Here is a 51519-nt window from a genome sequence, read left to right as displayed (position 1 = left end):
AAATGGATCAATAACCGGAACATCCCAAGTTTTGCACAGTCTTTCGTAAGAAGCGGAAATTCTGCGGCAATGACTGCTCCAAAACGAGTTGGAGATACACCATTTGGCCAGTGGTTGCAGAAGTTTGCTGCTGAAGGTGGAGGAAGTAGAGAAACCATAAGTAGTATAACTGTTCGTGCAATGGAATTTGAAGAAGGTCTTGAGGAACATTTGATTAGGGGAGAAGGAATTGGAAAAGGGAAAAAAGGAGTCATTGGGGCACATAACATGGATGAATTTTATCACACTTTAAAAGAAACGGGAATCAACATTAATGATTTGATCATTAGTAAAGAACAACACCCTAAATTCCCGGGATTATATAACATTAAATATAAGATTCCAGCCCTGACCTATGACAAGAGTGGGAATCTGGTTTCGTCCGGTCAATTTAAAGTGATAAAATTACCTAAAACTGTTTACGATCCTAAAGTTTATTTGGATCAGCAGATAATTCAATGGGGAAAAGAGGCAATGCGAGAAGGAATTGATGCAAATAGAATTAAACGTGGAGTTGTTGAAGGATATAGTAGAAACGGCATGAAGTTTGCAGGACGGTTAAGTGATAAAGGGAAAATAAAAATCTTTTATCCTGTATTCTAGAAAGGGTGAGAGAAATATATAACATCGAAGAAGATAATTTTAAAATTATGGAGTCAATGGAAGAAATTAATGATTTTATAGATATCTATTTTAGTATTGTTGGAGATTATCAATTTATAAATGCTTTAAATGAATTTAATAACAGAACAGGTTTTGGAATAGAGGATTTTTTAATTTTATTTTATCAAGATTTTGATGAATGGGAGAAATATCGATGTAAAGAAAACGAAGTTGCCTTATTGATGTATTATCCAGAACCCGATCAAGATAGAATTGCTTATTTGGATTTTCAGCAATTTTATCCGTATCTATATCAATATGGGCAAAAGTTTATCCGTAAACATCCAGAGAAAAAAGAAGAAGTAATCCGATTGTTAAAAGAAATTAAAGAGAGTTGGGGAGTTTAAGAAATGTATAAGATCTAACAAAACATTATTTTCGGACAGGGATGGTCCAATGCCCTTTTTTATATAAGTAAAGAGTAAGATTTTATCATTGTGGATAAGGGAAGCTGCGCAGAATGGTTTGGCTATGCCGCAGGGCAAATTGTCCTGGCTATTGTCGGAACAAAAGGAGTAGACAAAGCCGCAAAATCGGCCAGAGGAAGCAAAATTTTGAAAAGGAGCCGCCGTCTGACCGACCGCCTGCCCGCACCAGTGCAAAAGTTTTTCAGCAAAGAACGGTTGGAGAAACATGGCTGAGTCCTACTTGCGCGGGCAGAAAATCAACTGGAAAAACACCCTCATCACCGGCGCAACAGGTATTTCCTTGTTGGGGATGGGCTTCTTTGGCTCTCCCAAGATTGTAAAATTCATCAAGAAGATTGATATTGATTGCTCCTTTGCTTCCCATCACTCCACCGACAGCTACCTGGCAGCCATGCTGATGCCGAAATTGGATTGTGATTTCTCTTATGATAAGGATGGGGGAGCAGGGATAGCCAAACCAAAGCGAATAGAAAAGTTTTGACTAGCTTTGATGAAGTTGCTGATTATATTGAGAGATACGGGAAACTGCCAGATAACTTTATTACAAGGTCGGAAGCGAGAAAATTAGGTTGGGATCCAAAAAAGGGAATCTAGACCAAGTTGCTAAAGGGAAAAGTATAGGGGGGATGTCTTTAAAAATAGAGAGGGGCTATTACCTGAAGCGTCAGGGAGAATTTGGTATGAAGCTGATATCAATTATAAATCGGGATATCGGGGAAGTGACAGGATACTTTTTTCAAATGATGGTTTAATATATAAGACAACAGGTATATAAGACAACAGGGGCGGGAAACCGTCCCTATCCATAAAAAACCTCTGGGAGTGAGCATCCATGCACCATCTGGTGGTGGAAACCCCGCTGCCATGGGCATACACAAGACCTAACAGAAGCCGGAGTTTATACGCAGGAACAGGTGGATGGCGACCCAACCTATTACAACGACGGGGAAACCACCAAAGCGGTACCCGTCGAAAAAGTGCAACCCTTGGCACAGGAGGAGAAGAATCCTTGGGGGGAACCAATCAAGGCGGTATCCGGGGAACACCTGGAGGAGTTGAAAGAGTAGCGGGGAGCGTGTCTCCCCGTTTTTCTATCAATGGAACCCTTCTAAAATAAGAAGAAAACGGCCTGCAAGGCAAAAGGAGAGGAAAACCGATGAAAATTGAACCATGACAACGTGTCAAAGTCCAAATGCCTGAGTCGTTAGCCGATGACAAAGGATGGGTACCAATCGTGAGTGGTTGGGGGCAAAAAGCCATGGAATTAACGCCAGCGAACCATTCCAACGCTGTCTGGCTACCACTTAGTCAAATCGAAGTAGAAGTGTTAGACCGTGTCAGCCTGCAGGACTTTGAAGTTTTCGGAACCTGTGAGATTTGCGAAGAAGACAAGTATTGTGTATTGAGGGATTACGTGTATCAGCAGAGGGTGGAGTTTTATTTGACCTTGTTGGATGAAATGAGGGAGATTGCTTGGTATCTCATTGATTTCGATGATCTTAAGGTGAAAAAGAATGGGTTCTTTAACTTGGATTCCGTTCACTCATTATATTTCCTAAAATGGAAATTGCCACAGTAGACTAAATTAACGGAAAATATTATAAAATGAAGTATATAATTTCAGGATAATCTTTTTAATCTTCTGAGAGGAGCTTCAACAGACGGATATGGGGAAAGTTCCCAGGCATTTTATGATTCTTTTTTCATTGGTATGGGTTGGCATGAATTGCTTGTTTCCTGCAGAAGTTTTTGCCGACAGAGGCTTTCAGGTTCCGGAGATACAAGAAGATTTCGGGCAGTATGACCGGATCCCTGAACCTCAAGAGAATACAGAGTTGATCCAGCAAAATACACAGGAAGAAACCGGAACCTGGGACTGGATCACTGAACCCGTAGCTCAGGGTTGGAAGTGGGCGGAGGAAAAGATTGCTGCCGCCTGGAATTGGATGAAAGAAACGGCATCAGATGCCTGGGATGGGATTGTCGGTGTCATCTCCAGGATCGCTGATGTCGTCGTGGATGCCCTTTCGGCTGCATGGAACTGGATCCTGGAGCATAAGGAAATCGTGATTACGATCTTAAGTATTCTTGGTGTCATTATAGCTGTGATTGGATTTGTCATTGAGGCCCCTCTTGCATTGATTGTTGGCGCAGGGATCTTGTTGGGTGAGCTCATCAGCGGATTTATATCGTTGATTTCAGGAAATGAGTTATTTAGTGATGAGATGTTGCTTGATATGTTGATTGGAGGCATTGCAGGAGGAATTTCCGCCCTGTTTGGCTGGGCAGCGGGTGCAGGGGCTGCCGGGAGCAGCGTGGTTCGTTGGCTGGGTACCAGGATCCCCTGGCTGGGAAGAATCTTTCCGAAAATGTTCGGTGGCGGCGTAGGAGCAGGAGTCGATCAAAGCTTGTGGGATCTATTAAGGAACGGGAAAATCAATTGGAAGAGAACTGTTATCGCCGCTGGTTTAGGTTTTGTCCTTGTCTTTGGCGGGGAATATGTTGGCAGCCATTTGGACGATATTATCAAATGGATCAATAACCGGAACATCCCAAGTTTTGCACAGTCTTTCGTAAGAAGCGGAAATTCTGCGGCAATGACTGCTCCAAAACGAGTTGGAGATACACCATTTGGCCAGTGGTTGCAGAAGTTTGCTGCTGAAGGTGGAGGTAGTGGTTCATCGACATTAACAATCAAAGCTACAATAAAGGCAGTTGATGGAAAAGAATATCTATTGTTTGGAGATAATCCAGTAGCAAAATATAAAAAAGGGAATTTAAGCAGAATAAATACGGATATGGCTGGTGGAAGAGAAAGAGCAAGGAAAGTTTTCAAGCAGTTGGCAAAAGGTCGGCAGATCCAGTGGGACAAACCAAAAAAAGATTGGGCAAGAGTTGAAGATGAGAAAGGAGAATTGATTTTACAATTTAGAACCAAAAATGACGGTAGTACAAACATTGACGTAAAAATAAATGGAGTATACGAGGATATTCATTTTAAACCTTAGCGGGGTGAGATCAGATTGGAATATAAAGTTTTCGATTTAAAGATAAATAAAGAGATGGTAAAAGAACTAAATAATGCAAATAAAATTGAAATCTATTTGTTCCAAGCTACTAAAAATAAAGTATACCAAGATACTTATTCATGTACCGAAGTTTATTTAAAAGTAGGTAAAAGTCAATTTTTCCGGATAGAAGGAATTGCAGAGAATTATGGATCATATTATGACGAAGTATTTAGTATTATCCTACAGAGAGGTTGGTTCAAATTTGATGGATACGAAGAAATGGAAGATTCAACCAATTTATATCTGTATGATGTTTTTATGAAGAATGATGCTGCCTGCATTGAAGTAAAAAGTTCATCAGAAACATTTGAAAACAAGTATAAAGTAGAGGCTGATCAAGGTCTCTTATTTAGACGTAAAAACCAGTCCATTTTTATTGGTCTGGATGATTTCCCTTTTAATATTATTGTAACGAAAGATAAAGAATATATTAAGGAACTGGAAAAGTGGTGGGACTGATTTAGTTTAGATCGAAATTCAGATAATGACATCAATTCCTCCCTCTATAAATTAAAGATTTCTCATTCATTCTCTTGTTTTCTCCATGTTTGAAAATGAAGTCCGTAGCAAGTAAGGATATACATTGAATAAATGTATTAAAAAGAGTGGAACTATCCAAATAAGGGCTACGCCCTATTTGTAAAAATATGTGAGCGCTAGTGGAACTCCACAATGACCAAGAAGTTTCCCCTCCCATGTCTCACAGGATCAATGTCCCTACATTCCTTCGTCCTACCTTCCTTGGGGTGGAGGCTGAATAAGCTCCTAGTCAGGGTCTATGCCCAAATGGAATCAATTAGCTCAGCTTCTCCGCGCTTCATCCTTTTGAAGAAAACAAGAAAAGTGAAGTTAAGCTACTTTCTGTAATTGAGCCTGTTACAAAGCTTCTTGTAGCTTTGCAGGATCATAGGGGATTTGTTTACGTCCGAGTACGAACAAAATACGAATGAGCTTGCAACATAAAGCAATTAATGACTGCTTTCTATGCAATGGGTTGTTTGTACGCTTTGTAAAATAAGCATGAGGAGCTTTAAACTCTGGGTTTTTGGCTACAAGTGACAAAGCACATCGAAACAGTAATGCTCGTAAGCGTGGCAGACCTCTATTCGTGATTCGTGTTCTGCCCTTGCGCTTACCTGAGCTATTTTCGTTCAGACTCAACCCTGCTAACTTTTGGATTTGACGGGAATGTTCATAACGTTGGAGGTCTCCGACCTCCGACAGAAAACTTGCAACAGTGATAAATCCTACACCAGGAATCGTTAGCATTTGTGCTGATCCTGGGATTGGATTACAGAGACTGTTTCTAATGGTTGGAAGTTGGAAGAAAAGATTTCCGCCGCAAAGGAATGGACAAAAGAAACAGCCTCCGCTTTTTGGGAAGGGATTGAAAAAATCCTGGCCCTGCTCACTTCCGTAGTCATTGTCGTCGGCCACTTCTTCAAGGGGTTTGGCAAACTGTTTGTGGATACGGTAACTGGAATCTGGGACATGTTGACGAACCCGATCGACAGCTTCATGGGCATCATCCATGCCGTCACGCATCCTGTTGAAACGGGAAAAGCGATTTGGCAAGCCATTTCCGAATCATGGATGAGAGATGTTGTTCATGGAGATTCCAAGAGCCGCGCGGAATGGTTTGGCTATGCCGCAGGAGAATTTGTCCTGGCTATTGTCGGAACAAAAGGAGTAGACAAAGCCGCAAAATTGGCCAGAGGAAGCAAAGTCGCGCAAAGTAGACGCCGCCGTCTGACCGACCGCTTGCCCGCACCGGTGCAAAAGTTAAGATTCTGTAAATTAAAGAGAAAGAACCGGATTGAAGGAAAGTCAATCCGGTTTTTTTAGAATGGGAATGATATTTTGCTGTAAATTTGCGGCAAAAGCTTGGCAGAATTTCAAACAGTTGATTTATAATACCATTTTCATTGGCAGGACGATGCAAAAACGTGGCAGATTCCCTCTTGTACGGGAAGAAAATCAACAGGAAAAACGCCCTGATCCGCTGCAACTACGGCTCACGTGCATCTTTTGTTTTCCCCCAAGTCGATTATTTTGCCTTAACTTGGATTAATATGAGCATATGAACCTTATCTATTTTACTCTCCGATTGCTTGCAAATTCCTTGATATAGAGGCTGATTCTTTATATTGTGGTTGAATTACAAATTCTTTAAATCCGGTTTATGATTCTTCTTCAATAAAGGTTTGTCTACTTTTCCCAATGCATTGCGCGGCAGGTCATCCACAAAAATCACATCGACGAGATTGTGCTTGGGCAGTTGTGAATAGACATGGGCAAATACCTTTTCCCGTGCAAGATCGCTTTCCGGCGCCGGCACAACAAAAGCACAGGGGATTTCTCCCCATTTTTCGTGATGGAGGCCAACCAGGGCGGCATCGGCAACTTCCTCCATCTGTTTGATGACTCCTTCCACCTTGCTTGGGAAAATGGCTCCCACTCCGCCAAAGAAAATCACATCCTTGTAGCGGTCGACAATGTGGACATACTCGTTTTTATCCATATAGCCGGCATCTCCGGTGAGAAACCATTCCTGATATTTGGCTTTTTTTGTTTCGACAGGATCATGCCAATATTCCTTGAATACCATGGGGCCCTTGAAGGCAATCTCGCCGATTTTCCCGGCAGGAAGCATTTCTCTTGTCTCACGGTCAAAAATTGCCACATCAAAAAGATATGGCCGTCCGGCGGAGTTTGCGTGCTCCATGCCCATCACCGGACTCCAGTAGCAGCCGGCTCCCGCGCTTTCCGTTGCGCCATAGATAATCGAAATACGGAAGCCCAGTTGCTCGTAATCCTCAATCAGCGAACGGGGAACAAGCGAACCGCCCGTCTGGATTTCGGTCAGGGAAGTCAGCACATACTCCGATTTATAGATCATCGGCAAAATCAGTCTCAGGAATTGCGGAGGAACAAACATGATATTGATTTTTTCCCGTTCAATCGTTTCCAGCAGAATATGGGGAGTCAATTCTGGCATAAAAATTACGGTAAACCCGATCATGCTTTGGAAGGTGAGAATGGATATGGATGAAATGTGCCCCAGCATGGTCGGAATCAATACGCGTTGGGTAAACCGGTAACAACCGGTCAGGCCGTTGTTTAATCCGGATGCATGCAAATTGGCATGGGTCAACACGACACCTTTGGGTTTTCCCGTGGTTCCCGATGTATAGGCGATTATCGCAAGGTCTTCCGAAGTTACATCTGCTTCGGGGTATGTAGTTGGCAGAGCAGCCAGATTTTTGGCAAACTCGGGTTCCAGATCCACCTGATGCGAAGATTGTACCAAACGGGTCTGTTCCGGCACTTGCAGCGAATAGACAAGATCTGTGAAACTCTCATCATAAAAGAGGATTTTCGGTTCCACGTCTGAAATCACGTCATTCAGCAAATCTTGTGTCCAACGCCAGTTCAGCGTGACAACTACGGCTCCGATTTTCAGCGTCCCCATAAGGAGCAGCGGATACGTGATGTTTGTCTCAGGAATGATTGCTACCCGGTCGCCTTTTTTGATTCCCAGTGACAAAAGATAGTGGGCGACCTGGTTGGACAGTTTATCGTATTCTTCGTACGTCAATCTCCGTCTGGGGCCGACAATGGCTTCCAACCGTTTGTACTGTCTGGCCCGCTTGTGCAGGATTTGTCCCAGAGGCAGATCAAAAAAATTCATTACTGTTGACCTCCTAAAAAATGAATAATCAACTTTGTATTATATATCTATAATTTATAATATTATAAGAAAAATATGTTGATTTTTTATAAATTAAATGGATTATTTGTTGTGTTATCAAGTAGAAGTTATTTTTGAAAAAAATCAACTTTGATTATTTTCCCGTCTGTGTACATGGCTGCCTGTTGTTAAAGCAAGCTGAGACAGATCAGGGAACCGAATCTTTAATTGTTAAATCTGAGAAACTGAGCCGGACAGTCCCACCCGGGAAAAAAGGTTCCTGCTGCACCGGCTGGCTTGAATGTGTCCCGTTTTTTACATTTTTTATCAAGTGGTTTACAATATATTTACGGCATATTCATTTGGTTTTTTTAGCTGGAACCGTTGTCATTGATAGAATTTTGTTTTTCTCCAACATATATAAATGAACTTGTCGCTAAATTTAAGAAAGTTTTTTCAAGCAGAGTGATATCAATGCTGCTACAAAGGGAAGCGATCGATGGAGGGGAAAGTGGTCCAAACTGTCCAAGCGTGAGCAGGTGAAGAGCCCGCCATGAATCTACCGCTGGAGCGTTCCTGTTTTTTCCCTGCAAGGTGAAAATTAAAAATTATCTTCTTGAATGTTTCCCTATAGTCCGAACTATGGTGAACTGTTTTGCAATCAGGAATAAAGGAGGCAATGAAGATGCGGATGATCGATCTGATTGAGAAAAAGAGAGACGGGCAATCCCTGACAGAAGAAGAAATTCGTTTTTTGATCAAAGGTTATACCGAAGGAGATATTCCTGATTACCAAATGGCATCATTTTTGATGGCGGTTTACTTTCAGGGGATGTCACCGGAAGAGACAGCCCAATTGACAATGGAAATGGTCAAATCCGGCGAGCAGATTGACTTGTCGACCATCAAAGGGATTAAAGTGGACAAGCACAGTACCGGAGGTGTCGGCGACACGACGACCCTGGTACTGGCACCGCTCGTTGCCGCGGTTGGTGTTCCGGTAGCCAAAATGTCCGGGCGGGGCCTGGGGCACACCGGAGGTACAATTGATAAACTGGAGTCGATTCCCGGCTTTCATGTGGAAGTGGACAATAAAGAATTTATTCGTCTGGTAAATGAAAACAGGATCGCGGTGATCGGCCAGTCCGGCAATCTGACTCCCGCTGACAAAAAGCTATATGCTTTGCGTGATGTGACCGGGACGGTAAATTCGATTCCGCTTATTGCCAGCTCTGTTATGAGCAAGAAAATTGCTTCGGGTTCAGACGCGATTGTGCTGGATGTGAAGCTGGGTGCCGGAGCATTCATGAAAAATATTGATGATGCGCGCAGGCTGGCAGAAGAGATGGTTGAGATCGGCAAGCGTGTGGGCAGAAAGGTCATGGCAGTCATTTCCGACATGAGCCAGCCGCTTGGCTATGCCGTTGGCAATGCGCTGGAGGTAAAAGAGGCGATTGATACCTTGAAAGGGGAAGGCCCGGCTGATTTGAAAGAACTTTGCCTTACGCTGGGCAGCCATATGATCTGCCTCGCCGGAAAAGCCCAAACGCCTGCGGAAGCCCGGAACATGCTGGAGGAAGTGATTGAAAGCGGAAAAGCGCTGGAAAAATTCAAACAGTTTTTGCGAGCCCAGGGCGGAGACGATTCTTGTGCCGATCATCCGGAAAAGCTGTTAACCGCAGGGTATGTGATGGAAGTGGAAGCAAAAGAGGATGGAATCGTGTCGGCAATTACCGCCAATCAAATTGGAACGGCAGCCATGATGCTGGGGGCAGGACGCGCGACGAAAGAGTCAGAGATCGATTTGGCAGTCGGTCTGGTATTAAACAAGAAAATCGGCGATCCGGTGAAAAAAGGCGAATCCCTTGTGACGATTTACAGCAATCGGGAATCGGTATCTGATGTAACTGGAAAAATTTACAATGCGTTTACCATCTCCCGGGAACCGGTGCAGGTGCCTGTATTGGTTTATGATGTAATTACTGCCGGCAACAAGTAACTATAGAGGAGGAAAAAAGAATGGAAAAAGAAAAACTGGCGAAAATGATTGACCATACATTGTTAAAGCCGGATGCAACCAGGGATGAGATCGTGCAACTGGCCGAGGAAGCCAGGAAATACGGATTTGCTTCCGTTTGTGTAAACCCGGCCCGGGTTGCTGACGTTTATGAGATTTTAAAGGATACCAATATCAAGGTATGTACTGCGATCGGTTTTCCGCTGGGTGCGACCACACCGGAGATCAAAGCGGCGGAGACCAGAAACGCGATTGAAAACGGGGCCACGGAAGTGGATATGGTGATCAATATCGGTGCCTTGAAAGATGGGCAGGATGAGTTGGTTGAACAGGATATACGCGCCGTCACAGAAGCGGCAAAAGGTAAAGCGCTGACCAAGGTTATTATCGAAACCTGTTTGCTTACCGATGAGGAAAAAGTCCGCGCCTGTGAAATTGCGGCCAGGGCCGGAGCAGATTTTGTCAAGACTTCGACCGGATTTTCAACAGGTGGAGCAACGGTGGAAGATGTGGCATTGATGCGCAAAACAGTTGGAGACAAATTGGGAGTAAAAGCATCGGGCGGCGTTCGCAGCCTTGAAAATATGATAAGAATGATCGAAGCCGGGGCGACTCGAATCGGGACAAGCTCAGGGGTTAAAATCATGGAAGCAAAACAGTGAGACATCCTGTCAGGGAAAGGATGGGGTGAATGAACCGTGATCAGTTGATCATGGAAGCCAAAAAGGGACGGAAGCATGCCTATGTCCCCTATTCCAGATTTAAAGTCGGTGCCGCGCTGCTGACCAAAGACGGAAAAGTAATCCACGGAGCCAATATTGAAAATGCATCATACGGTCTGACCAATTGTGCCGAGCGGACAGCTGTCTTTAAGGCAGTATCGGAAAATGAACATTCCTTTTCCGCGATCGCCATCGTTGCGGATACGAAAGATCCTGTTTCTCCCTGCGGGGCTTGCCGGCAGGTTCTCGCTGAATTCTGCGATCCCGATATGCCGGTTTATCTGTCCAATCTTAAAGGGGATGTGCGGGAAACTACCGTCGGGCAGTTGTTACCCTACGCATTCAGCGACAGAGATTTATAGAAGGATGGTCTGCGGGCTTTATAAGCAGGAAAGGAAGGCGATTTCCGGGATTTTTCTGCCCCTTGAATCGCCTTCCATGATATGAACGGCCATTACAGGAAACAAACTGCGGGTTTATTTTAATATAAACCGGGCAGGGAGTAATTGTTGACAAAGTTTGAGAAATCGATGTTTAAGCCATGGGTGTCACAGGTTGTTGCAAAGCGGAAGCGAACAATTTTACGGAAAAACGTGCGAAACGGTTTGAGCCAAGCGTGGTGCGTCATGGAGCGCTTTAAGCCCCTTCCTGCAAGGTGGAGACGGAACAGGTTCCTGAAAATCGCAAAGTTTATGCAGATTAAATATAAAATTATGCATTATTTTCATATAGTTATTGACACAAAATTTTGTTTTTTCTAATATTAAGAAGAACACTTTTTTAATCGCTGTTTTTGAGATCCTCCACGAAGTTCCTGTTGCCTTGTTCTTCACGAAATCGTTTGTTTCTTGCAGAAAAAGGGGGAAGCGTATTTGAGCATTCTGATTTTCAACAGGCTGCCCGATTATGATGTGCCCTACGATGAATGGCTGAAGGAGTTGAACGAGGATCTTTACTTGATGACAAACATCGACTATTGCAAAGATTTTACCAATTACAGGCAAACCTATTGCTTTGAAAATTATGATCACAATCATGCTGTTGAATTTACGGCTTTAAAACTGTATCAAAAAAATCCCTATCGAAGAATAGTGGCAACAGCGGAGCGGGATATATTGAGGGCAGCCAGATTGCGTGAGTTTTTGGGGCTGGAGGGCCAGTCACTGGACAGTGCACTCGCATTTCGGGATAAAATGAAAATGAAATCGATCCTGAAAAGTGCCGGGATTCGCGTTCCTGCCTATGCCCGCCTGAATTCCGCAATTGATTTGTACAGGTTCGTGCGTTCCCGCGGCTACCCGGTTGTCGTGAAACCCATTGATGGAATGGGTTCTCGAAATACAACCGTTCTGGAAAATGACCATGACACCCTGAACTTTCTGGCTGAAGGGCTGGATCATAACCTGGAAGTGGAAGAATTTATCGAAGGAGAAATGTATCACATTGACGGGTTAATTCTGGACGGACAGATTGTGTTATGCTGGCCGTCCAAATACCTTAATCACTGCCTTGCGTTTCAAGAAGGGAAATATTTGGGCAGTTACCTGTTATCACCGCAAAATCCGCTTACTCCCCGGTTGCAAGCTTATGTCCGATCCATTCTGGGCATACTGCCTTCGCCTTTAAATACAACCTTCCATGCCGAAGTTTTCCATACGCCTGATAATGAACTCGTTTTGTGCGAAGTGGCATGTCGTACAGGCGGGTCGCGGATTTGTGAAGAGTACCGGCAAGCATTTGAGATCGATTTGACGAAACTGTCTGTACAGTCCCAGTGCGGGATCACGGTCAGGCTTCCGGATCGGGTCAGGGATGGTTTGGGACCCAAATCCCAATATGGTTTTATTGGTATTCCGCCAAAATTCGGAACGTTTGTCAGCGGACCGGCTGCGGAAGAATTGCCTCATTGGGTGACCGAATACCGTTTACTGGCCAAACCCGGGCAAGTCTATGACGGTGCGCATACCAGCGTAGATTATGTTGTGACACTGGTAGTGACTGGCCGGTCGGAACAGGAGGTACTCGACCGGATTGTGGAGGTGGCTGATTTCTTTGACGAGAGATTGGAATGGAATTAAGCTCGTAAAATAAATCTTGGATGATCTGATCCAGGATTTATTTTCATTATGCATGTATCCAGTCATTTCAGGGCAGAGGAGGGAAATGTTTGCATCAGGAAGCGCTGATCACTAGCCCGTTGGGCGTGGGGGCCGTGGTGACCCTGGTAATCTGGTTTTCATTCTGGCTGGACAAAAAGTTTCGCTTTTTCTCTTTTCTGGGAACAGCCATACTGGTGATTACCGGCGGGGCGATTCTGGCCAATCTTTATGTAATTCCATCATCTTTGGCCGATGATTCCGGCCAGTTAAATCCGGTCTATCAGTTTGCAGGAGATTATGGTGTGCCGCTTGCTATCGTGCTGCTATTGCTGTCTGCTGATTTCCGAAATTTGCGCCAATTGGGAAAGCCAGCCATGATCGCCTTTTTGCTGGCTATGTCCGGTACCGTTTGCGGAGCGGTTCTGGGAGGTATTTTGACTGCTGACAGGATGGGAGAAGAAGCCTGGAAAATCACTGGGCAATTCGCGGCCAGTTATATTGGCGGAGGGATCAATTATGCCGCGGTGGGAAATGCTTTTCAGACATCAGAAACGATGTATGCCACCGGCGCGGCTGCGGACAATATCATGACCAATGTGTGGATGGTTGGCACGGCTGTGCTGCCTGTGCTGCTTCGCCGTTTTTATCCATCCATCCGGGACCGGCACGAGAAACCGGATCAGCCTGCTGGCAACTTTAGAGAACCCAAAATGGTTACAATCCATGATCTGGTGACGTTGCTCGCCGCCTCTTTTACTATTGTAGCGGTAGCAGAATGGATGACTCCCTGGATCAATCAGGCGCTTGGATGGGAAATCCCCAGTGTGATCTGGTATACAACAATAGCCCTTTTGGCTGCCTGGTTTACCCCGCTTTCCCGGTTTCAGGGCAGTGCCGAGATAGGCAATTTCCTGCTTCATCTTTTTTTCGCCACCATGGGAACGGGCACCATTTTGAGCACACTGGTCAACCGTGGTCCCGTTGTTTTTCTTTTCCTGGTTCTGCTTGTGGGAACTCATGCATTAATCGTGTTTGGGGCAGGCAGATGGCTGAAACTGGAAGTGGAGATATTGAGCGTTGCCAGCCAGGCCGCAGTGGGAGGGCCGTCAACTGCGCTGGCCCTGACCACGTCAAAAGGCTGGACATCCCTGATTACTCCAAGTGTGATAATGGGGCTGTCAGGGTATGCAGTTGGCAATTATATCGGCGTTTTTATCGGTTCCTGGATGCAAATGATCCTGTAGGTAACAGGGTACAGTTTCCTGGCGAAAATGGCCCATTGCCGGACGCTTTAGAAAGTGATCCCCCTTTTTCATTCTCCGGAAGCCAGGTCTTCCTGGACCGGCAACGCAGGGTTTTCGATCTGCGGCAGTTTTTCTACTTTGTGCAGTTTCTTTTTCATTGTTTCCGTTTGCCTGGATGCCTGGCCAATCGTTTTCCCGGCTTCTTCTATTTTCTTTTGCGCCTTGGCCAGGTATTCCCCAAACTTGTACAAGTCATTTTTGACGATACTGAGCCATTGCCAGGCTTCATGGGTGTGTTTTTCAATCGCCAGGGTACGAAAGCCCATCTGCAAACTGTTCAAAAAAGCGGAGAGCGTTGTCGGCCCCACAATGGCCACGCGGTATTTGCGCTGGACAAATTCCCACAGTCCCGGGCGTCGCAGGACTTCCGCATAAAGCCCTTCAAGCGGCAAAAACAGGATGGCAAAGTCGGTAGTGACAGGAGGGAGGATGTATTTTTCACAGATCTTTTTGGCTTCCTGCTTGATCCGGTTCTCCAGATTCCTGCCCGCTTCGTTCATTTTGTTCAGGTCGCCGCTGTCTTGCGCTTCCAACAGGCGCTGGTAATCATCAAGCGGAAACTTGGAATCGATCGGAAGCAACACATCATCCCCGTTTTCCTGCTTCGAAGGCAATTTGATGGCAAATTCCACGTTCTCTTTGCTGTTTTTCCTGATATGGACATTTTTTTCATACTGTTCGATCGACATCATTTGTTCCAAGATGTTTTCCAGCTGGATTTCCCCCAGGACACCCCGGTTTTTTACATTGGACAATACTTTTCGCAGATGATCCACCCCGGAAGCCAGGATTTGCATTTTCCCCAAACTTTTATGTACCTGTTCCAGGCGTTTACTGACCAGTTGGAAAGATTCGCCGAGCCGTTTTTCCAGCGTGTCATGCAGCTTTTCGTCAACCGTTTGCCGCATTTCTTCCAGTTTTTTTTCGTTATCGGCCTGAATGACTGTCAGTTTCTCTTCCACGATGGCCCTGAGACTGTCAAATTTCTTTTCGTTCATCTGCGTCAGGTCGTTAAGTTGCTTGGCAAAGCTGTCCAGCAAATATTTCTGCTGGGCGGATGTATCCCTAAGCGTGGATAAGGTGGTCTTGGTCAGGGTGGTAAAAGACTGTTGCAATTCCTTTCTGTTTTCGAGAGCGGAAAGATTCCATTCCTGCCGGTTTTGGCTCATTTCCTCCCGCAGGCTTTTTTCCAGCTTTTCCAGGGACGCATAAATGATTTGAAGGTGCCTGGAAATGTCATACTCCTGGCTGGTTTGCAGTCTGGTAAACAGGATGAAGAGGATTACTCCATTGAGGAGAAGGGATAAAATCGCAATCGTTGTATCCATGTTGGTCACACCTTTGACAGTTGGTTAAAATTCCTGATTTCATTATAATTGTCTTTTCCGGTTTCGTCTTCCCGAACGGACAGAAATGCTTTATTTTTATGAAACAGTATATTAATATATGAAAAGAAGACAAATATCAATACATGTAAAGTAAATTTTGAATAGAAATATGTAAATAATATAATATTTTTAAAAAAACGGATATTGAGGTATTTTTGATCAATGGGAAACCAGGAGTTTTTTTCGTTTGGTGTCATCAAATCAACAGAATCAGGATGGGCGTTATCTTGACCCTCTCCGGATTCCTTTTTAAAATGTAAACACAGGATCAATCGGGGATTGATCGCGACGGCAACACAGCCATTCGAATCCGTCAACAAGCTCCGCTTGTCTGTTTCAGCCAATGTTGGTGAAGATTCCTGCCTGTTTCATGTGTCTTGGTCTGGCGAGGTGAACCTTTCATTTCTATCATTATTTGCATATTTTATTATATGAAAAATGGAATTGGAAGAACTGCCCTATGGAATTTGGATAAGGTGACGATAACTCTTTCCTGGGTGTTAATCTTCGCCTAAAGATTAACACCTTATTTACTTTTGCTTTAATTGGCAAAGGTATCATGAAATTGTGAAACGGTTTTCCTTTATTATGGATATTGGGCGGAGGTGAGGTTTCATGAAAAGCCTGGCGACCTGGTTGACCCGGTCGGATCAGTTTTTGATTCAGCTTGTAAATTGTCATTGGAAATGTCGCGTTTTGGATTGGTTGATGCCTTGGGTGACTCATTTGGGAGGAGCGAGAGCGACGATTGGCTTTTTGTCAGCCTGGCTGATTTTCATGCCCAGGCATGTCAAGTTGTGGGCCGTTGAAGCATTGATTGCCCTTGCCACGAGTCATTTGGCAGTCATGTTTCTAAAAAAATTTTTACCAAGAATCCGTCCTTATCTTAAATTAACGCACTTGCACACGTTTCCAAATCCATTAACCGATTATTCATTTCCTTCCGGACATACAACGGCAGCTTTCTCGATTGCGCTCACGTTTTCTCTTCATTCTTCCTTGCTTATGATTATCCTGATTCCTTATGCCGTGATCATTGGTTTTTCCAGGATGTATCTGGCACTCCATTATCCGACAGATGTTTTGATCGGTGTTTTCCTGGGCAGCAGTTTTGCCCTGGCAACCGTCCGTCTGTTTGACATATGGTATTAGGCCGGACCAAGTCTAGGCGCCCAACCGCAAGAGGAAGACCTTTTGCCGATTAGGCGCTTTTTTGTGTATTATTTGACAAACAAGACGGAATTTGCAAAAATATTTTTTCTTGTTGTTAAAACTGTGATAAAATGATAATACTTTTAACCGCCTCACTTGAAGTCGGTCATTTTTTTGTCTAGACTTACAATAAGATTGGGAATGTTTTGTATAGAAATGCCATTCACCGAAAATTTTATAAAGTTCCACAAATTGTAAAGGGGTTTGGAGCGAGGTGAAAAAAGTGGACTATATTCATCCAATTCAAATTGGAGAATTATTGCGCAAAAGAAGAAAAGAACTGGGATTGAGACTGGAAGACCTGGCAGACGACTTCATTTCCCCTTCTACCATCAGCAACATTGAACGGGGAATCACCTATGTGAATGAAGAAAAAGTCCGATATGTTGCCGATAAATTGGAAGTTAACCTGGAACGGATTCATGACCTGCTGGCCAAGGAAAAACAGGAAGAGGAACAAATCATCCTGAAGCTGTCGGCAATCGAAAATATGGTTGATTTGATGAATCCGGACAAGGGGTTGGAACATCTTCGAAAACTGGAGGTTCCCGGCAATCATAAATTGGCAGGCATGGTTCATTTTTTGCGGGGCAAGGTTTACCTGAAAAAGAAAAATTGGGTCAAAGCGCAGAATCACTTTCTCGAAGCGATCCGCATCATGGAACAGAAGGAAGAACGTTCCCTGACCAATATAAAAGCGGCCAGTTACCACGAATTGAGCCGGATTGCATATATAAACAACGATTTGAACCAGGCACTCAGTTACATTGAAGAAGGAATCGAACATTTCCGGGAAGACGGAGAGCGCCTTTACTATAAATATATGTTACATATTTCACGGATTGTTTATCTGAATAAGGCGGAGCGGCTGGAGGAAGCTTTGCGCAAAATTGAATCCTTATGGCAGGAAATGAAGGAAATTGAAAGTATGGATATGGTTTTGGAGATGTACATGGTCCGCATTTCCATCCTGATCAAACTGAAACTGTATGATGAAGCGACCGGATACGCCAATCAGGGGATCGAAGTGGCCCGGATCAATGGTAAAATCGAACAGGCCTGCAAATTGTGGCTGCAAAACGGAAAGATCTTTTTGGCCATGAAAAAGTGGGAAGAAGCGGAAAACTGTTTTTTGACGGTACTCAATTTGCAGGAAAAATTGAAGGCAGATCCCCTGAAAATGTGTGCGAAGACATATCTTGGCCTTGCCTATCTGGAACAGAAGAAGTGGCCTGAAGCCGAACAGATTTTGCAGGAGGCAATCCATCTGTGCCAGAAATCGGGTCAGCAGTCTGATCCGGAAACATACATGGCGCTGGGAGAATGTTATTTTCGCCAGTCCAAATACAAGGAAGCCATTCCGTATTATGAGCAGGCGCAGGATCTGGCGAAAAAAGGGGCCGATCGTGATGGGGAACACAAAATTATCCTGAAACTGGCACGATGCTATGAACAGGAAGATCCTGAAAAGTTCCATCAGTATGTAACCAAACTTTATCAAATCGAGATTGCGGCTGAAGAAGAGAGGGAATTTTCCGCCCAGATCTAGGTTTCTTGATCAGGAACGGCAAGGCAGAAAAACAAGTCCTCCACCTTCCCGATTCCGGAGGTGGAGGACTTGTTCATTTCCGGTTGTTATAATACATGACCCGGCCATTAAACAAATGAAGTTCTCCTTTCAGATGTTGGGCGATAAATTTGGAGAACTCGTTTCCCTTGGCCCAGTCTCCTTCAGTGGCGTTTTTCGGCAGAACAACCTGGATATAGGGGGTTCCGGACTCTTCTTCCCGGCTTACACCCATAATGATATAATTGTATTGTTCCGGTTTTCTCCCCTTGAGCAGCAGATAGGGAACACCATCCTGTTCCTGTTTTTCCAAGTCATAAGGAAAAGCAGCTTCCTCGTAATCCCAGCCCAGCTGTTTTCCGGTTTTGCTCTTGATGTCACAGTATGAATCAAGCAGTGCTTTTACATCATCCAATGTAACCGTCTCCTGTTTGGAGCCGGGAACCAGTTTTATGAATGCGCTCTTACCCAAGACCATCTCTCCTTAAGGCAGTCAATATGTAGTTTTTTGCAACGGGAAGAAGAGAATAATGATTCAATAATCTTATAATATCATGTATTCAAATGTTTGATCAAATCTTGACAAATTTGATAAATCAGCAGAGTTGGCCGGCAAGGCTGGAGAAAATGGCTTTTGGTGTTGTGAAAAACACGAACGGGTGGACGGATCTGCCTGAAGGTGGGAACAGGGGCCTTGACTGCTTTCATGTTTTAGTCTGTGTCCTGAACGGTCAAATGAAATTGCTGTCATATGAAATTATATTTTTGAAAATTCTAATTAATTCTTGCCTTGAATGGTTGGCTGTGTTAAACTTTTGGTTACCGTGATGAGTTTGGGGGAATTCTGATGCGCAAAGCGGATCTGTTCGATGAACTGCGTGCGGAAATAGGTGCCGTATCAGATCGATGCAGCAACCAGATCGAAACACTGTATCACTTTGTTTGCGAAATCCTGGTGCAAAGAGTGAATGATTACAACTGGTCCGCGATCTACCTGACAGACGAATATTCATTTTATCTTTGCTCTGTTTACAGTAATAACTACTTGCCGGAAGTGATTCCGTTTGGCGAGGATTTTTTAAGTGTGGTGGCCGCACGCGGAGAGGTTGTGATAAAACACAAAAATGAAAAAACCGGAATTTATGTTCCATTTTACCGCGGCCACCATTTAGTGGGTGTGCTGATGGTGGAAGGTTCGAATCTGGATGCTGAAGATGTCGCCTTACTGGAAGAAATTGGATTATTATTTCAAACAAAAGTAACATAATCCAATGCTTTACCAAGTTAACATCTGTTTTGTTATGATAAAATAGAGATAGAGAAAATAACATCAACTCATCTGCGGTATAAGGCAATAATCCCGGTGAGAACTGTTATTCTTCTAAAAAATCAAAACGAGGAGGAGATACAAGTGAGTTTTTATGAACGTTTGTATGACGAGTCGGAAAAGGCCAAAGTCCGTTTCGTTGGGTTTATATCAGAATATGGCCGTTATGATTTCGGCATCGTCTATACCAACATGTTCTTTGGAAAACCGTTAGTTGTTTGTATGCAGACGGGACGCTCCTCGTTGCTTTCTTTAGAAGATGCCGAGAATCTGAAATATCTGCAAAAGATTTTCAACCTTCGCTCAAAGGAGGAAGCTGAGGAAGTTTCGACCTTCTTCAAAAGCTGTCTGCCTGCACTGACCCATGAAGCTGAAGCTGAATATTGATCAAAGAGCAAGTCTTCGGATTTGCTCTTTTTTAATGGGAAAAAACAGCATTGTGTTTTCAACAACCCCTCCTTTGACAAAATTATTATAGCATAATATACTATTAGTGACATATTAATTCGGTGGATTTTTTGAAATGTAAGTGATAATTGCCGACTAAAACGTGGAGGGGATCTTATGGAAGCGATTGTATGCCAATTGTGTGATAAAGTAATCGCTTATGTAGAGTCGGAAAAAGCAGGCACATTGTACGGAACCTGCCCGGGATGCAAGAAAGATGAGTCTGAACCGGCGGAAAAAGCAGAAAGTTTGGCATAAAACAACTATTACTATAAATCATGGCGGTGAAAGAAGCGGTCGTACATCTACGGCTGCTTTTTATTGTTTATCGGGACTGATCCGCCCCCTTTTCATGCGGGGTTTTCCTTTACATTATTTTCGCAAAGGCAATACTGGCTGAAACTGTGCTGACGGAAGCTTCAGGCTGTTTTGCAAGTTAGCGGTTAATCGGAGAAGTGATACAATAAACTATTTATTTAATTTTTAAAATAGTATATTTTATAATAATAAATTGAATTTAACGAAAAATATTGTTATTATTTTTAATAAACATTTTTTTAGGAGGATTCATAATGAATTCCAATCAAACACATAACGTTCAAATAGCCAACAGTGACCCATCGGCCTTGGGATTATTTGGACTAGCTCTGGTAACCCTGGTAGCATCTTCACAAAAGCTCGGAATTACAAGCGATGTTTCATTCGTTATTCCCTGGGCAATATTTTTGGGAGGATTTGCCCAATTATTTGCATGTATCAACGATTCTAAAAGACAGAACACTTTTGGCACAACTGCTTTTGGTGCTTTTGCGCTTTTTTGGTTTGGAGTGGCAACTTCATGGTTAATCAAAGCAGGAGTGTTTGGACAAAGTCTTGCACAAGCGGCGGATCCAAAACAGTTTGGGTTTGTATTTTTGGGATACCTGATATTTACTGTTTTTATGACGATCGGAGCTTTGGAAACACATAAAGTATTATTTTTAATCTTTTTTCTTATAGATTTATTGATGTTAGGATTAACTCTTGATTCTTTTGGAATTGGTGGCCAGGTTGCACATAAAATGGCGGCGATTTCAGAATTTTTAATATCCGTTTTTTCTTTCTACGGTTCTGCTGCAGCTGTATTAAATCAACACTTTGGAAGACCGTTTTTACCTGTAGGAAAGCCTTTTGGGATATTTAAAAAATAATAAGTAAATTAATTTGATTGAAGAATAAAAAGTTTATTCCGGGTGTTTTATTAAAATCAATATTGATATGTGACTATCAGATCAGGATTTTCAGAAGTGCACCGTGAAAGAGAATGGGCGCTTAATAAACATGCTTTTGATTTGAAAAAACACTGGGAACTGATTCGAACGATAAAACTGACGATGCGGAGGGCATGGAACATGCTTTCATGGAGCGTAAGACGTGGATCAGTTAATAAAAGCCAAACTCGTCATTTAATGCCGATACGGTTTGAGAGGGATCTGATGGGAACGATTGTATGCAATTCGCATGATAAAGTAATTGCTTGGTTGGAGTCGGAAAAAGCAGAAAGTATGGCATGAATAGCATGATATAAATTGTAAAAGAAAGCGGCCATGGATTACGGCCGCTTTTCTTGCCGAATAACCCGGATCATTTCAACGTCGGGATCTTCCGTTCCCAATACGGGCAAACCGGCAAGGATATGTTTTTTGATATAATCAATATTTTCCGGTGTAATTCGTTCACCAGGCGCAAGAACGGGGATTCCCGGAGGATAGATCATGATAAATTCCGCACTGATTTCGCCTGTCGCTTCCTGAAGCGGGATTGAAACAGTCCGGCTGTAAAATGCTTCACGGGGGGATAAAACCAGTTCCGGAATTTCCGGTGTCCGGATTTGGACACGAGCCGGTTTTTCAGGCTGGTAAAAACGGTTGGACAAATCCTGAAGCGCTGTTACCAAGGGGAGAATTGTCTTTTCTGTGTCACCGGGGGTGATCAGGCACAAAACGTTATACAAATCACTTAACTCCACTTCAATATTATGCTCTTCGCGCAGCCATTTTTCTGCGTCATACCCGGTAATGCCCATGTTTTCCAGGTGGATCAGCAATTTGGTCTCATCCAGATCATACAAGGCATCACTTCCCAGCCATTCCCTCCCGATACAATGAAGTCCGGGAATCTCGTTGATCCGTTTCCGGGCCATGTCTGCCAGGGCAAGTGTCCGTTCAATGATGCGGTGCCCATTGACAGCCAGATAGCGGCGGGCAGCATCCAGAGAGGCCAGCAAAGGATATGAAGTGGAAGTTGTGGTCAACATGCTGATCATGGCCTGTACCCGATGAGGGTTAACCAGCCCTTCACGAACATTGAGAACGGAGCTTTGTGTCAGGGAACCGCCTAACTTGTGTACGCTGGTTGCCGCCATATCCGCACCGGCATCCATCGCGGATATGGGCAGCCGTTCGTGAAAATGCGTCAACACCCCATGAGCTTCATCCACCAATACGGGAATTTGGTATTGGTGGACGAGTTCCACAATTTCGCGAATGTTGCCGGCTATCCCGTAATAAGTTGGATTGATCACCAGTACTGCTTTGGTGTCAGGGTGTTGCATCAGTGCCTTTTTTACCTGACAGGCGGTAATTCCGTGGGCAATTCCCAGCCGGCTGTCCATTTCAGGATGGACAAAAACAGGACGGGCTCCTGCCAGAATAATGGCGGAGATCACTGATTTATGGACATTGCGCGGGACAATGATTTTTTCGCCGGGATGAACGACAGACATGACCATGGTCATAATGGCTCCACTTGTTCCCTGGATGGAGAAAAAGGTATGGTCCGCGCCAAACGCTTCAGCAGCCAATTCCTGAGCTTCCTTGATTACGCCGTGAGGATGGTGCAAATCGTCCAGGGGTTCTATATTGATCAAGTCGATCGATAAAGCATTTTCCCCGATAAAGTCGCGAAATTCGGGGTCCATTCCCTGCCCTTTTTTATGCCCCGGAATATGGAATTGAAAAGGATTTCTCCGGGCATGTTCTTTTAGTTTTGAGAATAGCGGTGTACGTTGTTGTCTTCCATTCATTGCCGTTTCCTGCCTTTGTGAGTAATCGTGCACGACGGATAGTATAACAAAAATCATTCTTAAACAAAAGAAAAAATTTCTGCCGATCACAGACAGATGAAAAAAGCCTGCAACAGGTTCCATGACCGGATTGCAGGCAGAGCGAAAAACTTGGGTGAAGACAGCCAGCCGGTCAGTGGAAGAAGTGTCTGAAAGGTGGATGCTTCCTGGCGTTCGTACAGTATTATTCCGCCGCCTTTTTCATTTTCAGATGCTTCACTTTCTTTTTCGGGGTCCCGTTTCTGCTTGAGAGTGATTGCCGGGATGGTATGTCTTCAGAAATATGGAAGTGATCCCCTTTTTGTTCTCACAAAAGATTTGTGGAAGCCCCAAAAATAACTCAGCAGCGAAAACACAATCAAGTTGAAGTTTGAGGTTTCCGGGGTGTCAATATAATGTCCCGGAAGTTGCTTTCGGTTTGTTTTCGGTGATTTAACGAATCCCGTTACCCACGGTTCCGGGCAGGGAAAATTTATGGCTAAAAAAATGGCTTGCCAGAACTGGTGCTGTTCCGTTTGTTAGTTTATTAGCATAGATTATAGCAGACTGCAAGAAAAGGATGTTTTTATAACGTTTTACAGGGTTTGTTCCGGGAAGTGAAGCGGCGGACATTGTCTGGATTTGTGAAATTTTTTTAGAAAAGAGTGTATTTGCCATACAGGTTTATTTGAAGAAGTTCAAGGCAATGCTGTATCCAAGCAACCCATTTTTGGCTGGTACCAAAAGCCCGAATTAAATATAAGGGGTGCAGGAACCATGGAGGAGTTAATAAAGACTTACAGTTGTCGGGATGCAGAGAAGAGAATACCGGTTTTAAGGATGGAATTGGACTACGAGTTGGCAAAGCTTTATGATGCCTTGAAGGAAAACCATCCCCACAAGATTGACCAGTGCAAGGCCCGTCTGGAGGAAATCAGAAAAGAGATGATGATGTTGGAAGCTTTATAAACCTGTCAGGAAAAAGACCCGCAAAAATGTGGGTCTATTATTTATGAAGCGATGTTCCCCAATTTAAATAATTATTAATTATCTAATATTGTATAAATAGGCTAAACCCATTGTTATTAAACAATTTCGTCTATTTTAATCAAACAGGAATATAATTTAAATTTGTCGAAAGTGTTACATGGAAAAATTGTTATCGACCGAAGAATTTTTGTTGTTCTCTTACACATTCCTATTTTTCGGAAGGACACACAACCTAATTGGGGAGGCGTAACCATGGAATGGAAATTGACCAGAGAACCGTTAGCTTCATTGGCTACAGACGCAATTGTTGTGTTTCATTATCAGGAACGTGAGTCGGCCCTGGGAGTAGCCCGGGAAATTGATGAGGCTCTCGGTTTCAGGATTTCCAACCTCATTTCGCTGGGAGAAATTACTGGAGAACTGAATGAGGTGACAGCACTTCACAACTGGGGAAAGATTCCATCCGGACGTGTTTTTGTCATTGGATTGGGCAAAGAAAGTCAACTGGATTTGCATAAATTTAAAAATGCTGTAGCATCAGTGGCGCGCGCTGCAAAAAACAAGGGAGTAAAAAGTTTGGGAATTGGTTGTCCTTCTTTTATTATAGAGCGATACAATGCCGTGGATGTGGTTCAATCCATTGTGGAAGGCGTTGAATTCGGATCATATGGACATCATGCGTATAAAAGGGAGCATAAGAAAAAACAAATCGAATCCGTATGGATTTCCAACAATATTTTGAGAGAGACGGCGTTTGAAGCCGGTGCGGAGAGGGGACAAATATTTGCCAGAGCGACAAATTATGCCCGTTATCTGGTAAATGAACCAAGCAATCGGCTGACCCCTGCCAAGTTGGCAGAAGAAGCCAGACAGATTGCGGAAAAACGCAAATTGAAAGCGGATATCCTTGATGTAAACCGGCTCAGGGAATTGGGGATGCATGCTTTGTTAAGCGTGGCACAGGCCGGGGCCCATGATCCCTTCATGATTGTTTTATCCTATCAGGGATCCTCTGACAGCAAGGAAATTCTTGGGCTGATCGGCAAGGGAGTCACTTTTGACGCAGGAGGATTGCAAATTAAACCGTCCCAAGGCATGGATGAGATGAAAGATGACATGGCCGGGGCAGCTGCCGTTCTGGCTGCAATGGATGCGGTTGGTCAACTGCAGCCGCACGCAAATGTGCTTGCCATCGTCCCGACTTGTGAAAACGGAGTGGGCAAACAGGCATACCGGCCTGGTGATGTCATCTCCACCTTTAGCGGGAAAACGATAGAAGTCCACCATACTGATGCGGAAGGACGAATTATTCTCGCTGATGCCATCAGTTATGCCAAACGGCTGGGTGTGACCAAAATGGTGGATGTGGCTACATTGACCGGAGCAATCGGCGTTGCTTTGGGACATGAAGCAACCGGCCTGATGACCAACGATGAAGAATGGGCCAAGGAAGTGAAAGCGGCAGCACGCATTGCCGGTGAACGGGTATGGGAACTTCCGATGTATGAGGAATATGAGGAGTATCTGAAAAGCGACATTGCCGATTTGAAAAACGAAGGAGGCCATCCTGCCGGTGCCATTCAGGGGGGAATGTTTCTGAAGGCCTTTGCGGAAGATACTCCTTTTGTACATCTGGATATTGGCGGAACGGTACAAGTTCCGGGAGAAAAAGGAATTTACGTAAAGGGGGCTACGGGCGTCATGGCCAGAACCCTGATTCAACTTGCCATGAGATGTTAAACAGGTATGTTTGCCAAAGGGTCAATCCGGGGGTGATTGGCTCTTTTTTTGGGGTTATGGATAACATGGTGAATGGGTGAATATAAGAAAAGAAACGCTTGTTTCGCATTACAAATTTGAAATGGAGAGGTCGGGATGAGTCAGACAAAAGTATTTGCCCATCGCGGTTTTTCGGGAATTGCCCCGGAAAATACGATGGCGGCGTTTGAGAAAGCTTTGGAAGCGCAGGCGGACGGAATTGAGCTTGATGTCCATTTAAGCCGTGATGGCGAGCTGATTGTCATGCACGATGAAAAAGTGGACCGTACCACGAATGGAAGCGGATGGATCAAGGATTTGACATTGGCCGAGCTGAAACAGCTGGATAATGGAAGCTGGTTTGGCAAAGATTATGAGAATGAAACCGTCCCGACACTGGCTGAAGTGCTGGAACTGGTGGGTGACAGCGATCTGGCAGTCAATATTGAACTGAAAAACACCATCATTCCGTATCCCGGCCTGGAACAGAAAGTCATCAGGGAAGTGGAACGATTTCAAATGCAGGACCGTGTGATTCTCTCTTCTTTTCGGCACGACTCGCTGCAATTGGTTAAAAAAATCTGCCCCGCCATGCAAGTGGGGGCCCTTTATGCCTGCGGAATGGTTGACCCATGGGTATACGCCGGGTATCTGGGGGTTGATGCCATCCATCCCCACTATTTGGCTGCTACAGAAGAAATTGTTGCCGGGTGCCACCGACATGGCATCAGGGTTCGTCCTTATACAGTGAATGAAGAAGAGGATATGAAATGTCTGATCAGTGCCGGAGCAGATGCGATTATCACCAATTACCCGGATCGCCTGAGACGGTTGCTGCCGGGTGACGGGAAATGATAAAATGAAAACGGAAACGGCGCCTGGCAAAGAGGCGCTTTTTGTCTTTACAGGAGGAGAAGATAATGAAAATTGGTTGTCATATCAGTGTAGCTAAAGGATTTTACAAGGCGGCAAAAAGAGCACATGAATTGGGTGCTGATGCCTTTCAGGTCTTTACCAAAAATCCGCGCGGGTTGCGTCCGAAGAAGTTGAACCGGGCCGATGCGGAAAAAGGAAAACAATATTGTGGGGAGCAAGGGATCACGCTTGTTTGCCATACACCATACATCACCAATTTGTCCACACCCAAACCGGATCTGCACGAAGTAACAATCCGTTCGATCAAGGAAGATCTTGCCATCGCCGACGCGTATGGAGCAGCAGGAGCGGTCGTCCACTGTGGAAAACATGTCGGGGAAGGCGAAGAATACGGGCGTCGCCGAATGGTTGAAACGTTAAATCTGATTTTGGATGAATATGAAGGAAATACGAAGCTGTTGCTGGAAAACACGGCCGGACAGGGCAGCGAACTGGGGCTGTCGATCAGGGAACTGGTTGAAATCCGCGAGGCTGTAAACAAACCGGAAAAAGTCGGTTTCTGTTTTGATACCTGCCATGCTTTTGCAGCCGGAATCTGGACGGAGGAAACATTTACCGATTTGGTGGATGAAATGGAAGAAACCAAATATCTTGAAAATTTGGTGGCAATCCATTTTAATGATAGCAAAGCTCCCTGGGGCAGCCGAAAGGATCGCCATGAGAAGATTGGAAAAGGGGAAATCGGGGCACAAGCTTTGTCACTGTTCCTGAGAGAGCCACGGTTTAAAAGATTGCCGGTGGTGCTGGAAACACCGGTAGAGGATGAACAGGAATACGCGGAGGAAATCAGGTATCTTCATGAACTGAAAGGATAAAGAGGTGGGTCTGTTGCTGGCGTGGTTTAATGAATGGCTGCATTCTCATTCGTTTGCCGGTACGTTCCTGGTTATTTTCGTTTTGACAGCCGTTGTATACAAAGCGGTTTTTGCGGTCCGGCTGCCTGTCTTGAAAACGGTGCTTGTGTACCTGTCACTGGGTGCCGGCTGCCTGCTTCTCACGTTGTTTCATTATATGGAATTGCCAATTATTCCTGTTTTAATGGTTACCGTGCTGCTGCTTGCCCTCGCCCGAATCAGGCTGTACCTGATCGGAAAAAAGGAAAAAAGAAGTATACAGGACGAAGGTTAAAAAACATCACAGAGCAGAATCGAGGCGAGTTTACTTATGCAATTCAAAGATTGTTTGTTTAACTGGCTGCAAATCCAGATCGTGCAGGATGCCAGGCCAAGTGATCGTTCTGCGCGGGAAACCGTACAGTTTTTTGAAGAAATGTTACGTGAAGATCATGGTGTGGAGCAATTGGAAAAACAAAAAGAAGGGGATCAATACGTGGTTCGTTATCAGCAGTCGGGTGAGGAAAAGGAAGAAAAATTTCCGAAAGTGTTCGCAGAGAAATTGCTCCGGGATATTTTGGCCGAACCAAAATATAATCAAACCTCTGAGGATTGACTTTTTCCAGTTCGCGCCAAAACTTGATTTTTTATCCGCTCATGGCATTCAGGGCAGAGCTGGAGCCGATGGGGGTATTTTTTTATTTTTTTCTCTGTTCGCGAATCGGGCTGAAAAACCTTGTCACATAAAATACAGACTACTTTCATCGGGCATCTTCCTTTAATTGATCGATGGTTCATTTGTAGTATACTATATCTCGATCTTAATAGAAACAAACCGGCAAGCGATCGATAAAAAAGTTAAAAGCAGAAAAAGCAAACACGGCAAAATCCGATGTTTGCTTTTTTTCTATTTTAAACGTTCCTGATCTGTCCGGGAAGGTTTTTGTTCCTTTTTTTCGGTTTCCCTGGATGGCTGTGGCACAATGCGGGCAGCGATTTCTGCCAGTTCATCCATGATTCCCTGGACGGGCCTACCGTTCTTGAGATCCTCATTCAATTCACGAATTCGCTGAACAAGATCCGGATCGGCTGTTACAAATGCATGCGCTCCCTGCGGATCTTCATGAAGGGCTTGGGCGACAGTATATTTGATGGTACCGGTTCTTCCGCGGTCCAGCGTCGGATCCAGATTAATGCCAACGATCGTATATGATCCCAGGACAATCGCGGACGCATCTGTTACGTTTGGAACATTTCTGGCGATTTGAACCAGGCGGTTTGCAACAGCCTGGGGTGACCGGTTTTTTCTCTGTTCAGGCGCCGTCTGTTTAACTCTGACTGTTTCCGGAACTTCATTTGGCGAAGCCTCATCAGCGGGGGATTCGTTTTTTTGCGAACAGGCGCCGAGAAACAACATGACAGAGATCAGTCCGCAAATTACTTTGGTCCATGTTGTCATCCGTTCAACTTCCTTTCCATTCATTTGCGCTTATTTTGCCCGCAAAGATGCACTTCCATGTATATTTTGCTGAAATTGATCATTTCAGTGTAGAATAAATTTAATAAGTATGAATCAGATGGGATGTGAAAAGATGATCATCGAATCTTTGGTACTGGGCCCGGTGATGACCAATACATATTTGTTGTACAATCCCGGGGACAAACACGGCGTTGTCATTGATCCGGGCATGGAGCCCGCTGCTCTGGTCAGGAGGATTCAGGAATTGGGGCTTGAGATTGAGGCGATTTTCATAACGCATGCCCATTTCGACCATATCGGAGGAATCCGGGAGGTTCGGGCTTTGACAAAAGCCCCTGTATATGTGCATGAACTGGAGGCAGACTGGTTGGGCGATCCGCAGAAAAACGGTTCATCCCTTTTCGCTGGAATCCCCCCGATTCAGTGTGGTCCGGCTGACTATTCCCTGAAGGGCGGCGAACAGCTTTTCTTTCTTGGGCAGGACTGGCAAGTGATGCATACGCCGGGACATTCGCCAGGCAGTGTCACTTATGTTTTGGGATCTGTTATTTTCTGCGGCGATGTCCTGTTCAAAGGTTCGATTGGCCGTACCGACTTGCCGGGAGGCGATCATGACACACTGATGCGCACCCTGCATGATCACATCATGGAATTGCCCGAGGAAACCCGTGTTTTGTGCGGACATGGTCCGGAAACAACTATTGGACGGGAACAGGCATATAATCCGTTTGTGACCGGCATGCTGTAAGACTGGAGGCAAATCTGTAAAGGGAAGCGGTTTTGCGGATTGAAAACCGCTTCCCCGACACCAGACTCAATTCCGGCAAAAGAAAACAAGATCGTTTGAAAAGGAGCCGTAAACAGATGCGTAAACGTCAAATTGCCATTGTGGGAGTTTTACTGGCGGCTGTCATCGGAGCCATCTTCATGACGGTTCGTGGCGCAAGGGATAATCCGGCTGCATCCATGGGACGGGTTGAGTGCCAGGGTGAAACCAAGCCGGCGGAAGGATACTGTGCCCCCAATTTCAAGCTGCCAACCCTGTCAAGGGAGGAACTGGAGCTTTATCGGAATCATGGCAAGCCGACCGTTGTCAATTTCTGGGCAACCTGGTGTCCGCCTTGCAAATATGAAATGCCCTATTTTCAAAAACTGTACGAGCAGTATAATAACGAGATTAACGTAATAATGGTGAATCAGACTGCAATGGAAAGCAAAGAAGAGGACGTCGGATCGTATCTGAAAAAGAACAGGTTTACGTTCCCGGTGGTTTTGGACCGCTTGCAGGATGGTTCGGTTGTCGGTATTGACCAATACCGGTTGTTCAGTATCCCGGCCACCTTTATTGTGGATGAGAACGGGAAAATTGTTCATCAGTTTATGGGGACGATTTCAGAAGAACAGCTTTTTTCCGCAGTTAAAGAAGTACTGCATTGACCACAACACGGATAACATTCATGTGAAAAAGAATTTTTGGCTACACGGCAAACCGAAGTCATATCGGCGGGATTCATGCTGTCGGGTAGCCAAAAAGGGTTTAAACACCAAATAAAAAATAAAAAATTTCTGTTCGTTATTCAAATACATAACTGTGATAACAATCACTCAAATTTTGATATAATATTTATCAAATTGTTAATGTGCCAGGAACAGGGATATTTAGCCTAATATCTGAAAACCACTGTTCACCTGTAAAAAAATAAAAACTTCTCAGAGGAGAGTACCTATGCTTTATAATGATCCTTTGGAAATCAGTTTCGAAGAATGGCTCAAATTGCTTGCAGATAGTGAAGTAAGCAAGGAACCTTATACAGAAATTCTGAAAATTGTATACGAGAGCAATTATTCCGGGATCTGTGCTTTTGATATTGCAGCAAAGCTGAAGGTGGCCAGGCCGTTCAATATGTGAACAGTCAGGTCGCCAACTTCGGCAAGCTCGTGATAAAAAAACAGGTGCCCGGGTGCCAGTAAACGAATGTGGCCAAAAGAAATGGTGGCGTGTTCCTTTCCTGGGCTACTACAAGGGAGGAAAATTCTATTGGCTCATGCACCCGGAACTGGCCCTTGCCTTTGAAGAAGTATTCGGTCAAGATCAATGCTGACTATAATATGCCGGAGACTGATGAAAAGCAAAAGTTCGGTAAAAAAACGGAAAGGGGAAAATCATGGTTGAACAGGTTTCCTGGTGGCTGGCTTTCGGGGCGGGGGTTCTTTCGTTTATATCTCCCTGCTGCCTGCCGTTGTATCCCTCTTATCTTTCCTACATTACAGGGGTGTCCGTCAGCCAGCTGAAAGAAAAACGCCGCTCCAAAGAAGTGGTCAAACTGACCGTATTACATACCCTCTTTTTTCTTGCCGGCTTTTCCGCCGTATTTTATGCCATTGGTTTTAGTGCAAGCTGGTTTGGCACGTTTTTTCGGGATTATCAAGATCTGATCCGGATGCTGGGAGCCGTTCTGATTACGGCCATGGGATTGATCATGCTGGGGGTATTCAAGCCTTCTTTTTTGATGCGGGAGTATAAATGGCAGACTTCGAAAAAAGGGGTCAGCTATTTGGGCTCCATGCTGGTCGGGATTGGCTTTTCGGCGGGATGGACTCCCTGTGTCGGTCCCATCTTTGCTGCAATTATCACACTGACGGCCGTTCATCCGGAAATGAGATTTTTTTATGTGACCGCGTACATTCTCGGGTTTGCCATCCCTTTTTTTGTCATGGCCTTTTTTATCGGAAAAACCCGCTTTATTTTGAAGTATTCAGAGAGGTTGATGAAGTGGGGCGGTGCCCTGATGATCTTGCTTGGAATTTTGCTATATACTGACCAAATGACCGCACTTACGGTCTGGTTATCCAAGATTGCCGGTTTTCAAGGATTTTGATCTGGGGTACACTTTGCAAAGGAAAGACAGGTGAGGGAATGAACCGAAATACGAGATATTGGGTGCGGCGCATTTTGTTCCTTGTTCTGCTTGGATTAATCGGTTATGCTTTATATCAGACTGTGGCCCAGGATAAAAAAAACCTGGTGGAAGCAGGAGAAAAGGCACCCAATTTTGAACTTTCAACGTTGGATGGAAAAACTGTAAAATTGAGTGACTTTAAAGGCAGAGTCATCTTGTTAAATTTCTGGGGAACCTGGTGTGAGCCTTGCCGGACGGAAATGCCGGCACTTCAGAAAGCATATGAAAATTACCATAAAGAAGACTTTGTTGTGTTAGCTGTCAATATCGCCGAAACCGATGTGGCGGTTTCTTCATTTGCTGATCAATATGGCCTGACCTTTCCGGTTTTGCTGGACCGGAACCGTGATGTAACAAGGCTTTATCAGGTTGGGCCGATTCCAAGTACATTTTTTATTGACAAAGACGGGAAAATCAGCAATAAAGTGGAAGGACCACTCCATCTCGGCCAGTTGCACCAATACATTCTTCCGATGTTATAAAAATGTAAGTTAAGGAGCAGTCCAAACGGTTCAACGGGAAGCATCGATATTCCGGTCGATGATCTGGAGAGCCGGATTCATGAATTGGATGCGGTTAAAGAGAAGCAGCTCCTGCTCGTGTGCAGAAGTGGTAGCCGCAGCATTTGCCACGATGATCCTTGCAATCATGAATTTGAAAATTGTAATCTTGTGGGTGGCATGATGAACCGGACCGGGCTCATGGACAGATAACAGTTTACTGATACGGCATGAAAGAAAGGATTAACTTCATACAAGTGGACTGCATTACATCAGGGAATGCAGGGAAATCTGGGTCGATATGAAACGGAATCCGGAAAGTTCATGACGGAACTTCCCGGATGAAAAATTGCCTGCTGCAAGTGACTGAAAAAGTTTTAGTTTCGTGAAAAGCTGGAATCTCACTGATATCCGGGAAAATTGGTGTTGTTTTTTCCTTCCTTCTTTTCACATAAATATGAGGGGCGCTGCAGGCAACGAAAAAGGGGCATTTGCAGCTGGAGGAGTTGAAAATGGGCGTTTCTTTGCGCGAAGAGTTGATTTGGAAGATCAAATCAACTCCGAACCGGGCAATCAGTTTTCGACAATATATGGAAATAGCCTTATATCACCCCAGGTGGGGATATTATCAAAAAGAAACAGACAAATTGGGCAAAAGCGGTGATTTTTTCACCAATGCCCATGTTGGCAGGCTGTTTGGACAGGTTTTGAGCCGCTTTTTCGGGAATTGGCTTGACGAATACGGCTCTTTGACAGACTGGACGATTGTGGAAATGGGAGCAGGAGACGGACGGATTGCGGAACAGTTTGGCCAGGGACTGGTCGAGATGGGGATATCGCCGGACAAAGTTTCTTTTTATCTGGTGGAAACCAGCCCTTATCACCAGCGTCTACAAAAAGAAAGGCTGTTTGCGTCTCCCGTCAATTATCAGCTGGTCCATCGCCTGAGTGACGTTCCGGCGAGTCCATTCTCATTTATTTACAGTAATGAACTGGTTGACGCCTTCCCTGTACATCGGATAAAAAAAGAACAAGGCAAATTGTTGGAGGCTTATGTGACGCTTTCAGAGAGCAAACCGTATTTGCGGGAAACATGGCTTCCATTGCCTGAAGACAAATGGAATCGGGGAAAATTGGGCCAGTGGCTGATGCAGCTTAACGAAGGCAGCGAGATGGCCCTTTGTCTGGCAGCGCGTGACTGGCTGCGGGAAATCGCGGACTGGATGGAGCAAGGTGTGCTGCTTACCATTGATTACGGAGGGCTCCAGGAACAGTTGCTGCAGAAACAGAGAACGATTCGCGGTTTTCGCGGGCATCAGGTATGCGATGAATTTTACGATACCCCGGGCGGGATGGATCTTACATATGATGTCAATTTCACCCACCTGATTGAGTGGGGATTGGAAGCGGGGTTGGCGCCCTGTCAGTTCTTGTCCCAGTTTCAGTTCCTGATGAACGCGGGCATTTTGAATTTTTTGCCCGCAGAACCGGTCAGGGATCCGTTTGGCAAGGAGGCGAAACGGATTCGGGCCATTAAACAGTTGATTCATCCTGAAACGATGGGGGAAGTGTTTCGTGTTCTGGTCCAGACAAAAAACTTGCCACTTACAAAAATGAATGAAAGAGGTTGAAAGATGATTATTAAACCGAGGTTTCGCGGCTTTATATGTACAACAGCCCATCCGGTCGGATGTGCCAGACAAGTGGAGAGACAGATTGAGTATGTAAAAAGCCAGCCTAAAGTGGACGGGCCCAGGAAGGTGCTGGTCATTGGCGCATCGACCGGTTACGGTCTGGCGTCAAGGATTGTGGCTGCCTTTGGTGCCGGAGCAGACACACTGGGGGTTTTCTTTGAAAAACCGAGTGTGAAAAACCGGACAGCTACAGCAGGATGGTACAATACGGCCGCTTTTGAAAAAGAAGCCAAAAAAGCGGGATTGGTGGCGGAAAGCATTAATGGCGATGCATTTTCCAATGAAATCAAGGAAGAAACCATTCGTCGCATTAAACAGGATCTGGGCGGAAAGGTGGATCTGGTCATTTACAGTCTGGCCGCTCCAAAGCGTTTACATCCTGTAACGGGTGAACTGTTTTCGTCGGTGATAAAACCGGTCGGTAAAACCTTTACCAATAAAACCGTTGACTTTCATACCGGTGAAGTGTTTGAAACGTCCATTAAACCGGCGACGGAAGAAGAGATCCGCCACACGGTTATGGTAATGGGCGGAGAAGACTGGGCGATGTGGATCGATGCCCTGAAAGAAGCCGGTGTTCTGGCAAAAGGCGTCAAAACAGTCGCTTATTCCTATATCGGTCCGGAACTGACATGGCCTGTCTATCGTGAAGGAACCGTGGGGAAAGCAAAAGACCACCTGGAAAAAACTGCCCATGAGTTGGCTGGAAAATTGAAAGATTTGCATGGACAGGCCTTCGTGTCTGTAAACAAGGCACTTGTAACCCAATCGAGCGCAGCCATTCCCGTAGTTCCCCTGTATATTTCGCTTCTTTACCGGATCATGAAAGAAAAAGGATGGCATGAAGGCTGTATTGGTCAGATGTACCGTTTGTTTGCAGACCGGCTTTATCAATCGGGGGCGGTACCGGTTGACGATCAGGGGCGTATCCGGATCGATGATCTGGAAATGAAGTCGGAGATTCAGGAAGCAGTCATGGAAAACTGGAACCGGGTTGAATCGGATACCCTGAAAGAAATTACCGATATTGAAGGCTACCGGCGCGAGTTTTTCCAACTGTTCGGTTTTGAGACGGATGGAGTCGATTATGAAGCTGACGTTGACCCGAATGTGGAAATTCCGAGCATGAAAAAGGCATGAAAAAGGAGCCGTATCCGGGCTCCTTTTTATGTTATCGTCTAAATATTTCGTAAGTTGGTTTTGCATTTCTGCCTTTTTTAGTGCATCATGAAAGTGGAATATCCAACCATTCCGATGAAAGAGATAAACATATATCCGCCAAACAGATACATGTAGGTTCTTTCGTTGAGTCGCATGTAACCCAATCCGACAAAAAGGATTGTTTGCACTGCAAAAAGGGCTGCTGGAATAATCATATCGCCTGCCAGGAACATGATGGCAATCACAAAAGTCCAGAACCCCAGAACCCGAAACATACGGTCCATTATCTCTCTCCTTTCTGGATGATCCATTTTTTGATGATCGAAATTTATGACAATTTCATTATACCTGCAGAGACTGCAGCTAGCAAGCAACGAAGAAAGGATGACAAAAATGCAGACACTCATAGCCCGCAGGAGCGGGAAGACAGGCTGGATCCGTTTTAACCGGCCAGAAGTCAGAAACGCGGTCAATTCAAGGATGATTGAAGAGTTGGAAGAAGTCTGGACAAAGTGGGAAAAAGATGCGCAATTGCAGGCGGTCGTTTTTTATGGAGATGGCCGGGCCTTTCTTTCCGGGGGAGATATTGCAGAGTTTCATCAAAGGACCCGAAAGGAAGAAATTCAGCCGATTATGGAACGGATGGGAAAACTTTTGGAAAGGATCCATACCTCCCGCCTCGTTACTGTTGCGGCGGTAGAAGGGGCAGCGGTAGGCGGAGGCTGTGAGTTTGTGGCCAGTTGTGATTTCTGTTTTGCCTCGGAATCGGCACGGTTTGGGATGATTCAGGTTAATCTGCACATAACGGCCGGATGGGGAGGAGCAAGCCGTCTGATGCAAAAAATCGGGGCGTCCCGGGCGTTATCCATGCTGTTAAGCGGGAAAATACTGGATGCTCAGGCAGCATATGAGAAAGGTTTGGTAGACGAGCTGTTTAAAAGTAATTCTTTCCGGGAGGAAACGGAAAAATTGGTACAGTCGATTGTCAAGGCTTCCCCGGAAGTTACCCGTTGCTATAAATCGCTGGCAAATGCCGTCAGACAAGGGAAACATTCAGATGAGCTATTGTGGCAGGAGGCCGATTACTGTACCACCCTGTGGGAAGCGGACATACACCGGAAGGCGGTGGAAGCATTTCTGGGGCGTACCCGAAAGAAATAACCGGGCCGGAGAGTTAATAAAAGCGTTTGTCCAGCATCCATGACGATTTTGAAATCGGTGTCCGAACAAAAGGTATACTTCTACATTCACCTGGTAATAAAAATTAGTAGATCCATATACTATGATTTATACCAATTGCATACAGTAAAGTGAAGGAAGTTTTACCAGCGAGGGTTTTATAGGATAGGAGGTACATTTTATGGCTGTAAAACGCCAGGATGCCTGGACTCCCGATGATGATATGATTTTGGCTGAAGTAACTCTGAGGCATATTCGCGAAGGGGGAACACAATTATCCGCCTTTGAGGAAGTGGCCGAAAAGTTGGGGAGAACGCCGGCCGCCTGCGGATTCCGCTGGAACAGTACGGTGCGCAAAAAGTATGAACCGGCCATTCAGATTGCCAAGCAGCAGCGGCAAAAGAAATTGCAGGAACGGGGCAAAATGACCGCACACCACTCAGGGCGGGATTCCTTTTCTTCTGACGATATGGTTCATTCCATTGAAAATATGATTCGCTTTTTACGGCAATATAAAAATGAAATCAATGATTTGAGAAGGCAGCAAAAAGAGCTGGAAAAGGAACTGCAGGAACGTGAGCAGGAGTTGAAAAAACTGGAGCAGGAAAATCAGGAGATGAAGGAGCAGTTAAGCCATGTCAAAAGTGACTATCGTCTTGTGAACGATGATTACCGCACTCTGGTACAAATCATGGAAAGGGCACGGAAACTGGCTGTATTGCAGGAGGAAACACCGGACAGCCAGGTAAAAATGAAAAAAGATTAGGAACGAGTTGACAGATTGACAAATAAAAAAAGACCCGCATTTCCATGTGGGTCTTTCAACTTGAAAATGGCGTTGTCCTACTCCTGCAGGGAAACACCTTTTGGCAACCAAACATAGGGGCTTTCTCCACGATCCCGTTCAGGATTGTATTGGACAGGAACAAAGCCCATTTTTTCCCAAAAGGGATCGGAACGATGACGGGCATTTGTCTTTACGGGCAAACCCAGGCTTTTGGCGTAAGAGACCAGGGCGGTGCCCATTCCCTGATGGCGAAAGGGTTCAAGAACTTCCAGTTTCCAGATTTCGTAATAATCCTGGGGCGGTAAAAAATAACGGTCATACTTGGCATCCACCCGATACAAGCTGATTCGCGCAGCCAACTGTCCATCCTGGTATATGCCATAAAAAGGGGAATGACTATCGTTCTCCACCATATTCATTTTTAAATCCTCTAGCATGGACAATTCCGGAAGTCCGACCTCGTGGAATTGTTGGAATTCCTCAAGTGTTTTGTAATTAATCTTTAACCTTTCGACTTTTAAGGCCTTCATCCAGAGAACCCCCTATATTTTTGATTCAATATGCAATCCTGCAATCTTATTTTACCATAAAACATTATCCTGTTTTGAGAAGGACAAAATTTAGCCTTTGTAGAACTCTTTAAAATAGATCCATATTTTATTCTTATTAAACTTTTCAGAATCGAGGTGGACTATGCGGATCCAAAAAGTATTGATTGCAAATCGAGGAGAAATTGCTTGCCGTATTATTCGCACATGCCGGGAAAAAGGTTTGCAAACGGTTGCCGTCTACTCAGAAGCCGATCAGGAAATGCCATTTGTAAAGATGGCTGACGAAGCGGTATGCATTGGTCCCCCGCCAGTAGCAAAAAGTTATTTGAATATGGAACAAATTTTGCAGGCAGCAAAAAAGACGAAAGCCGATGCCGTTCATCCCGGTTACGGCTTCCTGTCGGAAAACAGCACTTTTGCCGGGAAAGTGCTGCAAAGCGGCTTGCTGTGGATTGGTCCCCGGCCGGAAGTAATTGCCCGAATGGGTGACAAAGTTGCAGCAAGACAAACCATGGAAAAAGCCGGCGTTCCCGTTGTTCCCGGTTCCGTCCGGATTGACCGGGTGGAGGACGCATTGGAACAGGCTGCTGTCCTGGGCTATCCGGTTATGGTAAAAGCCATTGCCGGCGGCGGAGGCATTGGCATGCATGTTTGTGATGATGAACAGGATTTGCAAAGACAATTTTCCTCTTTGCGGCAGCGGGCAAAAGCCTATTTTGGCAATGATAGCCTGTTTATGGAAAAGGTGATTACCGATGCGCGGCATGTGGAAGTCCAGATTGCTGCCGATGAAAGGGGAAATGTGATCCATTTGTTTGAACGGGAATGCTCGATTCAGAGGAGAAATCAGAAAGTGATCGAGGAAAGTCCGTCTCCTTCCATTCATGAAACAACACGGAAGAAATTATGTGAGGCTGCGGTTCGGGCTGCGAGGGCAGTGCAATACACCGGAGTAGGAACCGTAGAATTCCTGGTTGATAAATCAGAACAATTTTATTTTTTGGAAATGAATACCCGATTGCAAGTGGAACATCCCGTAACCGAGGAAATTGCCGGAGTGGATCTGGTAGATTGGCAGATCGCTTTGGCCGAAGGAAACCCGCTTCCTTTAAGGCAGGAAGAAGTGATCTGTCGCGGTCATGCGATGGAATTTCGCATCTATGCCGAAGATCCGGAACGTTTCTTGCCTTCTCCGGGAAAGGTGACACAGTGTCTTTTTCCGGATGGGGAAGGAATTCGTGTAGATTCCGGCATTGAGGAGGAAAATACAGTATCGCCGTTTTATGATTCAATGATTGCCAAGCTGATTGTAAGCGGTTGCGACCGGAAAGAAGTATTGGAGCGGGCGGAAAAAGCGCTCAGGTCTTGTCGTGTATCAGGTATCAGGACCAATCTCCCTCTTCTGGTCAAGGTGCTTGAGACAGACGCATTTAAGAGCGGTCAGTATCATACAAAATTAATCAGCGAAATTTGAAAATGGAGTGATGGAAAATGGCAAAAGTAGAAGCAAGCATGGCCGGGACTGTAATGCAGATATTGGTCTCAGTGGGAGACAGGGTGGAAGCCGGTCAGGATGTGGTCATCCTGGAATCGATGAAAATGGAAGTACCGTTACAGGCGGAACAGTCAGGAACCATAAAGGAAATCAAAGTGGAAGTTGGATCATTTGTCAGCGACGGAGATGTTTTGCTGGAGCTTGAATAAAAAATGAGGCAGAGGTGGGACAAAAGTGGCAGAGGTAAAAATTGTGGAAGTCGGTCTGAGGGATGGCTTGCAGAATGAACCGGCAATGCTTTCTGCCGAATTGAAGCGGGAACTGATCAGTCGTTTGGCTGAAGCCGGTGTGAAACATCTGGAGGTTACTTCATTTGTTCATCCCAAATGGATTCCGCAGTTGTCCGATGCAGATCTTGTGGCTTCCAATCTTCCGGATTTGCCTGTAACCTATCGAGCGCTCGTTCCGAATCGCCAGGGACTGGAACGGGCGTTAAAAACCGGAGTCGATGAATATGCCGTCTTCATGTCGGCCAGTGATACGCACAATCGCAAGAATATTAACAAGAGTATGAAGGAAACACTTCCTGTCCTGAAAGAAGTGGTTGACCTGGCGCATCAGGAAGGAAAACGGATTCGTGGCTATGTTTCAACGGTGTTTGGTTGTCCTTATGAAGGAGAGGTGCCTGTAAAAACAGTGGCCTGGTTGTGTGAACATTTGCTTCAGATGGGAGTTTATGAAATTTCACTCGGAGATACGATCGGGGTGGCGGCGCCACAAGAGGTAAAACAGAAACTGAATGAATTGCTGACAGTTTTGCCCGCGTCCAGACTGGCCGGCCATTTCCACGATACGCGGGGGACGGGACTGGCCAATGCCTATGTTTGCCTGGAAGCCGGAGTCCATACGTTGGATACGTCATTTGGCGGTTTGGGAGGCTGCCCCTATGCTCCGGGAGCTGCAGGCAATCTCGCCACCGAAGATCTGGTTTATATGCTGGAGCGATCCGGGGTAAAAACGGGAATCGATTTGAACCGTTTATGTGAAACCAGTTTGTATGTGCAAAAACATTTGAATAAGCCCCTGCCTTCCAAATTCCTGAAAAGTTACGCAGCTGAAAGGAAAAAACAAAAGGAGGGTCAATAAATGGAGCCTGTTTTGACAGAATGGAAAGGAAATGTTGCAATTGTAACCATCAATCGTCCTGAAGTATATAACGCGTTAAACAAGGCGGCTTTGGAAGCACTGTCTGCTCTGGTGGGAGAGCTGGGAAACCAGCCCCGGGTTCGGGCGCTGGTTATAACAGGTGCAGGTGAAAAAGCGTTTTGCGCCGGCGCTGACCTGAAAGAGCGACGCGCGATGAGTCAGCAGGAGGTTCGCCGTTATCTTCGTTTGATTCGCGACACATTTACGCGCATTGAGCAAATGCCAAAGCCTGTGATTGCGGCTGTAAACGGTGTTGCTTTAGGTGGCGGAACAGAACTTGCCCTTGCCTGTGATTTGCGCGTGGCAGAGGAAACGGCGACGCTGGGCCTTACCGAAACCTCGCTTGGAATCATTCCCGGAGCCGGGGGAACCCAGCGCCTGCCGCGATTGATCGGGAAGGCGAAGGCCAAGGAATTGATTTTTACTGCACAGAAGATTACGGCGACCGACGCGGAAAGATGGGGACTGGTCAATAAAGTTGTCTCCAAAGGAAAAGGGCTGGAAGCCGCCCTGGCGTGGGCCGGACAGATTGCGGAAAACGCACCGCTTGCTTTGGAACAGGCCAAGTTTGCCATCAATCAGGGGGTGGAGACCGAATTGGCTACGGGGCTTGCCCTGGAAACCAAAGCCTATGAAACATTGATTCCTACGAAAGACCGGTTGGAAGGGCTGGCTGCGTTTAAAGAAAGAAGAAAACCCCGTTATACGGGAGAATAACGATTTGGGGAGGGGACCTTGATGAAGGAATCATTGACGGAACAGTTGCGTGAACATATAGAAAAAACGCTTGCCGGGGGCGCTCCGAAGTACCATGAGAAATTGAAGCAGCAAAAGAAACTGTTTGTGCGGGATCGTTTAAAATTGTTGTTCGATGATGATTTTCAACTGGAAGACGGGTTGTTCGCCAATTTCCAGGCAGGCAATCTGCCGGCAGACGGGGTTGTTACGGCGATCGGGAAAGTGGGCGGCCGAACCGTTTGCGTGATGGCCAATGATTCAACGGTAAAGGCCGGTTCTTGGGGAGCGCGGACGGTAGAAAAGATAATTCGCATCCAGGAAACAGCAATGAAACTGAAAGTGCCGATGATTTATCTGGTTGACTCTGCCGGAGCACGAATTACGGATCAAATTGAAATGTTTCCCGGCAGACGGGGAGCCGGACGCATTTTTTACAATCAGGTGAAGATGTCTGGAATGGTTCCGCAGGTCTGTCTGCTGTTTGGACCTTCTGCCGCCGGAGGGGCGTATATTCCCGCTTTTTGCGACATTGTGATTATGGTTGACAAAAATGCCAGCATGTATCTTGGTTCTCCGCGGATGGCCGAAATGGTGATCGGGGAGAAAGTATCACTGGAGGAAATGGGAGGAGCGCGGATGCATTGCACCATCAGTGGATGCGGAGACGTGCTCGCTGATTCAGAGGAGGAAACGATTCAATCGGCGCGCCGGTATCTAAACTACTTTCCGGCCAATTACCAGGCAAGCCCGGCCAAAACTGAAGCCAGGCCTCCATCGGAAAAGGCGCGCCCCATCTCACAGATTGTGCCGGATCATCAAAATACCCCGTTTGATATGATGGAACTGATCGAAAGCCTGGTGGATGAAGGTTCTTTCTATGAGATAAAAAAACTGTTTGCCAGGGAAATCATTACGGGACTGGCAAGGATAGACGGACGTGTCGTTGGAATTCTGGCCAACCAGCCAAAAGTGAAAGGCGGCGTCCTGTTTGTTGATTCCGCCGACAAAGCCGCCCGTTTCATTACCTTATGCGATGCTTATCATATTCCGTTGCTGTTTTTGGCCGATGTACCCGGGTTTATGATCGGCACCAAAGTAGAGCGGGCCGGAATCATTCGCCATGGGGCCAAAATGATTTCCGCCGTGTCTGAAGCAAGTGTTCCCAAACTTTCTGTCATTGTTCGAAAAGCGTATGGAGCCGGATTGTATGCGATGGCCGGCCCCGCGTTTGAGCCGGATTGCTGTCTGGCGCTTCCTACTGCGCAAATTGCCGTGATGGGGCCTGAAGCGGCAGTAAATGCGGTGTACAGCAACAAAATTCAGGAACTGGAAGAACCGGAACGCACCCGTTTCGTTATGGAGAAGCGGGAAGAATACAAACGGGATATTGACATTTACCGTTTGGCAAGCGAACTGGTGATAGATGGCGTTGTTTCTCCCGATGATTTGCGGAACGAACTGAGCCGGCGGTTGTCCGCTTATGAAAGCAAGCAACTTCATTTCAGCGAACGGAAACATCCCGTTTATCCCGTATAACAACAAACCGGAAACAAAACGATGAAAATCAGACAGGAAAACGTTATGATATAAGAAGATAGAGCCATTTAAATGATAATGGCTCTATTTTTGTGACACAGGTTATGTCCAAAACGGTATGTACGATCATATATGAAAACGGGAATTTGCCTTTTTCCTGCCACGTGAGGTGAAAAACATGAGAATTGCCGTTTGGGGAGGAGGATCTCTGGGACTGTTGTGGTCTGCACGCCTTGCAAGCAAATTTGACCATCTGCTTCTGGTCACTCATTCAGAAAGACAGGCAGACGCAATCAATCGGGCCGGAATCGATCTTACGAACCAGGCTGGAGAACAAAAGAACTTGAAGGTTCGTGCAAAGCAGGCAGATCTGGTCATGGAAGATGCCCCGTTTGACATGATTTTGGTGATGGTAAAACAGTACCATTTGCCAGTAGTGTTTGCCCTTTTGCAAAAGGCGGTGCATCCCGGTACCCAGGTACTGTTTTTCCAAAATGGCTGGGGCCACCAGACCCTGCTGCAAGAATTGTCATCCAGTTGCCGGACGTACCTTGTTGTTACAACGGAAGGTGCGTTAAAATGCGGGGATCAACAGGTGATTCATACGGGAAAAGGGATCAGCCGGGTCGGGGCTTTCCCGGGAAAACAGGCTGAACCATCGCCCGCTTTGCAGGAACTGTTTGTAAAAACAGGCCCCGGCCTTTTCCAATATGACGAAAATGTCCTGCAAAGAGTATGGGAAAAATTAACGATCAATTGTGTAATAAACCCGATGACAGCCTGGTATGAAATCCGTAATGGCGAATTGCTGAACCCGGAATATGAAGAGGAAAAGAAAGCAATTCTGGCAGAAGTGATTCACGTTGCTTCCCTGGAAGGAATACAGTTATCCGAACAGCATATGTGGAAACAAATACAACAGGTATGTCTGCAAACGGCCATGAATCTTTCTTCCATGCTGCAGGATCTGAACAATAAACGGGTCACTGAGATTGACTTCATGAATGGCGCCATTGTCCGGTTAGGCAAGAAGCACCGGGTTGAAACTCCGGCAAACTGGCTCTGGGTATCCAGGATTCAGGAAAAAGAAAAGTTCATGCTATAATGTGTAGGGTAATCAATCAGGCTCTACATGGTGGAGGGAGAATGTTGTCCCGTTCCAGGCGATTCTCAGTTGAAACGTATATCATTGGACTTATTTTAAGCACACTCGATCTGTTAATGGTTGTGCCGATTTTGTCTTTTGTTACGCAAGAATATTATTTGTCCATGCATTGGACAGTTTGGGTTGTTTCACTACACCTCGCTTTTTTCTCTTTTTCTTTGCCAGTCATGGATAACTGGGCGGCATCAAGAGGAAAAATGGAAGTATTATGGACGGCTCTGTCCCTGTTTGTTTTGGGGACGGTCGTAGCCGGGCTGGCCAACGAATGGGTATGGTTTATGTCCGGAAGAGTGTTTCAGGCGATCGGAATGGGCGGAATGGTTCCCTTTTTGGCCACACATACACGCCGGAAACTGTGCAAACTGGGAAAGATCAACCGGCGTTTGCTATTGCTTGCGTTTGCATTGCTGCTGTGCGTCATTCCGCTTTGGTCATCATGGCTTGCCCACATGCTGGGCTTCAGAGCGGTTTTTGTCTTGCATATCCTTTATGCCCTGGCGGTGTCGCTGATGGCAAAAAAATGGAAGGTGGTTGATCAGCCCAGCCGTTCCGGTGTAGGGGTAGAATCAATCATTTTCTTTGGCTTGATCATTTTGTTTCTGATGTTGGCCATTACGAGCACCGATTTTGCCAAAGGCTGGTCCGCTTTGCTGTTCAGGGAAGTATTGCCGTTATGGATCGTGGCGGTCGGGATGGTCGTTCCCTTGCTGATGGTAGAAAGGCAGGGACGTTATCCGTTTTTTGAACCGCATCTGTTTGCCAACTGGCGACTGTGGATTTTGTATCTGCATGTGACACTGCAGGGATTTTTATGGACAACATTAACCCTTCTTCCCTACTGGTTTACCCAAGCCTATCATCTGGGAGAATATGGAACGGGAATTCTGCTGAGCCTGATTGCTACCAGTGCAGTCCTGGCGTTGCCATTTATTGCCGCCTTGTCACAAAGTGTATACTTGCACCGCTTTTCGTGTTTCGCTTTTTTACTGACGTCGTCTGTTTACCTGTTGATGATCTGGCTGAACGATTTCAATTATATTCTGCTCACCGTTTCGCTTCTGGGGTTTATACTCAGTTTTGCGCTTGCGGATCCTGTCCATCATTACATGTTTCAATGGGTTTCGCCGCGAAGAATCCGATCGGGACTGATGGCGGCGGGAATGTTCCGTGCGGCGGGCGGAGCGATTGGCCTGGTGGCGGCCGCCCGTCTGTTCAGTTTCATCGATCCGCTTCTGCCATTTGGTTTCATGCACAGGGAAATGGGACATCTGGTCACAGCCATCGAGATACGTGTTTTTACATTGTTTGCGGGAGTATCCCTGCTCAGTTTTCTGCTCAGTATCCTGCTTGAAATAAAAAAGGTTAGTCACTTCAGTAAATAAAGTGTATACTTTACAATGATTTGGAAGAATTGCCGAATCGTGACAGGCAAAACTTTTCTTCAGGAATGAAGATGGCTGTAAAGAGGAGTTATCTATGAGGTTACAGGAAATCGCACTTTCACGGAAATCCAACTTGTTTGATATGTATCTTCATCAGCCGGATTTTGTGCATTCTTTTTATGCGTACAATCCCTGGCAGGAAGAAAGTGTACAAAAACGGGCCCGGTATCTGAGCCAGACGGGACAGGCCATCAAACGGACATTCTTGGTCGAAGCGTTGCGGTCCTTTCACCGGCCTGAGTTGATGCATCCTGAAGTGGAACGCAATCTGGGCCGCCTGGAAGAAGACGGGAGTATGGTTGTGATCGGGGGTCAGCAGGCAGGATTGCTGGGCGGACCGTTATATACCTTTTATAAAGCAATCACGATTATTCGTTTGGCCAGACAGGCGGAAGAGCAACTGGGTCGGCCGGTGATTCCCGTTTTCTGGATTGCCGGGGAGGATCACGATGTTGAAGAGGTTGACCATGTCTGGGTGCAAACCGGAGGCGGTGAACCGTTCAAACATCGGCTTGTGGTCGAGGAGCAGCGAAAAATTCCCGTTTCGGGACGTATTATTGACAGGGATGTTTACGGGCGCTGGCTGGATGAACTGGCACAGATCATGCCGGACAGAGAGAATAAGCAAACATGGCTGATCCAATGTAAAAAATGGGGGGAATCCTCCCTTTCCTGGACGCGTTTATTTGCCAGAGTTCTGCATCATTTTTTCGGGAAATACGGTTTGTTGCTCGTTGATTCAAATGATGAGAACCTGCGCCGGATTGAGATCCCCTTTTTCAACGAACTGATCTGTAAGAGTGAATCGATTGCGCAAAAAACAGAGCTGGCTGCCCGGCAGTTACGGGAGTGGGGACTGGATGTACCTGTGGACCTGAAAAAGAATCAGGGAAATTTGTTTATTCAGGCTGATGGCGAACGCCAGCATTTGTTCCGGGAAAATGATGACTGGGTTACAAAAGACCGCAAGAACCGTTGGTCTGAAAACGGGCTTCTGAAACTGGTACAGGAAGACCCGGCCCGGTTCAGCAATAATGTCTTGACGCGTCCGCTAATGCAAGAAGCCCTGTTTCCCGTTCTATTCTTTGTGGGTGGTTCTGGCGAGATTGCCTATTGGTCTCTTTTAAAAGAAGCGTTTCTTGAAATGAACCTGCAAATGCCGATTATTATTCCACGTATGAGGGTAACAGTCATTGACAGCAGACAGGAAAAGCGGATCAATGAATTTTTCTTGAATTGGAGGGAACTGGATTCTCCCCTGAGAAAGAAAAAAGAGATGTGGCTGGATTTGCAAATGCCCCCGGATCTGACCCGCGTATTTGATGAAGCGGGGAAACAGATGGCAAGGGCCCATCGGCAGCTGGTCAACTATCTGGATCAGGAAATTGGCATGAATATGAAGGAAATTGGGGAAAAAAACCGGACAAAAATAATGGCTCAAATCAATTACTACCACCATTTTGCAAGGAGAAGTCTGGAGGAAAAGCACCGTGCTTCGCTGCAAAAATGGGATCAACTGATCAACTTTGTCCAACCGAATGACAAACCGCAGGAAAGAGTTTACAATATGGTCTGGTTGTGGAATGAACATGGTATGGAATGGATCGATTTTCTGATAAACCAGCCAAATCTGCCAATCAAAGGATATGGTTTGCCATATATCCTTTCCATTTAGTTTCTTGGCAATGGTTTAGTTATTATAACCATGAGTCTTTTGAAGCACTAACAGGATAGGAGGATTAGGATGAACTCAGCAGAAAGAAGTATTGTTCGTGACATGAGCCTTGCTCCGCAGGGACGTTTGAAAATGGATTGGGCCCGCGATCACATGCCTGTGTTGGCACGTTTGCGGGAACGTCTTTCGGTAGAAAAACCGCTGGCCGGGGAAAAAGTGGCGATTTCCCTGCACCTTGAAGCCAAAACAGCTTGTCTGGCAGAACTGATCCGTGACGCCGGTGCCCAAGTGACGATCACCGGGAGCAATCCGCTTTCCACCCAGGATGATATTGCCGCTGCGCTTGCCCAATCCGGAATCACGGTATTTGCCAGATATAATCCGTCGCCCGAAGAATATAAGGATCACCTGATCAAAACTCTCGAATCAAGGCCTGGTCTGATTATTGACGACGGCGGGGATCTGGTCAGCACCCTGCATGCAGAGTGCCCGGATCTGCTGGAAAATGTCAAAGGTGGCTGCGAAGAAACCACTACCGGAATTTTGCGCTTGCGTTCGCTGGAGAAAGAAGGCAAATTAAGATTCCCCATGGTGGCAGTCAATGATGCTTATTCCAAATTCCTGTTTGATAACCGCTATGGAACAGGCCAATCGGTATGGGATGGAATTAATCGGACTACCAACCTGGTTGTAGCCGGAAAAACGGTTGTTGTGGCTGGTTATGGCTGGTGTGGCCGCGGGGTTGCCATGCGTGCCAAAGGATTGGGTGCCAAAGTGATTGTGACGGAAGTGGATGCCATCAAGGCTACCGAAGCATATATGGACGGCTTTACCGTCATGCCGATGATGGAGGCAGCCAAACATGGCGATCTGTTTGTCACATTGACCGGAAATAAGGGAGTCATTGCGGCGAAACATTTTCAGGTGATGAAACATGGAGCCATTCTGGCCAATGCCGGCCACTTCAATGTGGAAATCGATGTTGATGCACTGGAACAGATCGCGGTCAACCGTCGGATTGTGCGGAAAGACATTACCGAATACACGATGCCGAACGGACGTAAACTCAATTTGCTGGCAGAGGGAAGGCTGGTAAACCTGGCGGCTGGAGACGGCCATCCCGCGGAAATCATGGATATGACATTTGCGCTTCAGGCGCTTTGCCTCCTGTATGTGCATGAAAATCATAAAAAGCTTGGCGAAAATGTCCTTGATGTTCCTTACCAGATTGATGAACAGGTCTCCCGCTACTTTCTGGAAGCAAACGGCATGCAAATCGATGACCTCACCGAAGAACAGCAAAGATATCTGGCAAGTTGGCAATTGGACTGATTTTCGGCAAAAGGAAATATACGGTTAAATCCTGCACGCGATGTGCAGGATTTTTTAATGGACGTGTGGTATAATTACCAGTGTGGTAGAAAGTGGGGGAAAGTGGGAAGGAAGGGAGGACGAGGGGAGGCGAAGTGGCATGTTTATGGGTGAGTACCGGCATAACATCGATGACAAGGGAAGGTTGATCATCCCGGCAAAGTTCAGGGAGCAGCTGGGAGAATCCTTTGTGGTCACCCGTGGACTGGATCGCTGTCTGTTTGCATACCCTCGTTCGGAATGGACAAGCCTGGAGCAGAAATTAAAAACTCTTCCTTTTACCAAAGCAGATGCACGTAAATTTACGCGCTTCTTTTTTTCTGGAGCCTGTGAGGCGGAACTGGACAAACAGGGTAGAATCCACATTGCCTCAAACTTGCGGGAATATGCCTGTCTGAAAAAGGAGTGCGTAATCATAGGTGTCTCCACCCGGGTTGAGATTTGGTGCAAAGAACACTGGGAAGAGTATTACAGTAACTCTGAAGAATCATTCAACGAAATCGCAGAAAGTATTGTAGACCTGGATTTATGAGCAAAGGATGAATCAATGTGTTTGTACATGAAACGGTTTTAAGGGAAGAGGCAGTCAACGGGCTTTGTGTCAAATCTGACGGGATTTACGTTGATTGTACTTTGGGTGGAGGAGGGCACAGCCGGTTAATTGCGGAAAAACTGTCTCCGGCCGGAACCCTGATCGGATTTGATCAGGATCAAAAAGCACTTGATCATGCCCGGGACACGTTAAAAAACATTGCCTGCACCCTCCATTTGGTAAAATCTAACTTTCGGCATGTCCGGCAAGTTGTAAACAGGCTGGGTTACAGCTTCGTTGACGGCTTGTTGTTCGATTTGGGTGTGTCATCCCCCCAGTTAGACCAAGGAAACCGGGGCTTCAGTTATCACCAGGAAGCTCCGCTGGATATGAGGATGGACCAGTCACAGGAATTAAGCGCGTATCATGTGGTGAATGAGTGGCCTGAGGAAGAATTGGTCCGCATTTTGTTTGAATACGGAGAGGAAAAATTTTCCCGGAGAATTGCCAGAGAGATTGTAAAAGCAAGGAAAAAAGCACCAATTCATACAACCCTGGAGTTGGTCGATCTGATTAAACAGGCGATTCCGGCTCCTGCACGCAGAAAGGGACCCCATCCGGCACGCCGTTCATTCCAGGCGATCCGGATTGCTGTGAACGATGAACTGAATGCTTTGCAGGAAGCCCTTGAAGAAGGAGTTAAGTTGCTGCAGCCCAAAGGTCGCATCAGTGTCATCACGTTTCATTCATTGGAAGACCGGATTTGCAAACGGTTTTTTCAGGAGCGGGCGCTGGGGTGTATTTGTCCACCTGATTTTCCTGTATGTACATGTGGAAAAAAACCGGAATTGCGGGTGGTTACCAGAAAGCCGGTTTTGCCTGCTGAAAAAGAAATAGAGAAAAACCAGCGGGCACGTTCCGCCAAATTGAGGGTTGCAGAAAAAATATAGATAGAAAGAAGCCGGTAGTGTAAGGAGGATTTATATAATGAGAGAGGATCGTTTTAATACTGCTGTAGCGAGGCCGCTCGACAAGCCTTACACCAAGAAGCGGAAGAAAAGGTTGGCCCCTTTGAAAGCACTTCCGACAGGAGAAAAGTTGCTGTACCTGTTTACCGTAATTGTCTGTGTCGCTTTGGCAGTTCTTGTCCTGTCACGGTTTGCAAAAGTTTCGGAGTTGAATGTAGCGATTCAAAATACAGAATTGGAAATACAAAAAGTGGAAAAACAGAACCACCAGCTGGAAACGGAATCGAACAGGCTAAAAAGCGTGGAGCGTATTCGAAAGTTTGCAGAACAGAAAGGACTGGAACTGACGACACCAAAATATCTGCCTTCTATTCGCCCCTGAGAGCCAATTCTTTAGAGGACAAACGATACAGAAAAACGTACAGAAAAAGATGGGAGAGGCTGAATCATGGGTTCGATGTTTAAGAAGAGCAAGCAGCGTTCTCTTCTGATCGGGCTCGTTTGGACGGGTTGTTTCATCATGGTTATCGGAAGATTGTTTTGGCTGCAAGCCGTGGATTATAACGAACTGTTGGCGGCAGCCAAAGAAACATGGATCAAGGAAGATGTTCTTCGCCCCAAACGAGGTACTATCTATGACCGTACAAAACAACAGCAGCTGGCATGGGAAGTGGACGCTTATTATTTTGTTGCAGATACCCGCCAGGTGAAAAATCCGCAAAAGACCGCAAATCTGTTGGCGCCGATATTGAAAATTGATGCAGATGTGTTGGCAGAAAAACTATCAAAAAAGTCGGATTCCGTAGAATTAAGATATAAAGGTAAATACAAGTATCCGGAAGAGGTATTGAAAAAGGTCACGGCATTGGATGAAAAAGGGTTGATTGACGGGATATATGCCTTTCCCACTTTTATGAGGCAATATAATGGAACACTGGCCGCCCATGTTTTGGGATTCTTACAATATGATGATACAGCGGTTGGCGGCATTGAGCAGGTTTATGACAAATGGCTGAGGGGAAAGGAAGGTTATGTGAAATATCTGAAAGCCAGAAACGGGATGATGGTGACGGATCAACCCGAAAAGAATCGCCCGCCGGAACCCAGCAAGGATCTGGTGTTAACGATTGATTCGCGCATCCAGCATCAATTGGAACTTGAATTGGAAGAAGCGATTGACAATTACCAGGCAAAAGGAGGAACAGCCATTGTCGCTGATCCCAAGACAGGGGAAATTCTGGCGATGGCCAGTCGTCCCACTTTTGATCCCGGAAACTATTCGGAAACCCTGACAGAAGACAATGCCAAGAACCTGGCTGTACAAAGCCAGTTTGAACCAGGGTCCACCTTCAAGATTGTGACGTTGGCAGCAGCGATTGAAGAGGGGATATTCCATCCCGATGCAACATTCCAATCGGGATCGGTCAAGGTGGGCGATCGGGTAATTCATGACTGGAACGGTTCGGGCTGGGGGCAAATTACGTTTCGGGATGGAATCAAGTTAT

General features: G+C 45.7%; 60 protein-coding genes and 2 pseudogenes (1 of these 62 cut by a window edge). 51 read left to right on the top strand and 11 right to left on the bottom strand.

Annotation, left to right across the window (positions count from 1 at the left end; translation table 11 throughout):
- The 9 genes and pseudogenes from H2C83_RS02615 to H2C83_RS02575 form a co-directional block, all read left to right on the top strand.
- The coding region (locus tag H2C83_RS02615; RefSeq protein WP_220183963.1) for a CdiA family toxin C-terminal domain-containing protein at positions 1-642 on the top strand (642 nt) is incomplete at its 5' end.
- A gap of 5 nt (positions 643-647) precedes the next feature.
- A complete protein-coding gene (gene cdiI / locus H2C83_RS02610) occupies positions 648-1049 on the top strand; it encodes a ribonuclease toxin immunity protein CdiI (RefSeq protein ID WP_181737466.1) in 402 nt (133 codons plus the stop codon).
- A gap of 90 nt (positions 1050-1139) precedes the next feature.
- Positions 1140-1343, top strand: coding sequence for a hypothetical protein (locus H2C83_RS02605; protein WP_181737464.1), 204 nt, complete (start codon positions 1140-1142; stop codon positions 1341-1343).
- Positions 1336-1611 (top strand): hypothetical protein, encoded by a 276-nt coding sequence (locus H2C83_RS02600; protein WP_181737463.1) that lies wholly within the window; start codon positions 1336-1338, stop codon positions 1609-1611. The genes H2C83_RS02605 and H2C83_RS02600 overlap by 8 nt, the downstream gene beginning before the upstream one ends.
- Positions 1611-1905, top strand: a pseudogene (locus tag H2C83_RS02595) (ribonuclease domain-containing protein); the annotation flags it as partial. The gene H2C83_RS02600 and the pseudogene H2C83_RS02595, both read left to right, overlap by 1 nt.
- 139 nt (positions 1906-2044) lie before the next feature.
- On the top strand, positions 2045-2197 hold the full coding sequence (locus H2C83_RS02590) for a hypothetical protein (protein WP_181737461.1): 153 nt from the start codon (positions 2045-2047) through the stop codon (positions 2195-2197).
- A 167-nt stretch (positions 2198-2364) separates the two neighbouring features.
- A complete protein-coding gene (locus tag H2C83_RS02585) occupies positions 2365-2709 on the top strand; it encodes a hypothetical protein (protein WP_181737459.1) in 345 nt (114 codons plus the stop codon).
- Positions 2710-2797: 88 nt separating this feature from the next.
- Positions 2798-4138 carry a phage tail family protein gene (locus tag H2C83_RS02580; protein WP_181737457.1) on the top strand — a complete coding sequence of 447 codons (1341 nt, stop codon included), beginning with the start codon at positions 2798-2800 and terminating at the stop codon, positions 4136-4138.
- 15 nt (positions 4139-4153) lie between these two features.
- Positions 4154-4660 (top strand): hypothetical protein, encoded by a 507-nt coding sequence (locus tag H2C83_RS02575; protein ID WP_181737455.1) that lies wholly within the window; start codon positions 4154-4156, stop codon positions 4658-4660.
- A 417-nt stretch (positions 4661-5077) separates the two neighbouring features.
- Here the strand turns inward: H2C83_RS02575 and H2C83_RS02570 are convergent.
- Positions 5078-5494 (bottom strand): annotated as a pseudogene (locus tag H2C83_RS02570) (transposase); the annotation flags it as partial.
- A 27-nt stretch (positions 5495-5521) separates the two neighbouring features.
- Between H2C83_RS02570 and H2C83_RS02565 the strand changes: the two are divergent.
- The gene (locus H2C83_RS02565; RefSeq protein ID WP_181737451.1) at positions 5522-6046 is read left to right on the top strand and encodes a hypothetical protein; all 525 of its coding nucleotides are present in this window, start codon (positions 5522-5524) and stop codon (positions 6044-6046) included.
- A gap of 313 nt (positions 6047-6359) precedes the next feature.
- On the opposite strand, the gene H2C83_RS02560 is transcribed toward H2C83_RS02565, so the two are convergent.
- Positions 6360-7892 (bottom strand): class I adenylate-forming enzyme family protein, encoded by a 1533-nt coding sequence (locus H2C83_RS02560; RefSeq protein ID WP_181737450.1) that lies wholly within the window; start codon positions 7890-7892, stop codon positions 6360-6362.
- Positions 7893-8577: 685 nt separating this feature from the next.
- On the opposite strand from H2C83_RS02560, the gene H2C83_RS02555 reads away from it, so the two are divergent.
- The 5 genes from H2C83_RS02555 to H2C83_RS02535 all read left to right on the top strand — a co-directional run bounded on the left by H2C83_RS02555 (position 8578) and on the right by H2C83_RS02535 (position 13974).
- Positions 8578-9891, top strand: a complete 1314-nt coding sequence (locus tag H2C83_RS02555; RefSeq protein WP_181737448.1) for a pyrimidine-nucleoside phosphorylase — start codon at positions 8578-8580, stop codon at positions 9889-9891.
- A 20-nt stretch (positions 9892-9911) separates the two neighbouring features.
- Positions 9912-10571 (top strand): deoxyribose-phosphate aldolase, encoded by a 660-nt coding sequence (gene deoC / locus H2C83_RS02550; RefSeq protein ID WP_181737446.1) that lies wholly within the window; start codon positions 9912-9914, stop codon positions 10569-10571.
- Between the two features lie 29 nt (positions 10572-10600).
- Positions 10601-10993, top strand: coding sequence for a cytidine deaminase (locus tag H2C83_RS02545; RefSeq protein ID WP_181737444.1), 393 nt, complete (start codon positions 10601-10603; stop codon positions 10991-10993).
- Positions 10994-11503: 510 nt separating this feature from the next.
- On the top strand, positions 11504-12709 hold the full coding sequence (locus H2C83_RS02540) for an ATP-grasp domain-containing protein (RefSeq protein WP_181737442.1): 1206 nt from the start codon (positions 11504-11506) through the stop codon (positions 12707-12709).
- An 89-nt stretch (positions 12710-12798) separates the two neighbouring features.
- Complete coding sequence (locus H2C83_RS02535) at positions 12799-13974, top strand: DUF819 family protein (protein ID WP_181737440.1); 1176 nt, start codon at positions 12799-12801, stop codon at positions 13972-13974.
- A 68-nt stretch (positions 13975-14042) separates the two neighbouring features.
- On the opposite strand, the gene H2C83_RS02530 is transcribed toward H2C83_RS02535, so the two are convergent.
- On the bottom strand, positions 14043-15362 hold the full coding sequence (locus H2C83_RS02530; RefSeq protein WP_181737439.1) for a DNA recombination protein RmuC: 1320 nt from the start codon (positions 15360-15362) through the stop codon (positions 14043-14045).
- A gap of 675 nt (positions 15363-16037) precedes the next feature.
- Here H2C83_RS02530 and H2C83_RS02525 point away from each other — a divergent pair.
- Both H2C83_RS02525 and H2C83_RS18310 read left to right on the top strand, forming a co-directional pair.
- The gene (locus tag H2C83_RS02525; protein WP_181737436.1) at positions 16038-16574 is read left to right on the top strand and encodes a phosphatase PAP2 family protein; all 537 of its coding nucleotides are present in this window, start codon (positions 16038-16040) and stop codon (positions 16572-16574) included.
- A 274-nt stretch (positions 16575-16848) separates the two neighbouring features.
- Positions 16849-18183, top strand: coding sequence for a tetratricopeptide repeat protein (locus H2C83_RS18310; protein WP_181737434.1), 1335 nt, complete (start codon positions 16849-16851; stop codon positions 18181-18183).
- A 73-nt stretch (positions 18184-18256) separates the two neighbouring features.
- Here the strand turns inward: H2C83_RS18310 and H2C83_RS02515 are convergent, their stop codons facing one another.
- Entirely contained in the window at positions 18257-18679 is a 423-nt protein-coding gene (locus H2C83_RS02515; protein WP_312853832.1) for a DUF1885 family protein, read from the bottom strand.
- A 369-nt stretch (positions 18680-19048) separates the two neighbouring features.
- On the opposite strand from H2C83_RS02515, the gene H2C83_RS02510 reads away from it, so the two are divergent.
- The 5 genes from H2C83_RS02510 to H2C83_RS02490 all read left to right on the top strand — a co-directional run bounded on the left by H2C83_RS02510 (position 19049) and on the right by H2C83_RS02490 (position 21528).
- On the top strand, positions 19049-19468 hold the full coding sequence (locus tag H2C83_RS02510; protein WP_181737430.1) for a hypothetical protein: 420 nt from the start codon (positions 19049-19051) through the stop codon (positions 19466-19468).
- 144 nt (positions 19469-19612) lie between these two features.
- Positions 19613-19915 carry a DUF3055 domain-containing protein gene (locus H2C83_RS02505; protein WP_181737428.1) on the top strand — a complete coding sequence of 101 codons (303 nt, stop codon included), beginning with the start codon at positions 19613-19615 and terminating at the stop codon, positions 19913-19915.
- Positions 19916-20092: 177 nt separating this feature from the next.
- Positions 20093-20233 carry a GapA-binding peptide SR1P gene (locus H2C83_RS02500; RefSeq protein WP_181737426.1) on the top strand — a complete coding sequence of 47 codons (141 nt, stop codon included), beginning with the start codon at positions 20093-20095 and terminating at the stop codon, positions 20231-20233.
- 311 nt (positions 20234-20544) lie between these two features.
- The gene (locus tag H2C83_RS02495) at positions 20545-21165 is read left to right on the top strand and encodes an acetate uptake transporter (RefSeq protein WP_376766325.1); all 621 of its coding nucleotides are present in this window, start codon (positions 20545-20547) and stop codon (positions 21163-21165) included.
- Positions 21166-21261: 96 nt separating this feature from the next.
- A complete protein-coding gene (locus H2C83_RS02490) occupies positions 21262-21528 on the top strand; it encodes a hypothetical protein (RefSeq protein ID WP_181737422.1) in 267 nt (88 codons plus the stop codon).
- Positions 21529-21566: 38 nt separating this feature from the next.
- On the opposite strand, the gene H2C83_RS02485 is transcribed toward H2C83_RS02490, so the two are convergent.
- Together H2C83_RS02485 and H2C83_RS02480 are read right to left on the bottom strand one after the other, a co-directional pair.
- Positions 21567-23039, bottom strand: a complete 1473-nt coding sequence (locus H2C83_RS02485; RefSeq protein WP_181737421.1) for an aminotransferase class I/II-fold pyridoxal phosphate-dependent enzyme — start codon at positions 23037-23039, stop codon at positions 21567-21569.
- A gap of 471 nt (positions 23040-23510) precedes the next feature.
- Positions 23511-23735 (bottom strand): hypothetical protein, encoded by a 225-nt coding sequence (locus H2C83_RS02480; RefSeq protein WP_181737419.1) that lies wholly within the window; start codon positions 23733-23735, stop codon positions 23511-23513.
- 99 nt (positions 23736-23834) lie between these two features.
- Between H2C83_RS02480 and H2C83_RS02475 the strand changes: the two genes are divergently transcribed.
- The 6 genes from H2C83_RS02475 (at position 23835) to H2C83_RS02450 (ending at position 28190) form a co-directional block, all read left to right on the top strand.
- On the top strand, positions 23835-24026 hold the full coding sequence (locus tag H2C83_RS02475) for a YkzI domain-containing protein (RefSeq protein ID WP_181737417.1): 192 nt from the start codon (positions 23835-23837) through the stop codon (positions 24024-24026).
- A gap of 273 nt (positions 24027-24299) precedes the next feature.
- Positions 24300-25787 carry a leucyl aminopeptidase gene (locus tag H2C83_RS02470; RefSeq protein WP_181737416.1) on the top strand — a complete coding sequence of 496 codons (1488 nt, stop codon included), beginning with the start codon at positions 24300-24302 and terminating at the stop codon, positions 25785-25787.
- A gap of 135 nt (positions 25788-25922) precedes the next feature.
- Positions 25923-26660, top strand: a complete 738-nt coding sequence (locus H2C83_RS02465) for a glycerophosphodiester phosphodiesterase (protein ID WP_181737414.1) — start codon at positions 25923-25925, stop codon at positions 26658-26660.
- 65 nt (positions 26661-26725) lie between these two features.
- Positions 26726-27556 (top strand): deoxyribonuclease IV, encoded by an 831-nt coding sequence (locus tag H2C83_RS02460; protein ID WP_181737412.1) that lies wholly within the window; start codon positions 26726-26728, stop codon positions 27554-27556.
- 4 nt (positions 27557-27560) lie between these two features.
- Positions 27561-27869, top strand: a complete 309-nt coding sequence (locus tag H2C83_RS02455) for a YlaH-like family protein (RefSeq protein ID WP_220183962.1) — start codon at positions 27561-27563, stop codon at positions 27867-27869.
- A gap of 36 nt (positions 27870-27905) precedes the next feature.
- Complete coding sequence (locus tag H2C83_RS02450) at positions 27906-28190, top strand: hypothetical protein (RefSeq protein ID WP_181737408.1); 285 nt, start codon at positions 27906-27908, stop codon at positions 28188-28190.
- On the opposite strand, the gene H2C83_RS18420 is transcribed toward H2C83_RS02450, so the two are convergent.
- On the bottom strand, positions 28172-28339 hold the full coding sequence (locus H2C83_RS18420; protein WP_181737406.1) for a DUF2197 domain-containing protein: 168 nt from the start codon (positions 28337-28339) through the stop codon (positions 28172-28174). The genes H2C83_RS02450 and H2C83_RS18420 overlap by 19 nt on opposite strands.
- A gap of 142 nt (positions 28340-28481) precedes the next feature.
- Positions 28482-29057 carry a YhcN/YlaJ family sporulation lipoprotein gene (locus tag H2C83_RS02440; protein WP_246333690.1) on the bottom strand — a complete coding sequence of 192 codons (576 nt, stop codon included), beginning with the start codon at positions 29055-29057 and terminating at the stop codon, positions 28482-28484.
- Between the two features lie 109 nt (positions 29058-29166).
- Between H2C83_RS02440 and H2C83_RS02435 the strand changes: the two genes are divergently transcribed.
- The 6 genes from H2C83_RS02435 (at position 29167) to resA (ending at position 32496) form a co-directional block, all read left to right on the top strand.
- Entirely contained in the window at positions 29167-29802 is a 636-nt protein-coding gene (locus tag H2C83_RS02435) for an MBL fold metallo-hydrolase (RefSeq protein WP_246333689.1), read from the top strand.
- A gap of 116 nt (positions 29803-29918) precedes the next feature.
- Positions 29919-30491: a TlpA family protein disulfide reductase gene (locus H2C83_RS02430; protein WP_181737404.1), complete on the top strand. Its 573-nt coding sequence runs from the start codon at positions 29919-29921 to the stop codon at positions 30489-30491.
- 289 nt (positions 30492-30780) lie between these two features.
- Positions 30781-30963 carry a hypothetical protein gene (locus H2C83_RS02425; protein WP_181737402.1) on the top strand — a complete coding sequence of 61 codons (183 nt, stop codon included), beginning with the start codon at positions 30781-30783 and terminating at the stop codon, positions 30961-30963.
- 52 nt (positions 30964-31015) lie between these two features.
- On the top strand, positions 31016-31156 hold the full coding sequence (locus H2C83_RS02420) for a hypothetical protein (protein ID WP_181737400.1): 141 nt from the start codon (positions 31016-31018) through the stop codon (positions 31154-31156).
- A gap of 63 nt (positions 31157-31219) precedes the next feature.
- Positions 31220-31933, top strand: coding sequence for a cytochrome c biogenesis CcdA family protein (locus H2C83_RS02415; RefSeq protein ID WP_181737399.1), 714 nt, complete (start codon positions 31220-31222; stop codon positions 31931-31933).
- 38 nt (positions 31934-31971) lie between these two features.
- Positions 31972-32496: a thiol-disulfide oxidoreductase ResA gene (gene resA, locus H2C83_RS02410; RefSeq protein WP_181737397.1), complete on the top strand. Its 525-nt coding sequence runs from the start codon at positions 31972-31974 to the stop codon at positions 32494-32496.
- 30 nt (positions 32497-32526) lie between these two features.
- Here the strand turns inward: resA and H2C83_RS02405 are convergent, their stop codons facing one another.
- Positions 32527-32664: a hypothetical protein gene (locus tag H2C83_RS02405; protein WP_181737395.1), complete on the bottom strand. Its 138-nt coding sequence runs from the start codon at positions 32662-32664 to the stop codon at positions 32527-32529.
- 362 nt (positions 32665-33026) lie between these two features.
- Between H2C83_RS02405 and H2C83_RS02400 the strand changes: the two genes are divergently transcribed.
- Positions 33027-34145: a class I SAM-dependent methyltransferase gene (locus H2C83_RS02400; RefSeq protein WP_181737393.1), complete on the top strand. Its 1119-nt coding sequence runs from the start codon at positions 33027-33029 to the stop codon at positions 34143-34145.
- Positions 34146-34148: 3 nt separating this feature from the next.
- The gene (fabV, locus tag H2C83_RS02395) at positions 34149-35348 is read left to right on the top strand and encodes an enoyl-ACP reductase FabV (RefSeq protein ID WP_181737391.1); all 1200 of its coding nucleotides are present in this window, start codon (positions 34149-34151) and stop codon (positions 35346-35348) included.
- 77 nt (positions 35349-35425) lie between these two features.
- On the opposite strand, the gene H2C83_RS02390 is transcribed toward fabV, so the two are convergent.
- Positions 35426-35653, bottom strand: coding sequence for a DUF2626 family protein (locus H2C83_RS02390; protein WP_181737389.1), 228 nt, complete (start codon positions 35651-35653; stop codon positions 35426-35428).
- 109 nt (positions 35654-35762) lie between these two features.
- Between H2C83_RS02390 and H2C83_RS02385 the strand changes: the two genes are divergently transcribed.
- Both H2C83_RS02385 and H2C83_RS02380 read left to right on the top strand, forming a co-directional pair.
- Positions 35763-36530 (top strand): enoyl-CoA hydratase/isomerase family protein, encoded by a 768-nt coding sequence (locus H2C83_RS02385; protein ID WP_181737387.1) that lies wholly within the window; start codon positions 35763-35765, stop codon positions 36528-36530.
- A gap of 199 nt (positions 36531-36729) precedes the next feature.
- On the top strand, positions 36730-37314 hold the full coding sequence (locus H2C83_RS02380; protein ID WP_181737385.1) for an RsfA family transcriptional regulator: 585 nt from the start codon (positions 36730-36732) through the stop codon (positions 37312-37314).
- Between the two features lie 77 nt (positions 37315-37391).
- Here the strand turns inward: H2C83_RS02380 and H2C83_RS02375 are convergent, their stop codons facing one another.
- Positions 37392-37865, bottom strand: coding sequence for an N-acetyltransferase (locus tag H2C83_RS02375; RefSeq protein ID WP_181737383.1), 474 nt, complete (start codon positions 37863-37865; stop codon positions 37392-37394).
- Positions 37866-38034: 169 nt separating this feature from the next.
- Between H2C83_RS02375 and H2C83_RS02370 the strand changes: the two genes are divergently transcribed.
- From H2C83_RS02370 to H2C83_RS02310, 13 genes are all read left to right on the top strand, one after another.
- A complete protein-coding gene (locus tag H2C83_RS02370) occupies positions 38035-39360 on the top strand; it encodes an acetyl-CoA carboxylase biotin carboxylase subunit (RefSeq protein ID WP_181737483.1) in 1326 nt (441 codons plus the stop codon).
- A gap of 17 nt (positions 39361-39377) precedes the next feature.
- Positions 39378-39590 (top strand): acetyl-CoA carboxylase biotin carboxyl carrier protein subunit, encoded by a 213-nt coding sequence (locus H2C83_RS02365; protein ID WP_181737381.1) that lies wholly within the window; start codon positions 39378-39380, stop codon positions 39588-39590.
- A 25-nt stretch (positions 39591-39615) separates the two neighbouring features.
- Positions 39616-40527 (top strand): hydroxymethylglutaryl-CoA lyase, encoded by a 912-nt coding sequence (locus H2C83_RS02360; RefSeq protein ID WP_181737380.1) that lies wholly within the window; start codon positions 39616-39618, stop codon positions 40525-40527.
- Complete coding sequence (locus H2C83_RS02355; RefSeq protein ID WP_181737378.1) at positions 40528-41304, top strand: enoyl-CoA hydratase-related protein; 777 nt, start codon at positions 40528-40530, stop codon at positions 41302-41304.
- A 21-nt stretch (positions 41305-41325) separates the two neighbouring features.
- Positions 41326-42861 carry an acyl-CoA carboxylase subunit beta gene (locus H2C83_RS02350; protein WP_181737376.1) on the top strand — a complete coding sequence of 512 codons (1536 nt, stop codon included), beginning with the start codon at positions 41326-41328 and terminating at the stop codon, positions 42859-42861.
- Between the two features lie 178 nt (positions 42862-43039).
- Positions 43040-43966: a ketopantoate reductase family protein gene (locus H2C83_RS02345; protein ID WP_246333693.1), complete on the top strand. Its 927-nt coding sequence runs from the start codon at positions 43040-43042 to the stop codon at positions 43964-43966.
- Positions 43966-45408, top strand: a complete 1443-nt coding sequence (locus H2C83_RS02340; protein ID WP_181737372.1) for an MFS transporter — start codon at positions 43966-43968, stop codon at positions 45406-45408. Before H2C83_RS02345 ends, H2C83_RS02340 begins: the two co-directional genes overlap by 1 nt.
- 94 nt (positions 45409-45502) lie before the next feature.
- On the top strand, positions 45503-47143 hold the full coding sequence (gene bshC / locus H2C83_RS02335) for a bacillithiol biosynthesis cysteine-adding enzyme BshC (protein ID WP_181737370.1): 1641 nt from the start codon (positions 45503-45505) through the stop codon (positions 47141-47143).
- Between the two features lie 69 nt (positions 47144-47212).
- Entirely contained in the window at positions 47213-48475 is a 1263-nt protein-coding gene (locus H2C83_RS02330; protein ID WP_181737368.1) for an adenosylhomocysteinase, read from the top strand.
- 139 nt (positions 48476-48614) lie between these two features.
- Positions 48615-49046, top strand: coding sequence for a division/cell wall cluster transcriptional repressor MraZ (gene mraZ, locus H2C83_RS02325; protein WP_181737366.1), 432 nt, complete (start codon positions 48615-48617; stop codon positions 49044-49046).
- Positions 49047-49063: 17 nt separating this feature from the next.
- Positions 49064-49996, top strand: coding sequence for a 16S rRNA (cytosine(1402)-N(4))-methyltransferase RsmH (rsmH, locus tag H2C83_RS02320; protein WP_181737365.1), 933 nt, complete (start codon positions 49064-49066; stop codon positions 49994-49996).
- Positions 49997-50033: 37 nt separating this feature from the next.
- Positions 50034-50396, top strand: coding sequence for a cell division protein FtsL (ftsL, locus tag H2C83_RS02315; RefSeq protein WP_181737363.1), 363 nt, complete (start codon positions 50034-50036; stop codon positions 50394-50396).
- A 66-nt stretch (positions 50397-50462) separates the two neighbouring features.
- Positions 50463-51519: the 5' portion of a peptidoglycan D,D-transpeptidase FtsI family protein gene (locus H2C83_RS02310; RefSeq protein ID WP_181737360.1), read on the top strand. It continues 710 nt past the right edge of the window; the window shows 1057 of its 1767 coding nt (coding positions 1-1057); it begins with the start codon at positions 50463-50465; the stop codon falls past the right edge of the window.

Origin of the sequence: Thermoactinomyces mirandus, assembly GCF_013868055.1 — a bacterium.
GTDB lineage: Bacteria > Bacillota > Bacilli > Thermoactinomycetales > Thermoactinomycetaceae > Thermoactinomyces > Thermoactinomyces mirandus.
The sequence above is the reverse complement of the archived record's forward strand: the minus strand, read 5'-3'. Positions and strand labels throughout refer to the sequence as shown.

What these genes read in the sequence shown, in the direction of transcription:
- H2C83_RS02600 (WP_181737463.1), top strand. Translation starts at nt 1,336, where the DNA reads ATGGCTGAGTCCTACTTGCGCGGGCAGAAAATCAACTGGAAAAACACC.
- H2C83_RS02580 (WP_181737457.1), top strand. Translation starts at nt 2,798, where the DNA reads ATGGGGAAAGTTCCCAGGCATTTTATGATTCTTTTTTCATTGGTATGG.
- H2C83_RS02560 (WP_181737450.1), bottom strand. Translation starts at nt 7,892, where the DNA reads ATGAATTTTTTTGATCTGCCTCTGGGACAAATCCTGCACAAGCGGGCC.
- H2C83_RS02555 (WP_181737448.1), top strand. Translation starts at nt 8,578, where the DNA reads ATGCGGATGATCGATCTGATTGAGAAAAAGAGAGACGGGCAATCCCTG.
- deoC (WP_181737446.1), top strand. Translation starts at nt 9,912, where the DNA reads ATGGAAAAAGAAAAACTGGCGAAAATGATTGACCATACATTGTTAAAG.
- H2C83_RS02545 (WP_181737444.1), top strand. Translation starts at nt 10,601, where the DNA reads ATGAACCGTGATCAGTTGATCATGGAAGCCAAAAAGGGACGGAAGCAT.
- H2C83_RS02530 (WP_181737439.1), bottom strand. Translation starts at nt 15,362, where the DNA reads ATGGATACAACGATTGCGATTTTATCCCTTCTCCTCAATGGAGTAATC.
- H2C83_RS02525 (WP_181737436.1), top strand. Translation starts at nt 16,038, where the DNA reads ATGAAAAGCCTGGCGACCTGGTTGACCCGGTCGGATCAGTTTTTGATT.
- H2C83_RS02515 (WP_312853832.1), bottom strand. Translation starts at nt 18,679, where the DNA reads ATGGTCTTGGGTAAGAGCGCATTCATAAAACTGGTTCCCGGCTCCAAA.
- H2C83_RS02510 (WP_181737430.1), top strand. Translation starts at nt 19,049, where the DNA reads ATGCGCAAAGCGGATCTGTTCGATGAACTGCGTGCGGAAATAGGTGCC.
- H2C83_RS02500 (WP_181737426.1), top strand. Translation starts at nt 20,093, where the DNA reads ATGGAAGCGATTGTATGCCAATTGTGTGATAAAGTAATCGCTTATGTA.
- H2C83_RS02485 (WP_181737421.1), bottom strand. Translation starts at nt 23,039, where the DNA reads ATGAATGGAAGACAACAACGTACACCGCTATTCTCAAAACTAAAAGAA.
- H2C83_RS02480 (WP_181737419.1), bottom strand. Translation starts at nt 23,735, where the DNA reads ATGGCAAATACACTCTTTTCTAAAAAAATTTCACAAATCCAGACAATG.
- H2C83_RS02475 (WP_181737417.1), top strand. Translation starts at nt 23,835, where the DNA reads ATGGAGGAGTTAATAAAGACTTACAGTTGTCGGGATGCAGAGAAGAGA.
- H2C83_RS02470 (WP_181737416.1), top strand. Translation starts at nt 24,300, where the DNA reads ATGGAATGGAAATTGACCAGAGAACCGTTAGCTTCATTGGCTACAGAC.
- H2C83_RS02465 (WP_181737414.1), top strand. Translation starts at nt 25,923, where the DNA reads ATGAGTCAGACAAAAGTATTTGCCCATCGCGGTTTTTCGGGAATTGCC.
- H2C83_RS02460 (WP_181737412.1), top strand. Translation starts at nt 26,726, where the DNA reads ATGAAAATTGGTTGTCATATCAGTGTAGCTAAAGGATTTTACAAGGCG.
- H2C83_RS02450 (WP_181737408.1), top strand. Translation starts at nt 27,906, where the DNA reads ATGCAATTCAAAGATTGTTTGTTTAACTGGCTGCAAATCCAGATCGTG.
- H2C83_RS18420 (WP_181737406.1), bottom strand. Translation starts at nt 28,339, where the DNA reads ATGAAAGTAGTCTGTATTTTATGTGACAAGGTTTTTCAGCCCGATTCG.
- H2C83_RS02440 (WP_246333690.1), bottom strand. Translation starts at nt 29,057, where the DNA reads ATGAATGGAAAGGAAGTTGAACGGATGACAACATGGACCAAAGTAATT.
- H2C83_RS02435 (WP_246333689.1), top strand. Translation starts at nt 29,167, where the DNA reads ATGATCATCGAATCTTTGGTACTGGGCCCGGTGATGACCAATACATAT.
- H2C83_RS02430 (WP_181737404.1), top strand. Translation starts at nt 29,919, where the DNA reads ATGCGTAAACGTCAAATTGCCATTGTGGGAGTTTTACTGGCGGCTGTC.
- H2C83_RS02425 (WP_181737402.1), top strand. Translation starts at nt 30,781, where the DNA reads ATGCTTTATAATGATCCTTTGGAAATCAGTTTCGAAGAATGGCTCAAA.
- H2C83_RS02415 (WP_181737399.1), top strand. Translation starts at nt 31,220, where the DNA reads ATGGTTGAACAGGTTTCCTGGTGGCTGGCTTTCGGGGCGGGGGTTCTT.
- resA (WP_181737397.1), top strand. Translation starts at nt 31,972, where the DNA reads ATGAACCGAAATACGAGATATTGGGTGCGGCGCATTTTGTTCCTTGTT.
- H2C83_RS02405 (WP_181737395.1), bottom strand. Translation starts at nt 32,664, where the DNA reads ATGATTGCAAGGATCATCGTGGCAAATGCTGCGGCTACCACTTCTGCA.
- H2C83_RS02400 (WP_181737393.1), top strand. Translation starts at nt 33,027, where the DNA reads ATGGGCGTTTCTTTGCGCGAAGAGTTGATTTGGAAGATCAAATCAACT.
- fabV (WP_181737391.1), top strand. Translation starts at nt 34,149, where the DNA reads ATGATTATTAAACCGAGGTTTCGCGGCTTTATATGTACAACAGCCCAT.
- H2C83_RS02390 (WP_181737389.1), bottom strand. Translation starts at nt 35,653, where the DNA reads ATGGACCGTATGTTTCGGGTTCTGGGGTTCTGGACTTTTGTGATTGCC.
- H2C83_RS02385 (WP_181737387.1), top strand. Translation starts at nt 35,763, where the DNA reads ATGCAGACACTCATAGCCCGCAGGAGCGGGAAGACAGGCTGGATCCGT.
- H2C83_RS02380 (WP_181737385.1), top strand. Translation starts at nt 36,730, where the DNA reads ATGGCTGTAAAACGCCAGGATGCCTGGACTCCCGATGATGATATGATT.
- H2C83_RS02375 (WP_181737383.1), bottom strand. Translation starts at nt 37,865, where the DNA reads ATGAAGGCCTTAAAAGTCGAAAGGTTAAAGATTAATTACAAAACACTT.
- H2C83_RS02365 (WP_181737381.1), top strand. Translation starts at nt 39,378, where the DNA reads ATGGCAAAAGTAGAAGCAAGCATGGCCGGGACTGTAATGCAGATATTG.
- H2C83_RS02355 (WP_181737378.1), top strand. Translation starts at nt 40,528, where the DNA reads ATGGAGCCTGTTTTGACAGAATGGAAAGGAAATGTTGCAATTGTAACC.
- H2C83_RS02350 (WP_181737376.1), top strand. Translation starts at nt 41,326, where the DNA reads ATGAAGGAATCATTGACGGAACAGTTGCGTGAACATATAGAAAAAACG.
- H2C83_RS02345 (WP_246333693.1), top strand. Translation starts at nt 43,040, where the DNA reads ATGAGAATTGCCGTTTGGGGAGGAGGATCTCTGGGACTGTTGTGGTCT.
- H2C83_RS02340 (WP_181737372.1), top strand. Translation starts at nt 43,966, where the DNA reads ATGTGTAGGGTAATCAATCAGGCTCTACATGGTGGAGGGAGAATGTTG.
- bshC (WP_181737370.1), top strand. Translation starts at nt 45,503, where the DNA reads ATGAGGTTACAGGAAATCGCACTTTCACGGAAATCCAACTTGTTTGAT.
- H2C83_RS02330 (WP_181737368.1), top strand. Translation starts at nt 47,213, where the DNA reads ATGAACTCAGCAGAAAGAAGTATTGTTCGTGACATGAGCCTTGCTCCG.
- mraZ (WP_181737366.1), top strand. Translation starts at nt 48,615, where the DNA reads ATGTTTATGGGTGAGTACCGGCATAACATCGATGACAAGGGAAGGTTG.
- ftsL (WP_181737363.1), top strand. Translation starts at nt 50,034, where the DNA reads ATGAGAGAGGATCGTTTTAATACTGCTGTAGCGAGGCCGCTCGACAAG.